The organism is Pseudonocardia xishanensis (assembly GCF_039541715.1).
Lineage (GTDB): Bacteria > Actinomycetota > Actinomycetes > Mycobacteriales > Pseudonocardiaceae > Pseudonocardia > Pseudonocardia xishanensis.
Genome location: NZ_BAABGT010000005.1, coordinates 1 through 56,406 on the forward strand (window position 1 = coordinate 1; position 56,406 = coordinate 56,406).

54 protein-coding genes and 9 pseudogenes (1 of these 63 only partly in view) are annotated in these 56,406 nt (G+C 70.7%); 40 read left to right on the top strand and 23 right to left on the bottom strand.

What is annotated here, in order from left to right:
* Positions 1–562: 562 nt before the first annotated feature.
* The 17 genes and pseudogenes from ABD993_RS01755 to ABD993_RS01835 all read left to right on the top strand — a co-directional run.
* A pseudogene (locus ABD993_RS01755) lies at positions 563–830 on the top strand (IS701 family transposase); the annotation flags it as partial.
* A 53-nt stretch (positions 831–883) separates the two neighbouring features.
* A pseudogene (locus ABD993_RS01760) lies at positions 884–1,090 on the top strand (hypothetical protein); the annotation flags it as partial.
* A 49-nt stretch (positions 1,091–1,139) separates the two neighbouring features.
* Positions 1,140–1,397 (top strand): hypothetical protein, encoded by a 258-nt coding sequence (locus ABD993_RS01765; RefSeq protein WP_345411996.1) that lies wholly within the window; start codon positions 1,140–1,142, stop codon positions 1,395–1,397.
* A 162-nt stretch (positions 1,398–1,559) separates the two neighbouring features.
* Positions 1,560–1,700 carry a hypothetical protein gene (locus ABD993_RS01770; protein ID WP_345411997.1) on the top strand — a complete coding sequence of 47 codons (141 nt, stop codon included), beginning with the start codon at positions 1,560–1,562 and terminating at the stop codon, positions 1,698–1,700.
* A gap of 162 nt (positions 1,701–1,862) precedes the next feature.
* On the top strand, positions 1,863–2,594 hold the full coding sequence (locus ABD993_RS01775; RefSeq protein ID WP_345411999.1) for a TetR/AcrR family transcriptional regulator: 732 nt from the start codon (positions 1,863–1,865) through the stop codon (positions 2,592–2,594).
* A gap of 88 nt (positions 2,595–2,682) precedes the next feature.
* Positions 2,683–3,285 (top strand): VOC family protein, encoded by a 603-nt coding sequence (locus ABD993_RS01780; RefSeq protein ID WP_345412001.1) that lies wholly within the window; start codon positions 2,683–2,685, stop codon positions 3,283–3,285.
* Complete coding sequence (locus ABD993_RS01785; protein WP_345412003.1) at positions 3,282–3,539, top strand: hypothetical protein; 258 nt, start codon at positions 3,282–3,284, stop codon at positions 3,537–3,539. Before ABD993_RS01780 ends, ABD993_RS01785 begins: the two co-directional genes overlap by 4 nt.
* A complete protein-coding gene (locus tag ABD993_RS01790) occupies positions 3,536–4,798 on the top strand; it encodes an alpha/beta hydrolase (RefSeq protein WP_345412005.1) in 1,263 nt (420 codons plus the stop codon). Before ABD993_RS01785 ends, ABD993_RS01790 begins: the two co-directional genes overlap by 4 nt.
* 5 nt (positions 4,799–4,803) lie before the next feature.
* On the top strand, positions 4,804–5,376 hold the full coding sequence (locus tag ABD993_RS01795; RefSeq protein ID WP_345412007.1) for a flavodoxin family protein: 573 nt from the start codon (positions 4,804–4,806) through the stop codon (positions 5,374–5,376).
* Positions 5,373–6,497, top strand: a complete 1,125-nt coding sequence (locus ABD993_RS01800) for an FAD-dependent monooxygenase (protein WP_345412009.1) — start codon at positions 5,373–5,375, stop codon at positions 6,495–6,497. The genes ABD993_RS01795 and ABD993_RS01800 overlap by 4 nt, the downstream gene beginning before the upstream one ends.
* A 23-nt stretch (positions 6,498–6,520) precedes the next feature.
* Positions 6,521–8,176, top strand: coding sequence for an AMP-binding protein (locus ABD993_RS01805; protein ID WP_345412011.1), 1,656 nt, complete (start codon positions 6,521–6,523; stop codon positions 8,174–8,176).
* 51 nt (positions 8,177–8,227) lie between these two features.
* Complete coding sequence (locus ABD993_RS01810) at positions 8,228–9,223, top strand: AraC family transcriptional regulator (RefSeq protein WP_345412013.1); 996 nt, start codon at positions 8,228–8,230, stop codon at positions 9,221–9,223.
* A gap of 129 nt (positions 9,224–9,352) precedes the next feature.
* Positions 9,353–10,537, top strand: coding sequence for a cytochrome P450 (locus ABD993_RS01815; RefSeq protein WP_345412014.1), 1,185 nt, complete (start codon positions 9,353–9,355; stop codon positions 10,535–10,537).
* Positions 10,537–11,490 carry a PDR/VanB family oxidoreductase gene (locus tag ABD993_RS01820; protein ID WP_345412085.1) on the top strand — a complete coding sequence of 318 codons (954 nt, stop codon included), beginning with the start codon at positions 10,537–10,539 and terminating at the stop codon, positions 11,488–11,490. The genes ABD993_RS01815 and ABD993_RS01820 overlap by 1 nt, the downstream gene beginning before the upstream one ends.
* Positions 11,491–11,513: 23 nt before the next feature.
* A complete protein-coding gene (locus tag ABD993_RS01825) occupies positions 11,514–12,848 on the top strand; it encodes an MFS transporter (RefSeq protein ID WP_345412016.1) in 1,335 nt (444 codons plus the stop codon).
* 639 nt (positions 12,849–13,487) lie between these two features.
* On the top strand, positions 13,488–15,122 hold the full coding sequence (locus ABD993_RS01830) for a TOTE conflict system archaeo-eukaryotic primase domain-containing protein (RefSeq protein ID WP_345412018.1): 1,635 nt from the start codon (positions 13,488–13,490) through the stop codon (positions 15,120–15,122).
* Positions 15,110–15,829 carry a DEAD/DEAH box helicase gene (locus ABD993_RS01835; protein WP_345412020.1) on the top strand — a complete coding sequence of 240 codons (720 nt, stop codon included), beginning with the start codon at positions 15,110–15,112 and terminating at the stop codon, positions 15,827–15,829. The genes ABD993_RS01830 and ABD993_RS01835 overlap by 13 nt, the downstream gene beginning before the upstream one ends.
* 7 nt (positions 15,830–15,836) lie before the next feature.
* On the opposite strand, the gene ABD993_RS01840 is transcribed toward ABD993_RS01835, so the two are convergent.
* Together ABD993_RS01840 and ABD993_RS01845 are read right to left on the bottom strand one after the other, a co-directional pair.
* On the bottom strand, positions 15,837–16,247 hold the full coding sequence (locus tag ABD993_RS01840) for a PIN-like domain-containing protein (protein ID WP_345412022.1): 411 nt from the start codon (positions 16,245–16,247) through the stop codon (positions 15,837–15,839).
* Positions 16,248–16,250: 3 nt separating this feature from the next.
* Positions 16,251–16,955, bottom strand: a complete 705-nt coding sequence (locus ABD993_RS01845) for a DUF433 domain-containing protein (protein ID WP_345412024.1) — start codon at positions 16,953–16,955, stop codon at positions 16,251–16,253.
* 304 nt (positions 16,956–17,259) lie between these two features.
* Between ABD993_RS01845 and ABD993_RS01850 the strand changes: the two genes are divergently transcribed.
* Together ABD993_RS01850 and ABD993_RS01855 are read left to right on the top strand one after the other, a co-directional pair.
* Positions 17,260–18,606 (top strand): tyrosine-type recombinase/integrase, encoded by a 1,347-nt coding sequence (locus ABD993_RS01850; RefSeq protein ID WP_345412026.1) that lies wholly within the window; start codon positions 17,260–17,262, stop codon positions 18,604–18,606.
* 26 nt (positions 18,607–18,632) lie between these two features.
* A complete protein-coding gene (locus tag ABD993_RS01855) occupies positions 18,633–19,538 on the top strand; it encodes a phosphotransferase enzyme family protein (RefSeq protein ID WP_345412028.1) in 906 nt (301 codons plus the stop codon).
* Here the strand turns inward: ABD993_RS01855 and ABD993_RS01860 are convergent.
* Positions 19,535–20,908, bottom strand: a complete 1,374-nt coding sequence (locus ABD993_RS01860; protein ID WP_345412030.1) for an NsdA family TPR-like regulatory protein — start codon at positions 20,906–20,908, stop codon at positions 19,535–19,537. The genes ABD993_RS01855 and ABD993_RS01860 overlap by 4 nt on opposite strands.
* Before the next feature lie 163 nt (positions 20,909–21,071).
* On the bottom strand, positions 21,072–21,434 hold the full coding sequence (locus tag ABD993_RS01865) for a winged helix-turn-helix domain-containing protein (protein WP_345412031.1): 363 nt from the start codon (positions 21,432–21,434) through the stop codon (positions 21,072–21,074).
* Between the two features lie 102 nt (positions 21,435–21,536).
* Here ABD993_RS01865 and ABD993_RS01870 point away from each other — a divergent pair, with 102 nt between their 5' ends.
* From ABD993_RS01870 to mobF, 10 genes are all read left to right on the top strand, one after another.
* Positions 21,537–21,806, top strand: coding sequence for a helix-turn-helix domain-containing protein (locus ABD993_RS01870; RefSeq protein ID WP_345412033.1), 270 nt, complete (start codon positions 21,537–21,539; stop codon positions 21,804–21,806).
* Positions 21,803–22,039 carry a hypothetical protein gene (locus ABD993_RS01875; protein WP_345412035.1) on the top strand — a complete coding sequence of 79 codons (237 nt, stop codon included), beginning with the start codon at positions 21,803–21,805 and terminating at the stop codon, positions 22,037–22,039. The genes ABD993_RS01870 and ABD993_RS01875 overlap by 4 nt, the downstream gene beginning before the upstream one ends.
* The gene (locus ABD993_RS01880; RefSeq protein WP_345412037.1) at positions 22,036–22,587 is read left to right on the top strand and encodes a WhiB family transcriptional regulator; all 552 of its coding nucleotides are present in this window, start codon (positions 22,036–22,038) and stop codon (positions 22,585–22,587) included. The genes ABD993_RS01875 and ABD993_RS01880 overlap by 4 nt, the downstream gene beginning before the upstream one ends.
* On the top strand, positions 22,588–23,022 hold the full coding sequence (locus ABD993_RS01885; RefSeq protein WP_345412039.1) for a hypothetical protein: 435 nt from the start codon (positions 22,588–22,590) through the stop codon (positions 23,020–23,022). It abuts the gene before it with no gap.
* Complete coding sequence (locus ABD993_RS01890; RefSeq protein WP_345412040.1) at positions 23,019–23,381, top strand: hypothetical protein; 363 nt, start codon at positions 23,019–23,021, stop codon at positions 23,379–23,381. The genes ABD993_RS01885 and ABD993_RS01890 overlap by 4 nt, the downstream gene beginning before the upstream one ends.
* The gene (locus ABD993_RS01895; RefSeq protein WP_345412041.1) at positions 23,378–25,252 is read left to right on the top strand and encodes a type IV secretory system conjugative DNA transfer family protein; all 1,875 of its coding nucleotides are present in this window, start codon (positions 23,378–23,380) and stop codon (positions 25,250–25,252) included. The genes ABD993_RS01890 and ABD993_RS01895 overlap by 4 nt, the downstream gene beginning before the upstream one ends.
* 90 nt (positions 25,253–25,342) lie before the next feature.
* Complete coding sequence (locus ABD993_RS01900) at positions 25,343–26,020, top strand: hypothetical protein (protein WP_345412042.1); 678 nt, start codon at positions 25,343–25,345, stop codon at positions 26,018–26,020.
* Positions 26,017–26,445: a hypothetical protein gene (locus ABD993_RS01905; RefSeq protein WP_345412044.1), complete on the top strand. Its 429-nt coding sequence runs from the start codon at positions 26,017–26,019 to the stop codon at positions 26,443–26,445. The genes ABD993_RS01900 and ABD993_RS01905 overlap by 4 nt, the downstream gene beginning before the upstream one ends.
* Complete coding sequence (locus ABD993_RS01910) at positions 26,442–27,389, top strand: hypothetical protein (RefSeq protein WP_345412046.1); 948 nt, start codon at positions 26,442–26,444, stop codon at positions 27,387–27,389. The genes ABD993_RS01905 and ABD993_RS01910 overlap by 4 nt, the downstream gene beginning before the upstream one ends.
* Before the next feature lie 241 nt (positions 27,390–27,630).
* Positions 27,631–31,929, top strand: coding sequence for a MobF family relaxase (mobF, locus tag ABD993_RS01915; RefSeq protein ID WP_345412048.1), 4,299 nt, complete (start codon positions 27,631–27,633; stop codon positions 31,927–31,929).
* On the opposite strand, the gene ABD993_RS01920 is transcribed toward mobF, so the two are convergent.
* Entirely contained in the window at positions 31,908–32,351 is a 444-nt protein-coding gene (locus ABD993_RS01920; protein WP_345412049.1) for a hypothetical protein, read from the bottom strand. The genes mobF and ABD993_RS01920 overlap by 22 nt on opposite strands.
* 225 nt (positions 32,352–32,576) lie before the next feature.
* On the opposite strand from ABD993_RS01920, the gene ABD993_RS01925 reads away from it, so the two are divergent.
* From ABD993_RS01925 to ABD993_RS01935, 3 genes and pseudogenes are all read left to right on the top strand, one after another.
* Positions 32,577–33,362, top strand: a complete 786-nt coding sequence (locus tag ABD993_RS01925; protein WP_345412051.1) for a type I restriction-modification system subunit M N-terminal domain-containing protein — start codon at positions 32,577–32,579, stop codon at positions 33,360–33,362.
* Positions 33,322–33,576 (top strand): annotated as a pseudogene (locus ABD993_RS01930) (N-6 DNA methylase); the annotation flags it as partial. The gene ABD993_RS01925 and the pseudogene ABD993_RS01930, both read left to right, overlap by 41 nt.
* 49 nt (positions 33,577–33,625) lie before the next feature.
* Positions 33,626–34,141 carry an N-6 DNA methylase gene (locus tag ABD993_RS01935; RefSeq protein WP_345412053.1) on the top strand — a complete coding sequence of 172 codons (516 nt, stop codon included), beginning with the start codon at positions 33,626–33,628 and terminating at the stop codon, positions 34,139–34,141.
* Here ABD993_RS01935 and ABD993_RS01940 read toward each other — a convergent pair.
* The 9 genes and pseudogenes from ABD993_RS01940 to ABD993_RS01980 all read right to left on the bottom strand — a co-directional run bounded on the left by ABD993_RS01940 (position 34,110) and on the right by ABD993_RS01980 (position 41,125).
* Positions 34,110–34,448, bottom strand: a complete 339-nt coding sequence (locus ABD993_RS01940; RefSeq protein WP_345412055.1) for a DUF1761 domain-containing protein — start codon at positions 34,446–34,448, stop codon at positions 34,110–34,112. The genes ABD993_RS01935 and ABD993_RS01940 overlap by 32 nt on opposite strands.
* Positions 34,449–34,538: 90 nt before the next feature.
* A pseudogene (locus ABD993_RS01945) lies at positions 34,539–34,665 on the bottom strand (IS3 family transposase); the annotation flags it as partial.
* Positions 34,666–34,950: 285 nt separating this feature from the next.
* Positions 34,951–36,654 (bottom strand): flavin-containing monooxygenase, encoded by a 1,704-nt coding sequence (locus tag ABD993_RS01950; RefSeq protein ID WP_345412057.1) that lies wholly within the window; start codon positions 36,652–36,654, stop codon positions 34,951–34,953.
* A 97-nt stretch (positions 36,655–36,751) separates the two neighbouring features.
* Positions 36,752–36,877, bottom strand: coding sequence for a hypothetical protein (locus ABD993_RS01955; RefSeq protein WP_345412087.1), 126 nt, complete (start codon positions 36,875–36,877; stop codon positions 36,752–36,754).
* Between the two features lie 43 nt (positions 36,878–36,920).
* Positions 36,921–37,139 (bottom strand): annotated as a pseudogene (locus ABD993_RS36570) (flavin reductase family protein); the annotation flags it as partial.
* A 113-nt stretch (positions 37,140–37,252) separates the two neighbouring features.
* Positions 37,253–37,717, bottom strand: a complete 465-nt coding sequence (locus tag ABD993_RS01965) for a hypothetical protein (protein ID WP_345412059.1) — start codon at positions 37,715–37,717, stop codon at positions 37,253–37,255.
* Complete coding sequence (locus tag ABD993_RS01970) at positions 37,714–38,727, bottom strand: TIGR03617 family F420-dependent LLM class oxidoreductase (RefSeq protein ID WP_345412060.1); 1,014 nt, start codon at positions 38,725–38,727, stop codon at positions 37,714–37,716. Before ABD993_RS01970 ends, ABD993_RS01965 begins: the two co-directional genes overlap by 4 nt.
* Before the next feature lie 18 nt (positions 38,728–38,745).
* Positions 38,746–39,903 carry a CaiB/BaiF CoA transferase family protein gene (locus ABD993_RS01975; RefSeq protein WP_345412061.1) on the bottom strand — a complete coding sequence of 386 codons (1,158 nt, stop codon included), beginning with the start codon at positions 39,901–39,903 and terminating at the stop codon, positions 38,746–38,748.
* Positions 39,904–39,967: 64 nt separating this feature from the next.
* Positions 39,968–41,125, bottom strand: coding sequence for an acyl-CoA dehydrogenase family protein (locus tag ABD993_RS01980; RefSeq protein WP_345412062.1), 1,158 nt, complete (start codon positions 41,123–41,125; stop codon positions 39,968–39,970).
* 504 nt (positions 41,126–41,629) lie between these two features.
* On the opposite strand from ABD993_RS01980, the gene ABD993_RS01985 reads away from it, so the two are divergent.
* From ABD993_RS01985 to ABD993_RS02005, 5 genes are read left to right on the top strand one after another with little or no spacing between them, the layout of a single operon-like run.
* Positions 41,630–42,778: an LLM class flavin-dependent oxidoreductase gene (locus tag ABD993_RS01985; RefSeq protein ID WP_345412063.1), complete on the top strand. Its 1,149-nt coding sequence runs from the start codon at positions 41,630–41,632 to the stop codon at positions 42,776–42,778.
* Complete coding sequence (locus tag ABD993_RS01990) at positions 42,775–43,647, top strand: branched-chain amino acid ABC transporter permease (protein ID WP_345412065.1); 873 nt, start codon at positions 42,775–42,777, stop codon at positions 43,645–43,647. Before ABD993_RS01985 ends, ABD993_RS01990 begins: the two co-directional genes overlap by 4 nt.
* Before the next feature lie 53 nt (positions 43,648–43,700).
* On the top strand, positions 43,701–45,548 hold the full coding sequence (locus ABD993_RS01995) for an ATP-binding cassette domain-containing protein (RefSeq protein WP_345412066.1): 1,848 nt from the start codon (positions 43,701–43,703) through the stop codon (positions 45,546–45,548).
* 20 nt (positions 45,549–45,568) lie between these two features.
* Positions 45,569–46,375 (top strand): ABC transporter ATP-binding protein, encoded by an 807-nt coding sequence (locus ABD993_RS02000; protein WP_345412068.1) that lies wholly within the window; start codon positions 45,569–45,571, stop codon positions 46,373–46,375.
* Positions 46,376–46,422: 47 nt separating this feature from the next.
* Positions 46,423–47,616: an ABC transporter substrate-binding protein gene (locus tag ABD993_RS02005; protein WP_345412070.1), complete on the top strand. Its 1,194-nt coding sequence runs from the start codon at positions 46,423–46,425 to the stop codon at positions 47,614–47,616.
* A 36-nt stretch (positions 47,617–47,652) separates the two neighbouring features.
* Here ABD993_RS02005 and ABD993_RS02010 read toward each other — a convergent pair whose 3' ends face one another.
* The 9 genes and pseudogenes from ABD993_RS02010 to ABD993_RS02045 form a co-directional block, all read right to left on the bottom strand.
* A complete protein-coding gene (locus tag ABD993_RS02010; RefSeq protein ID WP_345412072.1) occupies positions 47,653–48,486 on the bottom strand; it encodes an IclR family transcriptional regulator in 834 nt (277 codons plus the stop codon).
* Between the two features lie 141 nt (positions 48,487–48,627).
* Positions 48,628–49,221 (bottom strand): enoyl-CoA hydratase/isomerase family protein, encoded by a 594-nt coding sequence (locus tag ABD993_RS02015; RefSeq protein ID WP_425568878.1) that lies wholly within the window; start codon positions 49,219–49,221, stop codon positions 48,628–48,630.
* Positions 49,222–49,385: 164 nt separating this feature from the next.
* Positions 49,386–49,967 carry a CoA transferase gene (locus ABD993_RS02020; protein ID WP_345412074.1) on the bottom strand — a complete coding sequence of 194 codons (582 nt, stop codon included), beginning with the start codon at positions 49,965–49,967 and terminating at the stop codon, positions 49,386–49,388.
* Positions 49,897–50,214: pseudogene (locus tag ABD993_RS36575) on the bottom strand (CoA transferase); the annotation flags it as partial. The gene ABD993_RS02020 and the pseudogene ABD993_RS36575, both read right to left, overlap by 71 nt.
* Positions 50,162–50,569, bottom strand: a pseudogene (locus ABD993_RS36580) (CoA transferase); the annotation flags it as partial. The pseudogenes ABD993_RS36575 and ABD993_RS36580, both read right to left, overlap by 53 nt.
* Entirely contained in the window at positions 50,566–51,723 is a 1,158-nt protein-coding gene (locus ABD993_RS02030) for an LLM class flavin-dependent oxidoreductase (protein ID WP_345412076.1), read from the bottom strand. The gene ABD993_RS02030 and the pseudogene ABD993_RS36580, both read right to left, overlap by 4 nt.
* A 66-nt stretch (positions 51,724–51,789) precedes the next feature.
* Positions 51,790–52,371, bottom strand: coding sequence for an MFS transporter (locus ABD993_RS02035; protein WP_345412077.1), 582 nt, complete (start codon positions 52,369–52,371; stop codon positions 51,790–51,792).
* A gap of 128 nt (positions 52,372–52,499) precedes the next feature.
* Positions 52,500–52,691 (bottom strand): annotated as a pseudogene (locus tag ABD993_RS02040) (IS30 family transposase); the annotation flags it as partial.
* A gap of 51 nt (positions 52,692–52,742) precedes the next feature.
* A pseudogene (locus tag ABD993_RS02045) lies at positions 52,743–53,707 on the bottom strand (IS3 family transposase); the annotation flags it as partial.
* Positions 53,708–54,027: 320 nt separating this feature from the next.
* Here ABD993_RS02045 and ABD993_RS02050 point away from each other — a divergent pair.
* From ABD993_RS02050 to ABD993_RS02060, 3 genes are all read left to right on the top strand, one after another.
* Entirely contained in the window at positions 54,028–54,372 is a 345-nt protein-coding gene (locus ABD993_RS02050) for a DUF1330 domain-containing protein (protein WP_345412079.1), read from the top strand.
* Between the two features lie 553 nt (positions 54,373–54,925).
* Complete coding sequence (locus ABD993_RS02055) at positions 54,926–56,266, top strand: oxygenase MpaB family protein (protein ID WP_345412081.1); 1,341 nt, start codon at positions 54,926–54,928, stop codon at positions 56,264–56,266.
* Positions 56,267–56,377: 111 nt separating this feature from the next.
* Positions 56,378–56,406 carry the beginning of a YbhB/YbcL family Raf kinase inhibitor-like protein gene (locus tag ABD993_RS02060; RefSeq protein WP_345412083.1) on the top strand. Its footprint extends 502 nt past the window's final position, so 29 of the gene's 531 nt are visible here — the first part of the coding sequence; the start codon lies at positions 56,378–56,380; its stop codon lies off the right edge, out of view.

Below are 56,406 nucleotides of genomic sequence, written 5' to 3' on the forward strand. Positions count from 1 at the left end.
TCCCACAGCTCCAGTCTCCTTGCTAGATCAGGAGCCTCTCCACCGGCCAGGACGGTTCAGCCATGTGCTGGCGTCTCGCGCGCGTACGGAAACCAAGCCGGGCTTCGCGAGATGCGCAGATGACGGCGGAGCACATCCTGCTGACCTCCTGCGAAGACGGGGAGCATCGACACGCTCCAGCTGCGGCGCCGCAGCTGTCCGCCATTCCACAGCATTTCATATCTGGACGCAAGAGTTCATATAATGAAGCCCTGTCAGGTGGGTTCAAGAAGGATTCATTGGTTGAATGCTTGCTCTTCGATCTGAAGTCCGTGGAGATCGAGCCCGGGGTTCACCTCCCAAGTGGCAGGGGTGCACGAGCAATGCTGGTGCGGCGGCCGGACCGCGCTTCTCGCTGATGCCCGCTCGACCTGCTGGAGACCGACCGTCAGGCGATGCCCCCTACCAGCGGGTCCGCAGGTCGGCATGACCCAGCGGATCCGGCTGGCATGGGACTACTACTGCAGCGGCGGTTCGGCGTGTCGTGAGAGGGTGAGGGCTGTTCGGCGGTGATGATCACCGTGTGGTTGATGTTGCCGGGTGGGTGGCCTCGTTGGACGCGGTGGTGGAGCTGATCGCGAGTCGGTTGGCGGGTGGAGCCGCGGCGTCGGGTCGGTGCGTATCTGCGTGGGCTGCTGGCCGGGCTTGAGCGCAGGAACGGTTGGACGCTGGCCGAGCATGCGGGTGCAGTGTCGCCGGACGGGATGCAGCGGCTGCTGCGCACCGCTGGCTGGGATGTCGATGGAGTCCGCGACGACCTGCGCGTCTATGTGCTCGAGAACCTCGGCGAGAGACTGTCAGATGGTCTGTGTAACAAGATCCTCTTGAGTCGAGGAGTACACAGATGTCCGTGGTCGATGATCAGGACGCGCATCCGCTCGGTGCCGGCGCTCAGGTCGGTGGTGAGCCCGAGACGGCCCGTGACGCGGTGAACCGGATGATCGATGCCGGGCTGCTCGACGGGCTGATGTCCAAGGTGGATGCCGGTGAGCTCGCCCTGACCGGTGACGGAGGCTTCCTCCCTGAGATGATCAAAGCCGTGCTCGAGCGTTCAGACACTCCCTAGCGCGGCCGGGCCGTTGCCGTTGACGGTGGCGGGCATGAGATGGAAGGTGGGAGTGCTGCGGCCGGGACGGGAGAACGTCGACTGGACCGCCGCCGGTGTCGAGACAACCTGGACCCACACGCGACGGCGGGCGTGCGACGAGCTGCGAGAGCTGGTGGCGGTGGAGGGGGCGGGGATGGAGTACCGGATGCAGGTCGGTCCGGTCCCGGTGTACGTGTGGCCGGGCGCGGACGTGGATGGGTGGCTCGATCTCGACGACCTGACCGAGGGTCTCCTACCCGCGGACCTGTGACCGACGGGCGCGCAGGGCTCAGTTATTTCTTCTCGTGTCGTCGCCGGGATCGTCTGGATCGCGCGGGTCGAGGGTGTCGAGCTCGTCGAGGTCCTCGGCGAGCTGGGTGCTGCTGGCCTCGGCGACACCGGGGATCACGCCGAGCGCGGTGACGGTGTTCTGGTGTCGGGTCGCTGCGAGCAGGCGTCGGCGGGCGAGCGGGTCGTGATCGGCGCCCGCGGCGGTGGCGATGTCGAGTGCCAGCCGGCACAGATCGACGGCCCGGCCGTAGACGTCGACGAGTTCGCGGCGTGGCCCGGGTAGCAGGATGCGGGCGGCGTATCGCCGCGACGACCCGCTGCGGCGGCGTGCTCGGCATGAGCAGGCTTGAAAGGTGTCTTGGGCAGGCCGATTGTTCGGGCACGGCGGTCCGGCGGACGAAGAGGAGCGGCTGGTCGCGGGAGCCACGCCAACTACGGTGGCGGGGTGAGCGAGGATGGCGAACGAGGCGACAACGGCCGGGTGCCCCGCAAGCAGGCCGCGCCTCGGCGCAAGCTCCTGATGAGCGAGATCCTGGAGCAGGCCACGCAGCTGTTCGCCGAACGCGGCTACGATGGGACGACGCTGCAGGATGTCGCGGATGCGGTGGGTCTGAGCAGGCCGAACCTCTACAATTATGTGCGGAGCAAGGAGGAGCTGCTCGTCGCGATGGTCGAGGCGACCAGCCAGGAGGCTGCGAGCTCGCTCCGGGCAATGAGGCAGCGGGCGGACCTCGATCCCACGCAGAAGCTGCGGGCGCTCGTGCGAGAGCTCGTCCTGCAGCGGGCCAACAACCCGGCCCAGTTCCGGACGCTCGACCGCAGCGAGCAGGCCCTGCCCTCCGACATCGCGGAGCGTCACCTGGACTCGCGCCGGGCCGTGCTGCGCGAGATCACGGGGGTGCTCGACGAGGGCATCGTGGCCGGCCTCTTCCGCCCGCTCGACAGCCGCGTCACGGCATTGTCGATCATCGGCATGTGCAACTGGGTGGCCTGGTGGTTCCATCCCGCACCCGCTCATCCGGCCGAGCCGGTGGCCGAGCAGATCGCGGCCGACGCCGTGGCCATGGTCGTGCAGGTCGACAAGCGTCGCCCCAGCGCGCCGACGCCGCTCGGCGCCGTCGCGCTCCTGCAGCAGGACCTCGACTACCTGGCCAGGTTGCTCCGCGTCGAAGACTGACCGATACGCAGGCGTCAGTTTCTTGACGTGTGTGCCAGACCGCCTTACGCTCGTGTCCGCATCATTCGACGCGGAAGGAGCCCTCCCGATGTCCACCTCGGAACGAGCGCACGTGGTCCGCGGGGTAGACCACGCCGCGTTCCCGACGTTCGACCCCCGGGCGACCATCACGTTCTACCGGGACGTGCTGGGATTCCCGGTCGTGCACGCGACCTGCGCCCTGGGTTGGGGTCCCGGCGACCACCCGGACTTCATTCACTTCTTCTTCGACATCGGCAAGGGCGACCGGCTGGCGTTCTTCTACTACTTCGGGGTCGAGCCATACCGGGACACCGCGATCCCGGATCTGATCCACCGCGCGCGGCACCTGGCGATCCACGTGGACTCCGAGGAGCACCTGCTCGAGTACCGTCGCCGGCTCGATGCGAGCGACTGGCAGTGTGAGCTGCAGGTCCGCCACGAGACCGTCGAGTCGATTTACGTGACCGACCCCAACGGCTACCTGATGGAGATCACGCGCCCGTTGCGGGCGATCACGGTCGAGGACGACATCGACGCGAACGTCAGCGTCGACGCCCTCATGGACGTGGCCGGTGAGAACGACCCGACGCTGGAGAAGTTCTTCGCGCGCAAGGCGAAGCTCATCGCCGAGCGCCATGCGGGCGAGGCCGAGCTGGTGACGTTCGCATGACCGTCCTATACGTCCTCGACGTCGACGACTTCCGGCCGCTGGCCGAGGTCGCGAGTAAAGACCCGGACACGACCGTCCGCCGCCGCGGGCCCTATCTCGAGGTCGAAGCGGTCGGCGAGATCCGGATCGAGCGCGGTGCGACCGGCTGCCGCAACGCGGTCTGGTACAGCTCGGTCGCCGCCGTCGAAGGCGGTCGGGTGTCGCGCTGGGACAAGGTCGAGCTGGTTGTCGAGCCGCGGGAGGACACACCGTGAGCCCCGTCGCCGTCGACCGTCTCGGCGCGGGGCGAGACGTCGCCACGGCCACGGCACCACCAGGCGTCACGATCGCCACCCACCAGCTGACGACCGCGGACGGGGCCAAGGTGGAGGGCGTCCTGCACGCCCTCGACGGCGCCACCGCGGTGGTCACGGTCATGCACCCTCGGCAGTCGCTGACCCACCACCCCATGATCCCCGAGTTCCTGCGGGCGGGGGTGTCGGTCTGGACCCAGGGCACCCGGTCGCCGAACAACGACATCGCGTTGGTGCACGAGCAGGCCCTACTCGACGCGGCGGCCGGGCACGTCCTGCTGCGCGACCTGGGCTTCGAGACGGTGCTGACCTTCGGCCACTCCGGCGGCGGCACACTCTCCGCCTTCTACATCGAGCAGGCCGCGACGGAGCCCGAGCGTCGGTTCGACGTGACGCCGGCGGGCAGGCCGGTCCCGCTGCCCGGCACGCGGATGCCCCTGCCGGACGGGGCGATCCTCCTCGCCCCGCACCCCGGGCAGGGGCAGGTGCTGCGCCACTGCATCGACCCGTCGGTCCTCGAAGAGTCGGACCCGATGTCGGTGGACCCCGAGCTCGACATGTACTCGGCCCGGAACGGGTTCGCCGCACCGCCCGAGCCGAGCCGCTACTCGGCGGACTTCGTCGCCGCATACCGCGCCGCCCAGGCCGAACGGATCGCCCGGATCGACGCGCGGGCGCTCACCGCGGCCGACGAGGTGGCGCGCTCGCGAGCCCGGTTCAGCACGAGCAAGGACCCGGCCGACCGGCGGGCCGCACTGGCGCCGCGCATCCTCACCACCTACCGGACCGACGCGGACCCGGCCTACGTGGACCCGACCATCGAGCCCAACGACCGCCACTACGGGTCGCTGTTCGGGCACCGGCCGGACCTGATCAACTACGGGCTCGTGGGGTTCGGCAGGCTCACCACCCAGGACTCCTGGCTCTCGACCTGGTCGGTGAACCACACCCGCGCGGACTTCGTGCGCTGCGCCCCCGGCGTCACGGTCCCGACGCTCTACCTGGAGTTCAGCGGCGACCAGGCGGCGCGACCCGCCGCGGGCGCCCGGATGGTCGCCGCCCTCGGGGCGGCCGACCTCACCCACCACGTCGTGCGCGGACAGCATTTCGGCCAGCCCGTGGCCGAGGGCGAGCCGACCGGCTACGCAGCCGCTGCCGTGCACGTCGACCACTGGCTCGCCGACCGCTTCGGCACCGCACCACCACACGGAAAGAGGTGACCCACGTGGGCTCCGTCGGAGTCGTCTACGACAGCGGGTTCGGCCACACCGCCGCCCAGGCACGGGCGGTCGGGGAGGGCGCTGCCGCCGTCCCCGGGACCGAGGTCTCGCTGTACTTCGCCGAGGAGGTCGCCCTCGACCTCCGGCAGCTCGACGGGTGCGACGCGCTGATCTTCGGCACCCCCACCTACATGGGCAGCGGCTCCGCCGTGTTCAAGACGTTCATGGAGGCGAGCTCCAAGATCTGGCTGGACCAAGGCTGGAAGGGCAAGCTGGCCGCCGGTTTCACCAACTCCAGCGGGCATTCGGGGGACAAGCTCAGCACCCTGACCCAGCTGTGGCTCTTCGCGATGCAGCACGGGATGGCCTGGCTCGGCCTGGGCCTGCTCGACGGCAACGGGCGCAGCTCCGGCTCGGACGCCGAGCTCAACCGGTTGGGCGCCTATGCGGGCGCGATGGCCCAGTCCAACTCGGACCAGGGGCTGGAAGGCATGAAGGCCAGCGACCTGCGCACCGCCGCGGCGCTCGGTGAGCGCGTCGCGCGGCAGGTGGCGCTGTGGAAGGGGACCGGACTGTGAGGATCCTGGTAGTCGGCGGCGGACCCGCCGGCCTGTTCTTCTCCCTCCTCGCGAAGCGGGCCGTGCCCGCGGCGACGGTGCACGTGCGCGAACAGAACCCGCCCGGGGTGACCTACGGCTGGGGCGTGGCGTTCAGCGAGAGCGCGGCCGAGGCGCTGCGACCCGCCGCCCCGGATGTCGTCGACGCCCTGACCGCGGGGATGAGCCACGAGGCGATGGTGCTCAGTCTCGACGGGACGGACGTCCCGGTGCACGTCGGGCGGAGTTTCCTCAACGCCCGCTGGACCCTGCTGGCGGAGCTCGAGCGGATCGCCGGGGCCGCAGGCGTGACCGTCGAGCACGACGCGGAGGCCGCCGTCACCGAGGCCGAGCTGGCGGGCTGGGATCTCGTCGTCGGCGCGGACGGGGTGAACAGCCGGACCCGGCAGTCCTTCGCCGAGCACCTCGCGCCCGTCGAGGAGCTGGGCACGAACTGGCTGGCCTGGTACGGCACTCCGAAGGCCTACCCGCCGTCGATCATCCTGCAGAACAGCGACCACGGCCTGCTGATGAGCCACGCCTCGCAGTTCTCGCCCGAGATGAGCAACTTCACCGTCGAGGTCGGCCAGGAGACCTTCGACCGGCTCGGGTTCGGCGAGATGAGCGAGGAGGAGTCGCGGGCCCTGTGCGAGGAGCTGTTCGCGGGCTCGCTCGACGGCGCCCCGCTGGAGAGCAACCACTCGCCCTGGTTCCAGACGAAGTTCCTCAGCTGCGCCCACTGGACCCACCGCAACCTCGTCCTGATCGGCGACGCGCTGCACACCGTGCACCCGTCGATCGGGTCGGGCACCCGCTTCGCGATGCGGGACGCCGTCTACCTGACCAAGGCCCTCGCCGGATCCGGCTGGGACGTCGAGGTCGGCCTCAAGGAGTTCGAGCGCACCCGCAGGCCCGTCGCGGACGCCTTCCAGGCCGCGGCCAAGCGCAGCATCGACTGGTACGAGGGCCTGCCCGGCCGCACGATCACCCACCCCACCAAGTTCGCGCTGGAGTACCTCATGCGCACCGGCCGGGTGTCCTACCGCGACTTCCGCCGCCAGAACCGCGATGTGGTGCTCGGCTACGAGCGCGACCTACGCTGACGCCCCCACGAGAGAGACGTGCGATGACGCTCGCTTCCGACACCACGATCGTCCGCTACCCACCCGAGGTCGAGGCCCGCTACGTCCGCGAGGGCCTCTGGGAGGCGCCGACGATCGCGGAGCACCTCCACCGGATCGCCCTCGAGCACCCGACGACCGCCGCGGTGGTCTGCGGCGCGGACACCCTGACCTTCGCCGAGCTGGACCGGCTCAGCGACCTGCGGGCGGCCGGGCTCGCCGGCCTGGGGCTCGAGCCCGGCGGTGCCGTCCTGCTGCAGGTGCACAACACCGTCCACACGGTCGTAGCGTGGTACGCCCTGCTCAAGGCAGGTCTGGTGCCGGTCTGCACGCTGCCGCTCCACCGTGGACACGAGATCGCCGAGATCGCCAGCCAGACACGGCCCGTCGCCCACCTGGTCGCCGCCGCGGACCCGCGCTTCGACCTGGTTGCCTTCGCCTTCGAGCAGGCGGTGGGTGCCGAGCGGACGGTCCTCGTGTCCGACGGCGCCGCGTCCGACCCCCGTGCGGTCGAGCTCGATCACCTCGGGGACGACATCGATCCCGCGGCGGCCCGTGCGCTCGTCGAGCGGGTGCAGGCGGGGCTGGGCGTGCAGGCCCTCGCGGCGTTCCAGCTGTCCGGCGGCACGACAGGGGTGCCCAAGGTGATCCCGTGCCTGCAGGCCCCGTACTGGCTCTACGGTGCGAGCCTGGCCCGGGCGATGGGGTGGGGCCCCGGTGACCGGATGGCCTTCATGATGCCGATCGTGCACAACGCCGGGGTGATCATCGGGCTGCAGGGCCCGCACAGCGTCGGCGCGACGCTCGTGCTCGGGGTGCCGGACGCGCGGGCCGCGGTGGATCTCGTGGTCCGCAACGAGGCCACCGACCTGCTCCTCGGCCCGTTCGCCTACGACATCGCCCTCGACGACGGGCTCGCCGCGGCAGGGTCCCTGCGCCGGGTTCTCTTCAGCGGCAAGAAGGTCCCCCGCGCCCACGTCGACGCCCTGGACGCCCGCGGGGTCTGGGCCGGACAGATCTTCGGGATGAGCGAGGGGCTGTGTCTGACCACCCCGCTCGACCACCCGCTCGACGCCCGGGCGGACAGCGTCGGTGTCCCCATCTCGGACGCGGACGAGATCCGACTGTACGAGCCGGGGACCGAGGACGAGGTGGCTCCCGGCGAGGTGGGTGAGCTCTGCACCCGCGGCCCTTACACGCTGCGCGGCTACTTCGACTCCGCCGAGCACAACCGCCGAGCCTTCACCACCGACGGGTTCTACCGCACCGGGGATCTGATGGCGGAGCGGACCATCGCGGGCGCGCGGTGCTACACCGTCGAGGGCCGGATCAAGAACATGATCAGCCGAGGTGGAGAGAAGATCAACACCGAGGAGGTCGAGCTGCTGCTCGGATCGCACCCGGCGATCTCCGAGGCGGCGCTGGTCGCGATGCCCGACCCGCGGCTCGGCGAACGGGCCTGCGCCTTCGTGGTGACGAGGGAGGGCGCGGAGATCGACCTCGACGCCGTCCGGGTCCACTTCGAGCGCCTGGAGGTCGCGAAGTACAAGTGGCCGGAGCGCATTGAGGTGCTGGGCGAGATGCCGCGGGTCAGCCAGGTCGGCAAGATCGACCGCACCCGGCTCCGGCGGCTCGCCGAGGACCTGTCCCCACGGGTGTAACGGCGGGTGGACGGAGGCGACGATCGTCGCGAGTGTCGAAGGAGGACCGAGATGATGGCGACGACGTCGGCGCACCTACCCCTAGGCAGGCACACCCGGATCCAGACCACCGCCCTCGACGAGGCCGAGGAGGCAGCGGGCCGGGTGATGTCGGCACACCGGCTGCGCGCCACCCGGCCGCGGGAGTTCGGCTCCCGGCTCCATGCCGTCGCCATCGGCTCCTCGACGTTGCTCTCCGCCGTCTACGAGGGCGAGGCCGAGGTCACGGGCCGGGTCCCGATGGACTACTACACCGTCGTGCTCGTGCTCGGCGGCGGGATGGACGTCGCGACCGACCTCGGACGACACCGGATCGCGGCGGGCCGGGCCTGCGTGATCTCCCCGGGTGAGCGGCTGCACCTGCGGTTCGCCCCCCGCACCGCGCAGGTCGCGGCGAAGCTGCCGCGGACCGTCGTCGACCAGGCGTTCTCCCGGATCGGGACGGAGCCGCAGCACGGCCTGACCTTCGACCTGCGCGTGCCGGACGACTCGCCGTGGCCCGGGCTGCTGCGGCTGGCGGCGTCCACGGTGGACCGGTTCGACAGCGGCGTCCTGCCCCCGGGCGCCGCCGCCGAGCTGGAGCGCATGCTGGTCACGGCCCTGCTGCTGGCCCAGCCGCACGACCACGCCGAAGCGCTGACCCGGGGTGGTGGGGCGCGTGGCCACCGGGCGGCGGGTGTCGTGGCCGAGGCGGTCGCGGCCGACCCGGTCGCGCCCCTGCGGCCCGAGGAACTGGCCGCCGCGGCGGGGGTCTCGCTGCGCACGTTGCAGGAGGGCTTCCGGTCGCGGTTCGGCACCACCGTCACCGGCTACCAGCGCGAGCAGCGCCTCGTGCGCGCCCATCGGATGCTGTCCGCCCCCACGGACGGCGCGACGGTCGCGGACATCGCCCTGAGCTGTGGGTTCGTCCACCTCGGGCGGTTCGCGCAGGACTACCGCACCCGCCACGGCATCACACCGTCCGCCACCCTCCACGGCGCCCGCCGGGCGGAGGGGCGACGACGGTGATCGCACGAGGGCGAGGCGCTCGCGGTGCGGCGGTCGCGTCCTGCGGACATCGCCGCGTCGACCGGATAGACCGCGCGGGCCTGCCGAGCCACGCTGAGCGCACCCGTCAGTGCAGACGAAGGAGTCGTCATGACCACCACACCTGCTGCCTTCGACCATCTCGACGGCACCCTGCCCGCCACCGAGGTCCGTCGCGCCCACGCCGAGATGCGCGAGCGCTGCCCGGTGGTGCACAGCGACCGCCACGGTGGTTTCGACTACCTGACCCGGTACGAGAACGTCCGCGGCGCCTTGAACGACCCGGCGGCGTTCTCCTCCGCCGACGGGGTGAAGATCCCCGCCAACCCGCTGCTCCCGCGGGTCCCGGCCCTGGAGTTCGACGAGCCCGAGCACGCCGAGTGGCGGCGGGTCCTCGACGGACCTCTCACCCCGCGTGCCGTGCGGGCGTTCGAGCCGGTGATCACCGAGGTCGTCGACCTGCTGATCGACGCCTTCGCCGGGTCGGGGAAGGCGGACCTCGTCGACCAGCTCGCCGAACCACTGCCCGCGATCGTGATCGGTCGCATGATCGGGCTCGAGCAGCCGGAGGCCGTGCGGGCCCGCGGCATCGCCGCCGCGCTCTACGCCGCGATGGGCACCGCCGATTTCCCCGCGCGATTCGCCGAGTTCCACGACACCACCCAGCGGTGGTTGGCCGCCCGCCGCGAGCACCCGCGCGACGACCTGTTGACGCAGATGGCGAACGGTGTCGTCGAGGGCAAGACCATCGACGAGGCGGGCGCGACCGGGTTGCTGCTCGCCTACATCGTCGGTGGCCACCATTCCACGGGGTCGGCACTCGGCGGGTTGATCCGGCACGTCCTCACCCAGCCCGGGCTGCGCGACGACCTGGTCGCCGATCGGAAGGCGATGCCGCGGGTCATCGAGGAGAGCCTGCGGCTGACCACGCCACTGCAGCTGTTCGCGCGCACGGTCCGGTGCCCGGTGCGGGTCGGCGACCACGAGCTCGCGGAAGGCGGTCGGGTGCTGCTCGACCTGGCCGCCGCGAACCGCGACCCGCGCGAGTTCAGCGATCCCGACACCTTCGACCGGGGCCGCACCCGCAACCGGCACGTCACCTTCGGGGCAGGCGCACACGTGTGCCAGGGGCAGCACCTCGCCCGGGCCGAGCTGCGGATCGCGCTGGGTAGGCTCCTCGACCGGGTCCCGGACCTGCGGCTCGACGGGGAGCCCGTCGAGAGCGGCCTGGTCGGCGGGTCGCTGATGACGCACCACGCCCTGCCCGTCGTCTTCACCCCGGAGGACCCGCGGTGATGGACGAGATCGGCGTCGCCGTCGACGCGCGCACCCGCCTCGCGGACGACGTCGTGGAGTTCGTGCTGCGGCCCGTGGCCGGAGGGGAGCTGCCCACATGGGAGCCCGGCGCCCACGTCGACGTCCAGATCGACGGGGCGGGCGGAGAGCCGCTGGTCCGGCAGTACTCGCTGTGCGGCGACCCGGCGGACCGCACGGCCTACCGGATCGCCGTCCTGCGACAGCAGGCCGGACGCGGTGGCTCCGCGTGGCTGCACGACCGCGTCGTGGTGGGCGACAAACTCCTCCTGCGCGGGCCGCGCAACCACTTCCCGCTCGAGGAGGCATCGGGCCACCTGTTCCTCGCGGGCGGCATCGGCGTCACCCCGCTGCTGGCCATGGTCCGCCGGGTCGCGGCGGGCGGGGCGGCGTGGTCGATGCACTACGGCGGCCGCAGCCGGGCAGCGATGGCCTACCGCGAGGCGTTGGCCGAGGTCCCCGGCGGGCGGCTGACCGTCGTCCCGCGGGACGAGTCGGGGCTGATCGACCTGGCCGCCGCGCTCGACGCGGTGCCCGCCGACACCGTCGTCTACTGCTGCGGTCCCGAACCGCTGCTCGCCGCCGCCGAGGCGGCGTGCGCCAGCCGCGGGTTCCGGCTGCGGACGGAGCGTTTCGCGCCCCGGGACGGGGACCCGACCGCCGAGGACCGCGCGTTCACCGTGGAGATCGCCTCGACCGGGGCGGAGGTGTTCGTGCCCGCGGGCCGGTCGATCGTGGATGTCCTGGTGGAGGCGGGTGTCGACGTCCTCACCTCGTGCGAGGAGGGCACCTGCGGAACCTGTGAGACCCCCGTCCTGTCGGGCGTCCCCGATCATCGCGACTCCGTGCTGACCGACGAGGAGCGGGCCGCGGGGGACCGGCTCCTGCCGTGCGTCTCGCGGTGCCTCGGCTCCCGGCTCGTGCTCGACCTGTAGACACATCCCCCGAAAGGACAACGATGTCTGACACCACCCCGCCCACCGCGACCGGCCGTCCCTGGCGGGTCGCGATCGCAGGCCTCATCGGCACCACCATCGAGTGGTACGACTTCTTCATCTACGCACTGGCGGCCACGCTCGTGTTCGCCCCGCAGTTCTTCCCGAGCACGTCGAGCCTGGCGAGCACGTTGGCGGCCCTGTCGACATTCGCCATCGGCTTCGTTGCCCGCCCCATTGGCGGTGCGCTGATCGGCCACTTCGGCGACCGCGTAGGCCGCAAGAAGATGCTGGTCGTGTCGCTGCTCGTGATGGGCGTCGGGACGGCGCTCATCGGGGTGCTGCCGACCTACGAGACGATCGGCGTGGTCGCCCCAGTCCTGCTGGTGCTGGTGCGGCTGGCCCAGGGCCTCGCGGTGGGCGGCGAGTGGGGCGGTGCCACCCTGCTCGCGCTCGAGCACGCCAAGACCCCGGCGCAGCGGACGTTGTTCAGCTCGCTGCCCCAGGTCGGCCTGCCGCTGGGCGTGGTCCTGTCCAGCATGGTGTTCCTGATCGTGCGCCTGTCCGTCGGGGACGAGGGCTTCGTGACGTGGGGCTGGCGCGTCCCGTTCCTCGCCAGCGCCGTGCTCGTCGTGATCGGCCTGGTGATTCGCCTGAAGCTCGACGAGAGCCCCGAGTTCGAGCGGCTGCGGGCGCGCAACTCGGTCCGCCGCGCGCCGATCGCGGACGTGTTCCGGGCCCCGCGGATCTGGGTCCCCGCCTCGGGCGTGACCATCGCGGCCTCGGTTCTAGGCAACCTGCTCCTCGCCTTCGTGCTCGGCTACGCCGCGCAGGCCAAGCTGCACAGCGCCTCGACGATGCTGACGGTCACGATGGTCGCCGCGCTGCTCTGGAGTGTGGCCCTGCCGCTCGCGGCGGTTCTGGCCGGGCGATATGGCCGCAGGCCGGTCCTCGTCGCGGGGATCGTGGCCATGGGCGTGTGGGCGTTCCCCTACTTCGCCTTGGTGGAGTCGGGGTCGACGGTCGGCGTCTTCGTCGGGTCGATCGTCGCGGCGCTGACGATCGCCCTGATGACGGGCCCGTACGGCGCCTACCTCACCGAGGCCTTCCCGGCCGAGATCCGGTACAGCGGCGCCTCCGTCGCGTACGGGATCAGCGGGGTCCTGGGCGGTGCCTGTGCGCCCATCGTCGCGACCCTGCTGGCGAGCTCGACCGGTGGGCTCACCGCGGTGGCGGGGTACGTCGCCGTCGCTGCATTCGTCAGCCTGATCGCCACGCTGGCCCTCCGCAGCCCCTTCCGCGTGGACGACAGCACCGGATCGACGGCCTCAGCTGCTGAGCCGGCGACCAACGCCTAGCGCACTTCCGATACGCCCGAGCGGACGATCCGCTCGGGCGTGCGCGCGTGCGTCGACTGTCCGCGGAATCGGCACACACGGTGGTTTCCAGGACGAAACGACTCAGATGGCGTGGCCTCCTTCGTGGCCTCCAACTGGTTTCCTGAGATACCGGAGATGCCTCATCTCAAGCCGCTGAGCAGCGGCGATGCCATCGATGCCGGTCGGGAACGCGTGGACGGCAATTCTCGTAATGCGTAGGTCTGGGGTTCGACTCCCCAAGGCGGCTCCACAGTTTCCGCAGGTCAGAGACCTGCGGCTGTTCGATGAGTGCGTTCAGTCGTGTTGGCCCGACGCACTCGCAGAAACGATGTTTCAGCAGGCTGTCGACCTGCCTCGGCCCTGCTCAACGGGGTCGTGGTGATCGTCTTCGACTGAGAGCCCGTGGCATGACGGGACTCATGCCACGGGCGAGTGCGTAGCTCGGACTGACTGAGGTAGGCACTGGGCTTGTGTCCCTGGGGCCGGTCGGCATTGCGAGAGCGATCCCAGCTCGCCATCAGCGCAAGGTGAGTCTCGTCGAGCGGATCGACCAGGCCGAGCTCGTCGTCGCTCCTCTCTGATCGTCGGCGACCGCTTGGCCGTGGCATCGTGAGATTCGTGGCGACCGGAGATCTCGAGCGTGAGCTCGCTCGGCTGCGCGCAGAGAACTCGCGTCTGCTGCGGCTGCTGGGGATGACGGCCGAGCAGGCCCGCACTCCGGCGGCGTCTCAGTCGGGGCTGTTCCTGGAGCGCCCCGGCATGGTCACCGCGTCATCGACGCCCGAGGCGAAGGTCGCCTTCTTCAGGGCGTTGTTCGCGGCCCGCGAGGACGTCTACGCGATCCGCTGGGAGAACGAGAGATCGGGAAAGTCGGGCTGGGTACCGGCGGTGGCCGGTGGATGGCGGAAGGGCACGACCCGCCCGTACCTGCGGCTTCGTGACGAAGTGGTCGCAGCGCACCTGTCGGGCCGCGACCACATCGGGCTGTACCCGCTGATGCCGGGGGACACCTGCCGCTGGCTCGCGGCGGACTTCGACGGGCCTGCCGCAATGCTCGACGCGTTGGCCTATCTCAAGGCGGCCAGGGCGGCCGGTGTTCCGGCGGCGCTGGAGGTGTCCCGCTCGGGGGTCGGCGCGCACGCGTGGATCTTCTTCGCTGGCGCGGTACCTGCCACGACGGCGAGAGCTCTAGGAATGGGCCTGCTCTGGGAGGCGATCGCCGTCCGGGGGCGGATGGATCTACGCAGCTACGACCGGCTCTTCCCATCCCAGGACGTCCTGCCGTCCGCGGGTGGCATCGGGAACCTGATCGCTGCTCCCCTCCACGGCCGGGCACGCAAGGATGGCGCGACGGTGTTCCTCGACCTCAGCACTCTCGAGCCATACGAGGACCAGTGGGCCTACCTGTCCGGAGTACGCCGACTGTCTCCCTCCGAGGTCGCCCGCCTCGCCGACCGGGTCGGCGTAGTGAAGGTGGGTGGCGCGGTCGAGCGCTTCGCCCCCGCGACGTCGACGCAGACGAGGCCGGAACCTGCGGCGGTGGTCGGGCTACGGCTGGAGGCTGGCTGCGAGGTATCCGTATCGGACCTGACGCCGGCCGCGTTGGCGACGCTCAAGCACGCGGCGTCGATGAGCAACCCGCTGTTCGGCGAGCGACAGCGCCGTCGGCTGTCGACGTGGAACGTGCCCAGGTTCCTGCTCAGCTACGACGAGACCGTCGACGGCCGCCTCGTCCTGCCCCGCGGGCTCGGTGAGCGGGCCGTGTCGGTGCTGGAGGAGGCGGGGAGTCGCGTCGAGATCAGCGACGAGCGCACCGACGGGGGGAGTCATGCCTTCGAGCTGTCGGTGACGCTGCGCGAGGACCAGGCTGCAGCCGTCTCTGCCCTCGCGGCTCACGACCTCGGTGTGCTCGTCGCGGAGCCGGGTGCGGGAAAGACGGTCATGGGGTGTGCGCTGATCGCGGAGCACGGTGTCAGTGCTCTGGTTCTGGTCGACCGCAAGACGTTGGCAGACCAGTGGCGGAGCCGGATCACAGACCTGCTGGGCGTTCGCGCAGGTCAGCTGGGTGCCGGACGGTCCTCACTGCGGGGCGTCGTCGACGTTGTCACTCTGCAGACGCTGGCCCGCCGTCAGGATGTCGCGGAGCTGACCGCCGGCTACGGGCTCGTTCTCGTCGACGAGTGTCATCATCTTCCCGCCGCCGCGTTCGAGAACGCAGCCCGGCAGATCCGGGCGCGGCGATGGTCGGCTTGACCGCGACCCCTTACCGGCGCGACGGGCTCGATGAGCTCATCCACCACCAGCTCGGTCCGATCCGGCACACGGTGACGCCTCCGCCGGCGGGCACTCTGGGCGCCGCCGATGCCCCGGAGCGGCTCCTGACGGTGCATCCGACCTCGTATGAGTACCTCGGGGACGCGGATCCGTCGAAGCCGGGAGGAATGGCGGCGATCTACCGTGACCTGGCCGCTAACGAGGCGCGTAGGGACCAGGTCGTCGGTGACGTGCTCAAGGCGTTGGGGCGCGGGAGGAACTGCCTCGTCCTGACGCAGTGGAAGGGCCACGTGGAGTCGCTTGTGACGAGGCTGCGGGAAGAGGGACGAGACCCTGTGGTCCTGCGAGGAGGCATGGGTGCCCGCGAACGCAAGAGTGCGCTGGCCCGTCTCGAGCCGGGCGCGGCGCCGCTGCTCGTCGTGGCGACGGGGCCCTACGTGGGCGAGGGTTTCGACTGTCCTGCTCTCGACGCCCTGTTCCTCGCTGCGCCGATCGCTTTCAAGGGACGCCTCGTCCAGTTCGTGGGCCGAGTGCTCAGGCCGCACCCCGGCAAATCCACGGCAGAGGTTCACGACTACCACGACGAGCTGACCGCCGTGCTCGCCTCGTCGCTGGCCAAGCGGGCCCCGGGATATACGTCCCTCGGCTTTCCCCATCCCCGAGACTCGATCCTTGCCTCGCGCTGAGTGGGGGCTACGAGTTTCCGTCGAAGATCGCTGCGCCTGCCCGCGTCACGCTGGCCAGCCAGGGACCTGGGTGCTCGGCGACGAGCTTCTCGATCTCGTTCCACCAGCGCAGCCAGAGGCGGAGCTGCTCGAACAGGGTCAGCTGCCCGCCGGTGGTCTGGAAGCACGCTCGGACGCCGTGGTCCAGTAGCGCCTGGCGTTCGAGGGGGCGGCTGCGGATGCGCTTGTCGCGGGTGAGGACGACGAGACCGGCCTGGCCGACAAGTGGGAGCCACTCGTGGTCTCTGGCGCCTGCCGGTACGAGGTCGCCAGGTCCGCCGGGCCACGTGATGTCGCCGCGGACGTACTGGAGGGCCTGGGCGACGCCGATGCTGTTCTCGTCGAAGAACCGGCGTGGAGTCTGGAGACGAGCGGGCACGTGTCAGGCGGCTCGGGCGAGCTCGCCGTGGCGGCGCTCGAACTCGACGACCTGCTCGACATCGTCGACAGAGATCGAGTAGATCTGCGCGACTCGGCCCGGTTCCTCGCCTGCGCCGACCAACTCGGCGACGATCTCCGTGCGCACTCCGACGTTCGGGATGGTCGGCTCGCCGAAGCTGCGTGTGGGGTCGAGGACGATCGGCTTGCCCCTTCCGAGCGGGAAGAGTCGCTCGGCGACGTCGCCTGCGTCGTTGAACTCGACCTTGTCGAGGAACGCGACGGCCGGGTCCGACGGCATCAGGGTTCCGTCGCGGCCGAGGATGACGATGTTCAGCGCCGGGTCGAGGCCGACGAACTCCTGTGCCTCGAGCGCGAGCTCTCGGCCCGAGGTGTACGGCTTGAGCGTGGCGAGCGGGTACGGGACCTGGAGGCGGTCGCGAAGGAACCCGATGACGGGGCGTAGGTACTGCAGGGTGACTCGCTTGGCCCGGTACTCCCGCAGGTAGCCGGCCTCGATGAACTCGCCCCAGGTGACTGTGTCCACTCCGGTGGAACGTTCGCGAATCACGGGGGCGTAGGTCGTGCTCCCGCGCTCGTAGCCGTCGATCCAGCGGCGCAGGCCGTCGGTGCGCAGCCCGAGGAGCCGCGCGGCCTGGCTCATGCCGTAGACCGGGCGGTCGAGCAGCTCCGCGCTGTTCTCACCCACGAGCGTCAGTGTGCACCATGGGACCGACGACTTCGTCGAGGTTGCGGGCACTGCCTGGCATGGCTCGTGGCATGAGGTCGGAGTTTGACCTGCTACGTCAGTGCCGTAGGTGCCGTGAGCCGCGCGATCGGTGCTGGTAGAGCCCTGAGCGACGCACATCGGTTGCCTCGTAATGCGTAGGTCTGGGGTTCGACTCCCCAAGGCGGCTCCGCAGGTCAGACGTACAGTCCGGCCGTCATTGCACGACCCATGGACTGTCTCATGGCACGGTTCGTGGCACGAGTGGGCCGATAGTCTCCGATTCATGGCATCGACCGGCCGCCGTCGGCGCGAGCGCGGCAACATCACTTGGCTTCCGAGCGGCTCGGCGCGAGTCAGCGTGTACGCCGGCATTGACCAGCTGACAGGCAAGGAGATCCGCCTCCGAGAGACGGTTTCTGCCCGACCGACGCGGCGGGAGACCGAGCGCGAGGCGGAGAAAGTCCAGACACGCCTGTTGAACCAGGTCGACGAACGGCGGAGCCCGCGAACCGAGGCGACCGTCAACGAGCTGCTCGACCGCTGGCTGGATGTCCTCGATGTCGAACGGAAGACGCGCGTCAACTACGTCTCGAAGATCGAGAAACATGTCCGGCCGACGATCGGCGGGCTTGCTGTCGGCCGCGTCAAGGTCGAGACCGTCGAGGGACTCTACGGGTCGATGCGGCGGTGCCGAGATCATTGCCGGGGACGAAAGTTCGTTCAGCATCGAACCAGCCGTGAGCACTTCTGCGACGAGCACACAGTGCGACGCAGATGCTCGAAGGTCGTCACGGGTGACCAGTCGGCGCCGTGTCGGTGGTGCGACCGAATCTGCCGCGATCACGTGTGCTCACCGTTGGCAGCTGGAAGCATCCGTGTCGTCCACGCGATCCTGAGCGGGGCATTCTCACGAGCCGTCAGATGGGGCTGGATTGCGACCAACCCGATCGACCAGGTCGAGGCGCCATCGGTGCCGCGCCCGAACCCGGATCCGCCCTCGGCGGCCGAGGCGGCCGAGCTCCTCGCCGAGGCCTGGAAGGACGAGGACTGGGGCACCCTTGTGTGGTTCACCATGACCACGGGCGCCCGTCGCGGCGAAATCTGTGGGATGCGGTGGTCTGACCTGGACCTGGCGACCGGAGTAGCGGTGTTCCGCAGCAGCATCGGTCAGATTGCAGGTCAGCAGTGGGAGAAGGACCCCAAGACGCACCAGCACCGTCGGGTGACTCTCGATGCGGAGTTGGTCGAGGTGCTGCTCGAGCACCGGCAGCGGTGCGACGAGCGGGCGCACGCGGTGGATACGACAGTCCGCCGCGACGGCTTCGTGTTTTCCCCGGTGCCTGACTGCAGCCGGCAAACGAGCCCGGATACGGTGACGCAGCGATACGGGCGGATGGCCCGTCGTCTGGGCATCGATACCCACCTGCACTGCCTGCGGCACTACTCCGCAACGGAGTTGATCGCTGCAGGCGTCGACATCCGAACCGTTGCCGGTCGGCTGGGCCATGCCGGCGGCGGCGCGACGACTCTTCGCACCTATACCGCGTTCGTGCTCGAAGCTGACCAACGTGCGGCGAAGGCGCTCGCCGCCAGGCGCCCTCGTCCGAATCGGCCGGCCGCCGCGAGCTGAGCAAGCTCGGCCCCTACGGTGGGTCCGTGAGCGATCGCGAGACAGTCTCGACGTTTGGGAGTGCCTCGGCAGCCGCGGTTCTCCGTTCCGCCTGCACGATGATCGGCGAGTCGGCGTCGGGAGCTGAGCTTCTGCGCCTGGGCGAGAACGCGATCTTCCGTCTCGCCGCGGCACCAATCGTCGTCCGCATCGCACGCGGCATGGATCGATGGGAGGACGCGACCAAAGAGGTCGCCGTGTCGGTCTGGTTGGCTGACAAGGGAATCTCAGCAGCGCGGGCCGCCAACATCCCCCAGCCAGTTGCCGTTGACGGCCATCCCGTCACTTTTTGGCACTTCATCGACGGGCGGTCGGGGAACAATGGCGACGTGCGTGAGCTGGGTGCAGTCCTGCGCAGGCTCCATGGTCTGGAGGCGCCTCCAGACCTTTTCGGACAGTCTGAGTCGCCGTTACTGCGTGTCGGCCAACGGATCGCTGGTGCGCCCGTTTCTCCGGACGACAAGACATACCTCAGCGCACTTGCTGACCGCCTCAGCGACGACCTCGAGCGGACCCCCTTCGTCATGCCACCTTGTGTGACTCATGGGGACGCTCACGTGCAGAACTTGATGTTCGCTGACGGCCGTTCGATCCTCATCGACTTCGAACGGGTCGGATTTGGCCAGCCGGAATGGGATCTGTCGGTAACCGCGACCGAGTTCGTCACCGCGAAGTTCTGGACTCGGTCTGACTATCAGGACTTTGTCGAGTCCTACGGATTCGATGTAACCGCGTGGCCCGGGTTCGATGTGCTTCGTCGGGTGCAGGAACTAAAGATGACGACCTGGCTGATGCAGAACGTGCGGGAGTCACCGGAGATCCAGTCTGAGTTCGAGCGGCGCATGGCGGTGATCCGGGCTGGCCGCCCAGACGGGGCGTGGCGCGCGTTTTAGCTCGACACGTCTCTGGCAAGCACAGTCGCCGACAGTGCAACGAGTTCGGCGACAAGCGGCGACCGCGGGTGAGCCCCGGCAACTGAACGCAGGAAGTCGCGGACGTACCGCTGGTACCGGCTCGACTGCAGCGGCCCGGCCAACTCAATGGCGTGTCGTGCCGTTGTGACCGCCTCCTCGAGGTGGCCGCCTTCGAGGGAGCCCGCAGCGGTCACGAGGTTGATGAACGCCCTGGTGCGCGTCGGAGTATCCGCCGTTGCAATCGCGAGTGCGCCGAAGTGGCGTGTCTCAACTGGCCGGCGCAGGTCGCGAAAGCAGTGCGCAGCCTCACCGGCGAGCTCCTCAGGCGTGAAGTAGCTGATCCAGCCGGGTTCCGAGGCATCGACTGCTCGATCCAGGGACTGCTCGGCTCGGTGCAGGGCGGAGGCGCAGCCAGCGCCGTCGTCGAGTGAGGCCAGAGCACGGGCTTCCATCGCGTTGAGCATCGCCGTGACTCGCCCGGAATGGCACCGTGCGGCGGCGTGCTGAGCTGCGCGCGCGAGCTCGATGGCGTTCTGGAAACTACCCAGGTAGTTGGCCTGGTGGCTGAGATTTGCCAAGAGGCGTGCGGCGAGGAGGTCGTCACCAGCCTCCTTCGCGAGGCGCAGGGAATGCACAAAGTAGCGCTGCGCTGCACCGTGGCGGCCAGCATCGTAGGCGCTCCACCCCAGCATCTGGGCGAGTTCGGCAGTCGCGATGAACAGATCGTTCCTGCGTCGTAATGGCAGCGCATCGAACAGCGGGAGGACCTGATCTCGGAAATAGAAGAGTAGGAGCTTCCGGGTATGGCCGCCGCCGAGTTGGAAGTCGAGATCCATGAGGTGTGCTGTGGTCCGCCTGATGGCGTCGGCGTTCAGCGCGCGGCCATCTGAGTCGTCCTCAGCGAGAGCATGCGTGTGCCCGAACAGGTACCGACTAACGATCGCAGGCACGGCATCTTCATCCCAGCCCAGTAGTTCGCGCGCGTCCGGTGTTTCGAGGTCGGTACTCGCGACGAGCGACAAGGTTTGCGCCGAGTCGCCGACATCGAGTGGATAGCTGACTGCGGTCACCGCCTTCTGTGGGCTCGCGCCATCGTCGACACCGGCCGTGAAGCCGAGTGCCGCGGCCGTGAGGGTGCGCCCGAGGCGCTCGGACAGAGCTGAGACGATGAGGAGAGCGGTCTCAGGTCGGGGCTGTGTGCCGTCAAGCCATCGTTTCACCGAGACGTGGTCGGCCGAGCTGCTTTCGCCCCGTTGCGCGGCGAGGTCGCGAATGCGCCTTGCCAGACCCTTGCGGCTCATCCCGGACGCATCGAGAGCGCGCATGAACGCCGCGTTCGGCCGACTCATGGATGCCTCCCTTGGGGGGCATGTGCACCCCCGTGCACCCCCTGTGCACAGATGCACCCCATGAGCACACTGTAAGTCGCGAGGCTGTCACTGTTTGCTGATTTGCATGAAGAGCGCGACGGCAATGAGACGAGCTACAACAGGCCGAGTGGAGCAGCAGGCGTCAGCGATCGGTCATGCGGAGCTGCTCCTCAAGGGCGGCAACGCGTTGGTTCAGGCTGTGGATCGCGGCGTTGAGGTTGGCGGACAGCTCGCGCACCTGTTGCGCGAGGTCTCCTGGCAGCTCGTCGACGTCGGCCGGCTCAGCCGCAACGTAGACGGCCTTGCCGGGTTGGCCGAACACGAGGCCCTCGTCGCGCAGCTCGCGAATTGCAGCCCGGACGACAGTCGTCGACACATCGAAGCTCCGGGTCAACTGCGCGGTCGACGGGAGTGTGCTTCCGACGGGGTAGGTGCCGGTTCGAATCGCGCGCCGCAGTTCGCCGGCGACCTGCAGGTACTTCGGGCTTCCCGACCGCTCAGTCATCCATCCCTCCTGCGGTGAGCCTACGCAGGCACGGCCCTATGTCAGTGACAGTGGGCGGACTGGACGGTCCGAGCATTGCATGCCATGTGCATAAGGAATACTATGTACATACGGAGAGCAAGGAGGAGCACAGTGTCAAACGGATCGGAGTCGGCAACACGGCCGACGTTCTACGACGTCCAGGAGGTCGCTGACATGTTCAAGATGTCGCGGATGACGGTCTACCGGGCGATCAGCTCTGGGGAGCTTGCGGCGGTTCGTATCCGGGGTCGTTGGTTAGTTCCGGCGCGCGCCATCGACGCGCTCATCGAGACGGCGACGAGACAGCAGGCGACGACAGCCTCGGCTGGGCAGTTTGGTGGCCTCGCATGAGCTCGGTCGGAGTGTTGATCCTCTTCGCGATCGTCGGTGCGGTGATCTGCGCAAAGTGCCGGGTCCCGATGGGTGCGGTGGTGTTCTCCCTGGTCGCGCTGGTCCTGTTCGTGGCCACGCCGGCGGGGCAGGGGTTGCCGGAGGCGGTGGCGTCGTTCCTGTCGACGGTGGACGACTCGACCACTCCCGCACTGAACGGCGAGGCACCGGCGGGTTCGGGAGCGGTCGGATGACCGCCGCCCGCAACGAGGTCCGGAACTGGCGCGTGGACGCGCTGTGTGTCCAGGTCGACCCGGATCTGTTCTTCCCGGAGACCGACCGTGGCACGGCCTTCGACCGGCAGGTCACCGCCGCGAAGCGGGGATGCGCAGGCTGCCCCGTCCTGGCCCAATGCCTGGACTACGCCCTGCGGGCACTCCCCGACGGAATCGCCGGCGGCACCACCCCAGCGGAACGCGTCAGCCTGCGCCGCCGCCGCGGTGTCGAGCTGCAGGACGGGCGGGCCGGGCTGCTCCCGCCGGACGGGCAGCGCGAACGCGCCGCCGCGGGCCGCCGAGCGGCTGCGGCGGGGGCTGATGCATCGGAATTGATGCGCCGCTTCGGCGTCGTCCGCGAGACAGCGCAGCGGTGGCGCTCCGACGCCCACCGCACATCCCAGACACGCACTCCGGCGAGGGGTGTGGGGGAGGGGAGTCCGGCGGCTACCGGAGCTCCCCTCCGAATCTCCACAGCACGGCAGGCCCTGGCAGGCAACACAGCACCGGAAGGACACGAAGACTAGATGAACACCCACGACAACACCCGCACAAGCAAGGACGACACACGCCCGGAAGCGGTCCTCGAGGCCGCGACGGGTGCGAAGGCCTGGCGCGCCGCCGTCCGTGCCCAGCGCACCGCCGAACCGGACCACGCCGACTTCTACGCGATGACCGCGGACGTGGTCGACACCCTGGCCGCGGTCGCGAGCCTGGCGGAGGTGCTGGCCTGGCAGGTCGCCCACTACGGCGACACCCGCCCCGTCTACGACGACACCGGCGTGGTCGACCCGCGCGAGCGCCTCGACGCCGCGGCAATGGACCTGCACGAGCTCGCCGCCCGGTTGCGCAGCGCCGACCGGATCGCGAACACCTTCTGGTCCCGCATCGGCCACATCGGCGTCGACGACTCCGCCAGCGACTCGGCCGGCGAGCAAGTTGCGGCGGAGGTGACTCGATGAGCGCCCCGACGTCGACGACGTCCGCGGTGATCGGGCTGCGTCGGTGGGCGCGTGGGCACAGCCCGCACGTCGCCGCCGCGGTCGGGCTGCTGATCGTGCACGAGACGTGGCCGGCCCGCGCGGAGTTCCGCGACGCGTGCGTGGAGCGCGACCGCGACGGCACCTGCTGGATCGACTGGACCCAGGCCCGCACTGCGTTCGATGCCGGCGAGTTCGCCAAAGCCGCAACGAGTGAGATCGGGGTTCTCGACCTCGCGATCACTCTGGGGCAGGACAGGTTCCGGTTCTCCCGGATGGGCCCGGCCAACGCCCGCGCGATCACCGACACGGTCGCCTACGCACTCGGGATTCTGCGATGAACCTGTGGACGTTCTTCATCCCGGCCGCGGCGGTGGCTGGCACGGTGGTTGCGGCCAAGCGCGGCGCGACGGTGCTCGCGATCTGCTGCGGCTTGATCGCGCTGTTGCCCCTGGCGGCGTTGGCGTCGGCGGTCGGTCTGCCGGTCCTGCTGCTGGCCGCGGTGGCGGCGGGGGTGTGGGTGTGGCATCGCTGGACCCGGTCGTCGTCGACGGTGAACAGGTGGGGATCACGCAGCCGGCGTAAGTCCGGGGTCGCCTCGACCCTCGACGTCGTCCGCCACGCCGGCTCGGCCGCGATGCGCCGCCGTGCGGCGGCCGTGCGCCCGTCGCTGGCCGGTGTGGGCCGGCGTGCGCGGTGGCGGTTGCCGGTTCCGGAGGTGGCGGTGCGGTTGTGTCGCAGTGGGTTGTTGTGGGTGTGGCCCTCGGTCGAGGACGTCACCCTCATCTTCGGTGGCCCCCGCACGGGCAAGTCCGGGTGGCTGGCGGGTCAGATCCTGGACGCCCCCGGCGCCACGCTGGTCGCGTCGACCCGAGGCGATCTCTACGAGCTGACGAGGGTGTCCCGGTTCGAGCGGGGCCCGGTGTGGGTGTTCAACGCCGTCGGCCTCGCCGGGCTGCCCTCGACGGTCACGTTCGACCCGGTGTCCGGGTGTGCGGATCCGGTGACGGCGGGGGAGCGGGCGACGGACATGCTTGCTGCCACCACCCGCGCCAGCGCCAGTGGGGATCGGGAGTTCTGGGATGCCCAGGGCCGCCGCGTCCTCGCCGCGCTCCTGCACGCCGCCGCGCTCGGAGACAAGACCATGCGCGACGTTCTCGGCTGGCTCTCGGACCCGGAGGCGGCCTCACGGGAGGTGACGGTCCTGCTGCGCCGCAGCCCGGAGCCGGCGTTCGAGCTCGACCTGGGCCAGTTCCTTGGGACGAACGATCGCACCCGCTCGTCGATCACCTCGACGATCATGCCCGCACTCGGCTGGCTCACCTCCCCGGCAGCGTCGGCCGCGGCCGGGCTGGGAGAGGAACGTCCCTGGGCCAGTCCGCTCGACGTCGACGAGCTCCTGGCCACCAATGGCACTGTCTATCTCCTGGGTGGGGAGGAGGCGCAGGTCGCGCCGTTGGTGTGTGCGTTGACCGGGCACATCGCCCGAGCGGCTCGCCGCACCGCCGCCGCGAAGCAGGGCGGGCGCCTGGACCCGCCGTTGCGTCTCGCGCTGGACGAGGCGGCGTTGATCTGTCCAGTGCCATTGGAGTCGTGGACGGCGGATATGGGTGGGCGTGGGGTGAACATCATCTGCGCGTTCCAGTCCCGCGCGCAGCTCCTCGCCAGGTATGGGACTCATGATGCGGCGACGATCCTGAACAACTCTGGGTCGATCATGGTGTTCGGTGGCACCCGCGACCGGGACGATCTGCAGTTCTGGTCCACGTTGACCGGTGAGCGTGACGAGCCGGCCGACACTGTCGATCCGGCTCGTCACACGGCGGCGCGGGCGACGCGGAAGACGGCGGTGTTGTCGCCGGCGCAGATCGCGAACCTTCCTGCGGGGCGGGTGTTGGTGATCCGTCGGGGGATCGCGCCGGTGATCGGGCGGGCGCAGATGATCTGGCAGCGCCGCGAGGTCCGCTGGGCCGAGTTCCGTGACGACCACCCCGCACTCACCGACAACCTCGAGCGAATCGCACTGTGGCTACGGGACCTGCCCCCGCGGTTCGGCCGTCGCCTGCGCCGTGTGCGGCGTCGCGAGGTGGCCCGCCCGATCCGGGGAGTCCTCACCGCTCACCCGCACGAGCCGTCGCCCGGTCGCCCGCGCCTGGTCGTCGTCGACGCCCTCCCGTTCGACGACGAGGACGACCAGCAGCCCACCGGCTGACCCGACCTCCGCTGCCCGCCGGCCAGACCTACCTCGCGTCGAGGTGGGTCTGGCCAGGCACGCCCACAAACCTTTCTCAGGAGGACTCTGATGAGCCCGAACACCCCACCGGCGAGCCCGGCCGCGGGCGACCAGGACGGTTGGTCTGGGCCGGTGGCCGGGCTGGCGAGGCTCGTCGACGGGCTGCGCCGCGACGTCGACCCTCTCACCGGCTTGCCGGGTCGGGTGGAGGAGCTGGCCGAGGTTCTGGCCCGGCTTTCGGAGACTGTCGCCTCGCTCGCTACTCGGCGGAACGCCGGTCCCGCTCCATCCTGGCTGCTCGCCCCCGACAGCCCCGAGGACACCGCCGCGATCCTCGACGACCTCGCCGCGTGGATGGGCGCGATCTACCTGCGCTACCCGGACGGTGCGGCGGTGTTGCCGGACTGCTGGGCCTGGCATCCCGACGTCGTCGAGGAACTGGTGTGGCTGATGCACGCCTGGTCCGCCGCCTACCAAGGCCCCGCCGCCTCCGTCGCCCTCGCCGGGGACTGGCACGACCGCCAGAGACCGGGCGTCGTCCGGCGCATCCGCCAGAACGTGGGGTCGTGCTCGGTCGAGCGCCACCAGACCCGCGCCGGCCGACCGCCCCTCACGACGACCGTCCCGACGGTCCCCGCACTCGGGCAGCTCGGCGAGCTCGCCGCCTGGTGGGCCACCGCCCGCGACAGCACTCCGCCCGAACCCGCCGACCACTCGGACTACGCCGCGAACGGAGCCCGGACATGACCACGAACGACACCCGCCCCACCACCACCGCGGCCGGCGCAGCCACCTCAGCCGGGTCGAGTGCAGGGCGATCGGTCCTCATCGAGCGCGACCTCGACGCCATCGAGACGCTGCTGGACGGATGGATCGCCGCCGTCGATCTTGGCGTGGACATCCCGCTGCTCGGCACCCAGGAGTGGGTCGTGGCCGAGGAGGCGATGCAACTGGCGGGGGTCGCGGTGTTCGTGCTCGGCTGCCTGGTCGAGCGCGACCCCCTGGTGCTGGCCGCCCGGCTCGCCGCGGAGATCGCCACCGTCCGCTCCGTCCGGATGGCCGCGGCCCGGCAGGCCTCGCACGCGATCTCGGCCGGCGCCGACTGGTCAGCGGTCGCGCAGCGGCTGGTCCAGCGCGACCGGATCGCCCGCCACGACCGGCTCCGCCGATGACCGCCCCGCACCACACCCACGAGCACGACCGCGGGGGCCGGTGGGTGCTGTGGCTGCCCGGGCTCATCGTCGCCCTCGGCGCAGCGGCCGCGACTGCGCACGGCCTGTTCGAGGTCGCCGTCGCCGCCCGGGTCCCGACCTCGATCGCCTGGATCTACCCACTGATCACCGACGGCTTGGCTGTGGTCGCCTACACCGCCACCGCCCGCCTCACCGGCTCGGCGCGCGGCTACGCCTGGGCCGTCGTCGTCCTCTCCGCCGGCCTGTCCGGGCTCGCTCAGGCGGTCTTCCTCGCCAGCGACGTCCCGGCCCCCGGCGGGGCCGGGGATGCCACCGCGGGGTTGGCGGTGTCGGGTGCGCTGCGGTTCGGGATCGGGGCGTGGCCGGCGATCGCGGCCGCGCTCGCCGCGCACCTGCTCCACCTCCTTGCCGCCGCCCCCACCGCTGCGCGAGCACCCGCCGCCGAGGAGCAGCGTTCACCCGTTCAACACCCGCCCCGGGGTTCAGCGGTCACTGTTCAACAGGTTCCGTTGAACAGTTCAGAGGGCTGTTCAACCCGTTCAATCGACGAGCCCGAGGCGCTGACCGCGCCCCTCCCCGTCCTCGAACCGGCACCCGAGCACGACGCCGAGCCGGGCCGGAGCGATGCGGTGGTCACCCCGTTCATCGGACGCACTGGACGCACTGAACGAGCGGGTGGACGGGGCGTGGAGTCGCCCGCGCGTGACCGCGCGCTGGCCGCCGCCGCACGGCTGACCGCCCGCACCGGAGCCCTCCCGACGGTCTCCGAGCTCGAGACCGAGGCCCAGGTCTCCCGCGGCACCGCCGCCGCGGTGCTCAAGACCCTCCGCGAGGACGACCCCACGCCCACAACCCGGCGCACCGCCGCCCCAGACGGCGCTCACCGCCCCGTCACCGACGATCACAAGGACGCCCAGCCATGACAAGCACAGCTCCCCAGCACCGACCCAGCACTCACCTCATCGACGACACGACCACGACCACTCAGCACTCCAGTAAGACCGACAAAGCCACCGAAACAGACTCAACAGCGACAAGATCAAAGCCATCACACCTAGGCATCACGATCCGAAGGGGCCGGGCGGCCTCCGGCCGCCACGGACACCTCGCTGCTGTTGTTGATCCTCAAGGTGCCGCCTCCGAGGCGGCGGTCGGGAGCTCGACGTGCTGACCATTGCTGTCGGGTACAGCCCGGACTACCTGTTGAAGGAGGTCGCGACCGGGCGGGAGAACTACTACACCGGCGCCGTCATCGAGGGCGAGCCGCCAGGTCGCTGGTGGGGTGCTGGAGCCGAGTCCCTGGGCCTGTCCGGCCTCGTCGAGGCCCACGACATGACTGGGCTCTATGAGCGGTTCCTCGACCCGCGCGCCGATGGGTTCACCGACAAGTCCCGCTGGGACGAGCTCCCGACCCTCGGGCACACCGGGCGGCGCTACCAGTCAGAATACGAGTTGTATGCCGCGGCTGTTCAACGCGAGCCGAACGCCAGCCCTGAACGCCGGGTTGAACTCCGTACAGAAGCGGGCAAAGCCGCCCGCCGCAACGTCGCCTTCCTGGACGTCACGTTCAGCGTTCAGAAGTCAGTCACCCTCCTGCACACCGCGTTCGAGGCCGAACAGGTCAAAGGGCGAGCAGCCGGCGACGAGGCCACGGCGCAGGCGTGGGGTGAGTTCCGGGCGGCTGTCGAGGATTCGATCTGGGCGGGCAACAACGCCGCGCTGACCTACCTGTCGGAGAAAGCCGGCTACTCGCGGGTCGGGCATCATGGTGGGGCGGCGGGGCGGTTCGTTGATGCGCATGACTGGACGGTGGCGTCGTTTTTCCAGCACGACTCCCGCGATCACGACCCGCAGCTTCATATCCACAACGCCGTCCTCAACCGCGTCCAAGGCCCCGACGGTGCCTGGCGAACGGTCGACTCCCGCGCCATGCACAAATGGCGGGCCGCTGCGGGCGCGGTCGCGGAGCGCACCACCGAGGAACGGCTCTCGCACGCGTTGGGGATGGCGTTCGCGACCCGCCCGGACGGCAAGTCTCGCGAGGTCGTCGGAGTCTCGGCCGAGGCGATGGCGCTGATCTCCTCCCGCCGACGCGCCGTCACGGCCAAGGCTGAGGAGTTGATCGGCGCATTCGAGACCCAGTTCGGCCGGAGTCCGAACGGGCTGGAGCGTGACCGGCTGTCGCGGCAGGCGACGTTCGCGACCCGACGGGCGAAGTCTCACGACGGCCAAACCCGCGACCAGCTCCTCACCCGGGTCGACGCCCAGCTGCGCTCCGAGGTCGCCGGCGGGCTGGCCGGTGTCACCCAGGCGGCGCTCGCTGCGCGGGAGGGGCGGCCGGCGCCGCAGGAGTGGTTGCCGCAGGCGGTGATCGAGACCGCGCTCGCCGACGTTCAAGTGCGCAAGGCTGGGTGGACGCGCTCCGACCTCACCCGCGCCATCAACGCCGCGCTCCCCGACTACCTCGGCACCCCCGACGGGATCGACGTCGCCCGGCTCCTCGACCAGCTCGCTGACGAGGCCCTCACCTACGCGACACCGCTCGACGCCGCCCGTCCCGGCGACGACGCGTTGCCGGCCGAACTTCGGTTGGCCAACGGGGAGTCCGCCTATCAGGCACCGGGCGGGCGGCTCTACGCCACTCCAGAGCACGTCCGCACCGAACGGATCCTGCTCGGGGCCACTGGCGACACCAGCGGGGTTGCGGTGCCTCCGCTGCAGGCGCAGCGGTTCCTCGACGGGCTGCGCGAGTCCGGGATCGAGCTCGGCGTCGACCAGGCCGCCGCGGTCCGAGGCGTCCTCACCTCCGGGGCGCGGGTCGAGACACTGGTCGGGCCGGCCGGGACGGGGAAGTCCTTCGTCGTCGGTGCGCTGGCGAAGGCCTGGGGCGACCCCGCACATGCCCCGGATGGTGTCGAGCGGCGTGTGTTCGGGTTGGCGACCTCGCAGATCGCCACCGAGATCCTCGTCGCTGAAGGCTTGACCGCCCGCAACGTCGCGAGCTGGCTGGCCACCCAACACCGGCTCCTCGACAACCCGCCAACCGAGCAGCGGGCCGATGACCAGCATTGGCGACTGCGTGAAGGTGACCTGGTCGTCGTCGACGAGTCCGCCATGACCGACACCCCGGCTCTGTCCGCCATCCACAGCCGTGTGGACAAGGTGGGCGCGAAACTGCTCCTTGTGGGAGACCACCGCCAACTCGCCGCGGTCGGCGCGGGCGGCGGCATGGACCTGATCGCGGGCACCGGCGCCCGCTACGAGCTCACCGATGCCCGTCGCTTCACCGACGAATGGGAACGTGCAGCCTCGTTGAGACTGCGCGGCGGTGACGGAACTGTGCTGCACAAGTACTTCCAGCGCGGTCGCCTGCTGGACTCCGGGGCCGTCGAGGAGGCCGAGACGAGCGCATCCCGGGCTTGGCTGGCCGACACCCTCGCCGGGAAACGCTCGCTGCTGCTCGTCGACACCAACGACCAGGCCGCACGCCTGTCCGCGGCCATGCGCACCAAGCTGGTCGGGCTCGGCAGGGTGACCGAGGACGGTGTGCCGCTCGGGCTGCAGGGCACCTACGCCGGCGTCGGGGACCTCGTGCAGGCCCGCGCGAACGGCTGGGACCTCGCCGGGCTGGAGGGCAACCGCCGCGGCCCGATCAACCGCGAGACCTACCGCGTCACCGCCACCCGCCCCGACGGTGGCCTCGAGGTCACCACCGACGCAGGGGAGCGCCTCGTCCTTCCGGCGGGCTACGTCGCCGGGAACCTCGCGCTGGCCTATGCCTCGACGGTGCACGCCGCGCAAGGCACCACGGTCGACACCTGCCACACCGTCGTCACCCCACGGACCGGGCACGAGGCCTTCTACGTCGGGATGTCGCGCGGGCGTGCCCGCAACACCGCCCACATCGCCACCCTCACCGGCCCGGACGACCCCGCCCGCGGCCGCGACGATCAGACCGTCCATCGCGACCCGGTCGCCGCCGTCGCCGCGATCCTCGACCCCGACGGACTCACCACAACCCGATCCGCCCTCGCCACCGCCACGCGATCTGCCGACGAGACCACTTCCGTCCGGACCCCGGCCGAGCTGTTCACCGACGCCGCCCAGCTCGCCGCGACACACCGCACCGCGCTCTGGCTCGACGAGCTGACCGCCGACGGCACGCTGACCCTGCAGGACCGGCGACGGATCGCGGCCGAGGACGGCGCCGCATCGTTGACCCGCGTGCTGCGCAGCGCTGAGGTCGCCGGCCACGACCCTCGCGCGGTCCTGACCGCGGCGATCGCCGACCGCCCGCTCGACGGCGCGCGCAACACCATCAACGTCATCTACTCCCGCATCGCCGACCGACACCGCTTCGACCCCGTCGGAACCAGCTGGGAGGCATGGGTGCCCCGCGTCGACGACCCGGACTGGCAGCGCTACCTCGCACAGCTCGCCCACGCCGCCGACGACAGCACGATCGACCTCGGACGCACCGCGGCCACCGAGCCCCCAACGTGGGCGCTGGCCTCATTCGGAGCGCCACCGACCGAGTCCGATGCACGGGATGCTTGGGTCGCCGATGTCGGTGCTGTGGCCGCCTACCGCGAGCTCCGCAACCACGCCAGCGAGACCGACGTCCTCGGGCCGGCACCCCAGCCCGGTCAGGTCGAGCAGTTCGCCGCCTACCGCGCCGCCTGGCGGGTCCTGGGTCGGCCCGAGGTCGACCGGGAAGAACTGGAACTCTCAGACGGTCGGCTCCGCATGCGCGTGCGCGCCGCCGAGCGTGAGACCCCGTGGGCGCCCCGCTATGTCGGCAACGAGCTCGCCGGCACCCGGCAAGCCGTCGAACGCCACCGCCAGACCGCCGCGCTCCGGCTCGAGGAATCCGCGGTCGCGCCCAACGCCACCGTGCAGGTGGAACTGCGGGTGGAAGCCGAGCAGGCCCGCGCCCTTGCCGATGCTCTCGACCGACAGATCTTGCAGCTCGAAAAGCTCGACGGAGCCCGATCACGGTGGCTCGCCCACACCGCTGCCACCCGGGCCGCGGGGGAGCGGGCGGAGGCAGAGCTTGCCCTGCGCCACGCCGACGACGCTGAGCCCGAGCAGCGAGTCACGGCCGAGGAATGGCTCCAGGCTCACCGCGACGCCCTGCGGGCCGAGGAGGAGCACCGGGAGATCACCGCCGACTACGAATTCGCTCCGCCGCAGCGACATGACCAGGTTGCGGCTCCGAGCGACATCCGCGACGAGGCCGGGAGGGAGCGGCCGCAGGCCCCGGAGGACGCGGTCCGGGTGCCCACCGCAGCCGAGACCGCCGAGGCGCTGGACCGGGCCCATCGCGCGATGGCGGAGATCAGCGCCCGGGACGCCTACGAACAGGACCACGAGGCCGCGGACCGAGCCGCGGCACTCAACGCGTGGGGTGCGGAGGACCGCAGCAAGGAGCACACACCCGATCAGGTGCTGGACAACGCGTGACCTTGGTGCGCCGGACCTGAACTCAGGTCCGGCGCTGGGCCGGACCGCCGCCACGCCCAGGCCAACGTGGCGACGACGGCATCGAGGAAGCCCGGCCGGTCGACGACGAGCGGCGAGACCGGGTTGCCGGTCAGGGTCACCGCGGCGATGTACTCCGCTTCGATCAGCTCCTCGATCGCGGCTGAAGTGCGCCTGGTGATCGGTGCGACGGGCAGTCGGCGCCGACCGCGGTATTCCACGACAGCACCTGCCAGCCACCGGCAAGTCAGGACGACGCCGCCCGCGAACCAGTCCGTCACGCCTGCGCGGGCCTGTGCGGACACCCGCTCTTCCGCGGCGGTCCAGACCGACCCGAACTCGGCCAGACCGACGCGGAGATTCTCCAGCCGCACACGGTCGAGGTCGTTCTCGGCGACCAACACTGTTCGAGGGTCGCACACGACCCTGACAGCTCCGAGGGTTGTGCGTCTGCGCTGCACACTCGCTCGTCTCGCCCTGTTCGAGAGGTCCGGGATGCCAACGAAGGCAATGCGGATGTCTCGACGGGGTGGTCGTTGCTGCAGACTGTCTAGCCTGCGCGGACGTTCCGCCTGGGCTCGTGTACGGAATGCGACACCCGTCGTCGAGTGAGCGTTGTGAGGAGTCTCGTGAGCACCCTCGGTAGCTTCATCTGGTCGATCGCTGACCAGCTTCGAGGTCCCTACCGCCCCAACCAGTACGGCAACGTGATCCTCCCGCTCACGATCCTGCGCCGCCTCGACTGCATCCTTGAGCCCGATCGCGAGAAGGTGCGCGAGTTGGCGGCCGCGTACGACAACCCGGTCCGACTGAAGATCGAGGTCAAGAAGGCGACCGGGCGGCCGTTCTACAACATGTCCAACTACTCCTTCGCCAACCTGCTGCAGGACGCTGACGGGTTGGCCGACAACCTCGTCGACTACATCGAGCAGTTCTCGGCCGACGTAGACGTGTTCGAGTACTTCGACTTCAAGAAGGAGATCCTCGCACTCGAGAAGGCCGGGCTGCTGCGCGAGGTCATCTCCTCCTTCAAGGGGATCAACCTCCATCCCACCGTCGTATCCAACGCCGACATGGGCGACGCGTTCGAGTACATCATCCGCAAGTTCAACGAGGCCGCTAACGAGACGTCCGGCGACCACTACACCCCGCGAGACGCCATCCGGCTGCTGGTCGACCTGCTCTTCGCCGATAAGGACGACGAGCTGCAAAAGGCCGGCATCGTCCGGACCTTGTACGACCCCACCGCCGGCACCGGGGGCATGCTCGCCCTGGCCGAGGAACACCTGCTCGACTACAACAAGGACGCGCGGCTGAGCCCTGTTCGACCAGGAGTACAACCCACAATCGTACGCGATCTGCAAGTCCGACCTGCTGGCCAAGGGCCACGACGCGAGCAACATCACCTTCGGTAACACACTGACCGACGACGCGTTCACAGGCCGCAAGTTCGACTTCTGCATGTCGAACCCACCCTACGGCGTTGACTGGAAGCAGTATGCCAAGGCCGTCACGAAGGAGAAGAGCGAAGCCGGCCCCCACGGCCGGTTCGCGTCAGGGCTCCCGGCGACCTCCGACGGACAGATGCTCTTCCTGCTCCACCTCGCCCATAAGATGCGGCTGCCCAGCAGCGGAGGCGGCCGGGCTGGCATTGTGATGAACGGTTCGCCGCTTTTCAATGGGGGCCGCCGAGTCAGGCCCGTCAAACATCCGCAAGTGGCTGCTGGAGAGCGACCTCGTCGACGCCATCGTCGCGCTGCCGACCAACATGTTCTTCAACACCGGCATCGCCACTTACATCTGGATCCTCGACAACGCCAAGCGCCCTGAACGCAAGGGGCTCGTCCATCTCGTCGACGGCACGTCGTTCTGGACGAAGATGCGCAAGAACCTCGGCTCCAAAGGTCGCGAGATCAGCGATGATGACCGGGCCAAAATCGTTAAGCTGGGCCATGGTGCGCGGTCCGATGATCGCGGACGTCACGTCGGTGGGGGCGAGCACGAACGCCGTGGCCATGTGCGTGAGCGACATACCGGCCTCCGCGGCTACGGGCAGGAGCGCGTCGACGGCGGCGGACTTGTCCCCATCCGTCATGTGCCGGGGCCCCCACATCTTGCGTCCGGCGGAGATCGGGGCGGCCGCGGCCCGGCGTACTTGCCGGTCAGCAACCCCATGCGAGGGGGCTCCAGGTGAGCACTCCCATTCCGTACCTGGCGCAGACAGGCAGGATCTCCCGTTCGATCCCAATGCCGTCCCCGATCGACTCGACCGACAGCGGGCGGAGCAGGACGGCGCTGGTGACGACCACGACCAGGCTCGCCACGAGCGGTCCGACGATGAAGATGGGCCCGGGTTTGGGCAGTTCCCTCTCCTCGTTGCCCAGCACGATCGCGTACGGCTTCGCGACGAGGAAGGAGAAGTAGAGGCCGCCGAGCACGGCGAAGACGAGGGTCGACACGATGACGGCGAACCAGTTGAGGTCGCCCAGGACGTTGAACACGTGACTCCTCACGAGGTGGACGAGCGGACGCGCCGGGGCCGCGGCGCGAGACCTGCTCGCGCCGCAGCCGTGCGGCGGGTCAGCCGGCTGCTTGCCCTCGGCGGTGGGATTGCTCTGTGATGTCGGTCAGCCACACCTGATTCGGCTGGGCGGCGGTGAACTCGCGGCGCACAAGGTCGTCGTGCACCGGCGGCCCGGGCCGGCGCTGGCGGCCACGTCGGCGGGCGTGGAACGACCACAGCCTCTGCAGGTGCCTCGCGCGGCTGCGGTGGGAGCACGGTCGATCGTGCAGCTCTGGCGAGAAATGTGCCACCGGGACGTCCTGCTGGGCGGGCCGCGGGAACAGCACTGCCCCGGCACTGAGGCACTGACGAACGTCGTGAGGGGTGCGTACGTATCCCGTCGGCGCCGTCGTGTTGCGGGAGCGTGGCCGAGCGCTGCGCGTCGATGCTCTTGCTTCTGCTCGCGACCAGGATCCGGCTCCGCTCACGGGTCACGGCGGTCAGATGACGCCGACGCTCGATGGCGTCCGCAGCTCTTCGAGAACGGGAGCCACGTTCCGCGCAGACGTGCGCTCGCCACTCGCGCCGCTGAACCGAAGTCCGGGGTACCCACCGGCCGCGACCGCATCGCAGATCGCGCGGTAGCGCGGGGTCCCGCCCACGTAGGCGGCGTATACGCGGGGCTTGCCGGGGACGTTGGCCCCGACGTACTGGGTCTCGTCCCTTACGAGCAGCGTGGCGGCCGCGGCTTCGGCGACGGCGTCGGTCCAGGCGTCCTCTGCCGCGCGGCCGCACTCCACGACGTGCAGTTCGCGCTCGCGCATGTGGGCGAGCAGCTCGACCAGCCACTCCACGTGCTGCTCGATCGAGTCCATCATCTGCGAGCGGATCGACGGGCTCCCGGGGCCCGCGAGCACGAAGAGGTTCGGGAAGCCGTGCACCGTCAGGCCGAGGTACGTCCGCGGTCCGGCCGCCCACCGCTGCGCCAGCGTGACGCCGTCGCGTCCGACGACCTCGATCCGCCGCAGTGCCCCGGACCCGCTGTCGAACCCCGTGGCCGCGACGACCACGTCGAGCCCGACCGTGCCCGCGCTGGTCCGCATCCCGTCCCGGGTCACCTCCACGGGCGTCCGCCGGACGTCGACGAGCCGCACGTTCGGCCGGTCGAAGATCTCGTAGTAGCCGTCCTCGACCACGATGCGGCGGCTGCCGAGCGCGTACCCGCGGGGCGTGAGCGCCGCGGCGACCTCGGGGTCGCGCACCCGGCGCGCGATCTCCGCGCGCAGCCGCTCCGCGATCCGCTCGTTCCCGGCCGCGTCGAGCAGCAGGTCGGGGAACATCCGCAGGATCTCCAGGCCGCCGCGCACGTGCACGGCCTCGCGGAACCGCGCCTCGAACGCCACGTCGTCGAGGTCGGCGGTGGATGTCGGGTCGAGGATGGGCTCGAAGATCGTCCCGTGTCGCCGGAAGGCGGCGCGGTGCTCGGCGTAGCGGCGCTTGTGCGCGGCGACCTCCGCCTCGTCGATGCGTCCGTTCCCGAGCGGCACCGAGAAGTTCGGCGTCCGCTGCACGACGTGCAGCTCGGCGACGTCCGACCGCGCCAGCGCGGTCGCCGCCTGCATCCCGCTGGACCCCGTGCCGACCACGGCGGCCCGCTTCCCGTCCACGTCCAGCCCTGCTCGGGGCCACTGCGCCGTGTGCACGACGGTCCCCTCGAACGACTCCAGGCCGGGCAGGTCGGGCAGCACGGGCGTGGAGAACGCCCCGGTCGCCATGACGACGGTGCCGGAGCGGTACTCGACCCCCGCGCTGGTCGTGGTGGTCCAGGTCCGGGTCGCCTCGTCGTACACCGCGGACACGACCGTCGTGCCGAACACGATGTGTCTGCGCAGGTCGAACCGGTCGGCGACGTGCTGCGCGTACCGCTCGATCTCCGGCTGGCGCGCGTAGCGCTCGCTCCAGGTCCACTCCTGCTGCAAGGCGTCGTCGAACGAGTAAGAGTAGACGAGGCTCGGCACGTCGCACCGGGCGCCCGGGTAGCCGTTCCAGTACCAGGTGCCGCCGACGTCGTCGCCGCGCTCGAGGACGACCGTCCGCAGCCCGAGCCGGTTCATCCGGTGCAGGACGTACATGCCCGCCCAGCCTGCACCCACCACGATGGCGTCGTACTCCTGGCTGTGCTCCGCCGCGCCGGTCCTCGCCATGACGAACGCCTCTCGTGCTCAGTCGGTCGTGCCCAGTCGGTCGTCGTGTGCCCAGGTCGGGTCGTGCCCGGTCGGCTGGGGCCCGGTCGGCGGGGGCTCAGTCGGTCGTGGTGGCCAGCGAGCGGAAGCGGCTGGCGTGGAAGACCAGCGGCTCGACGGCCGCGGTGTGCAGCCCGTGGATCCGCAGCAGTGCGATGTCGTGGTCGCCCCGCGGCCACCTCACGCTCCAGCACGCACGACAGGTACGTCGAGCACCCGTCCACGCGCAGGTCACCGGCGAGGTGGCGGGTCAGGTCCAGACCCGCGAAGCGGTCCTCGGTGCGGGAGGCCAACCGGCAGGCCGCGGTCTCGTGCCGCTCCCCCAGCACGCTGATCCCCAGGCGCGGCAGCCTCCGCAGCCGCAGCCACGTCGTCGACAAGTGCTGCACGCAGAACGCCACCAGTGCGGGCTCCAGCGACACCGGCACGAACGAGCTGACGGCCATCCCGACCGGTGCCCCGTCGACCTCGGCGCAGACCGCGACGACGCCGCTGGGGAACGCGCCGAACGCAGCTCGCAGCCGGGCGGGGATCCAGGGCCGGCTCGTCGTCGCACGCCTCAGGCACGCAGCACACCCCCGGCGACTGGTCGCCAGTAGCGCGCGTAGTCCGCGATGGCGCGCGGCGCGGGCACGTCCAGGTGCAGCGTCGGAGCCGGGCACCACGCACCCAGCCGCGCCAGCACCGGTCGCAACACCCGGTCAGCCGTCCCGACCTCGGCGGGCCACGCGCCGACGGCGACCAGGAACACCATCGTCCCGGGGGCGAGCCGCGCCACCTGCTCCGCAAGGCCGGGGGCGATCGCGCCGCCCGCCACCGCGACGCAGACGACGGCGACCCGACACCGGTCGAGACCACAGGCGGCACCGGCGGCCTGGACGCCGGTCAGGCCGTCGACGAGCAGGCGCACGACCTCCGCCAGGCGCCGGTCGGCCGCCGGGTCGCCGGTGGTCGACACCAGCATCCCGACATCGCTCAGGGCCTCGGACGGGGCCGGGCGCGCCGTCGGCGCGGGCGCGCTCACGACCGTCCACCCACCGGGGCGGCCCCGTGCTCGCGCAGCGCTGCGACGAGCTCGGCCAGGTCCTCTGGCCGGTTCGCCTCCTCCGGGCGGTGCAGCCGGATCCGGCTCGCGACGTCGCCGAACCGGGCCCGCAGCGTCGCGGCGATCTCCGTCGGCGTGCCGAGGGCGCACATGTCCCGCACCGTCTCGTCGTCGACGTGGCGTGCCATCTCGTCCCACCGGCCGTCCTTGGCCAGCGCGGCGAGCAGACCCTGTAGCTCGCCGCGCCCGTGCAGCTCCAGCACCCCGCGGTAGGCGGGCGTCGACCCGTAGAAGGCGATCTTGCGCCGCACGGCCTCGACCTCGGCCTCCGTCGACGCCACGAACGGCGACAGGGCGATCTGCAGCGGCGGCGCGTCCGCCGGACGGGCCGCCGCCACCCCGGGCAACACGACCTCGCGCAGGTAGCGCTCGGTGCAGAACGGGTGCACGAACAGGCCGTCGGCCACCTCGGCCGCGACGCGCACCATCCGCGGGCCGACCGCGGCGAGGAACACCGGCGGCGGGTCGTACGGGTTGGGCGGCGGGGAGAAGGCGGGGGTCATGAGCGTGTGCTCGTAGAACCGGCCCCGGTGCTCCAGCGGGCCGCCGGACTCCCACGCCGTCCAGATGCGCCGCAGCGCGACGACGAACTCGCGCATCCGCTCGGCCGGGTGCGACCACGGCATCGAGAAGCGCCGGGTCACGTGCCCGCGCACCTGGCTGCCCAGCCCGAGGACGAACCGGCCGCCCGAGTAGCGCTGCAGGTCCCACGCGGCGTAGGCGATGGTCATCGGCGTGCGCGCGAACGCGATCGCGACGGCCGGGCCCAGCTCGATCCGGATGGAGTGCTCGCAGGCGAGCGCGAGCGAGACGAAGCAGTCGCTGCCGCCCTCCGTGTTCCACGCGCCGTCCAGGCCCGTCTCCTCGCACGCGCGCACGTCCGCGGCGACGTCCGTGAGGGAGCTCCGGATCGTGGCGTCGATCTTCATTCGCTCTCCGTTCCGAGGTCAGCCCGCGCCGGTCTGCAGCGCGGAGCGCGGCAGGGGCGCGAGGGGTTGCGCGGTGCTGCGCACCGGGAGCCGCTCGTCGTCGAGCAGCAGGGGGTTGCCGATGAACCGGTAGACGCCGTGGACGTCGTCGGGCGGGGTCTGCACGACGATCCCGTTGTGGCGCACCTGGGGGTCCTCCAGCGCCTGGGTGAGGCTGTTGACCTCGCACGTCGGGACGCCCCGCGCGCCGAGCAGCGCGATCCACTCCGCCCGGGGGCGGGTTGCGAACAGCGCCGTCAGCTCGCCGACGAGCAGCGCCCGGTGGTTGCGGCGGTCGGTGTTCGTCAGGAACCGCGTGTCGCGGCGCCACTCGGGCCGGTCGATCGCGGTGCACAGCAGCTCCCAGAACTTCTGGGTCAGGCAGGCGACCACGAAGTACTCGCCGTGCGCGTCCGGGAACGCCTGGTAGGGCACCAGCTGCTGGTGCCCGCTGCCGACCCGGGCGAGGTCAACCCCCGTGACGCTCACCTGCGGCACGTAGTTGCCGAGCATCGCCAGCGACGCGTCGAGCAGGTTCACCCCGACCTTCGCGCCCTGCCCGGTCCGGGTGCGCCGGTACAAGGCGGCGAGCACGCCCTGCACGGCAAACAGCGCCGCCGAGTAGTCCCCGACCGGCGACGACGTCTTGGCGGGCGGGCCGTCCGGCTCGCCGGTGGTGCCCATCAGCCCGGCGAGCGCCTGCGCCGTGAGGTCCATGCCGGGCTCCTCGCAGCGCGGTCCCGACTCGCCGAACGCCGTCACCAGGCAGTAGACGACGTCGGGGCGCAGCGCCCGCACCGCCTCGTAGTCGAGGCCCGCGCGGTGCACCGCCCCCGGCCGCCCATTGGTGACCAGCACGTCGCACTCGGCGATCTCGCGGTTGAGCCGCCGCCGGTCGACGGGATCCTTGAGGTCCACGGTGAGGTAGCGCTTGTTGCGGTTCGCGGAGGCGAAGTAGGCGCTCCCGCCCGCCCGCAGCAGCGCGTCCGTGGGCCGGATGAGGTCGCCTTCGGGGCGTTCGACCTTGACCACGTCGGCGCCGAGGTCGCCGAGCAGGCTCGCGACGTAGGGGGCCGCGAGCACCTGCGCGACCTCCACGACACGCACCCCCTCGAGGGGCAGGACGACGTCGTTCACGGGTGGCTGCTCCTCGAGACGGTGGATCGGCGGGTCGGGGTCGGGCATCGGTTCGGCGCGCCCCTCAGTTGCGGGCCGCCGCGTGCACGCCGCCGTACTTGGCGATCGTGCGCAGCTGGATCTCCGTCGTGCCCTCGCTGATGGGGTAGAGCAGGGCGTCGCGAACGTAGCGCTGGACGGGGCTCTCGGACATGTAGCCCTGGCCGCCGAGGACGTGCATCGCCGCCAGCGACACCTCCACCGACACCTCGGCGGCGATCATCTTCGCCATCGACGCCGCGACCGTGGCGTCCGTGCCCCCACCCCGCTCGACGACGGCGCAGGCGTCCTCGAGGTGCAGGCGGGCGGTGCGGACGTCGGTGAGCATGCGGGCGAGCCGGAACGCCATGGACTGGTGGCTGGTCAGCGGACCGCCGAAGGCCTGCCGCTGCTGGGCGTGGAGGACCGCGGCGTCGTATGCCGCGCGCGCGACGCCCAGGCTGCGGGCGGCGTGCAGGAGCCTGCCGCGTTCGAGGAAGGTGCCGATGCAGCGCATGCCGTCGCCCTCGCGACCCACGATCGCGTCCGGCGGGACGACGCAGTCGAGGAACACCGCGCCGGTCTCGATCGAGCGGTGCCCGAGCTTGTCGAGCTCGCGGATCTCGACGCCCGGCGTGCTGCTGTCGACCACGAACGCGCTCATGCCGCGCGCGCCCGCCTGCCGGTCGGTGTAGACGAGGACGATCATGAAGTCGCTGATCGGGCCGCCGGTGATGTACATCTTGCTCGCGCGGATGTGCCAGCCGTCGTCGACGCGGGTGGCCGAGCCGCGCATCGCGAGCAGGTCGGAGCCGCCGTCGGGGTCGGTGAGCGCGATCGCGCCGAGCAGTTCGCCCGCCACCGCGGGCCGCAGCCAGCGCTCGTGCTGCTCGGGGCTGCCGTGCGCGGCGAGGATGCCGAGGCAGGGGCCGCTCAGCCCGGCCCCGATCCCGGGGCAGACCCGCCCCATCTCCTCCGCGACGACGCAATGGTAGCGGAACGGCGCGCCCTGTCCGCCGAGCTCGACGGGCAGCGAGACGCCGAGCAGGCCCGCCTCACCTGCCGCGCGCAGGACGTGCCGCGGGAAGCGACCGGTGGCCTCCGCCTCCTCGACGGCGGGCGCGACGACCCGGGCGGCGAAGTCGACGCACGCCGCCCGGAAGAGATCGAGGTCCTGCTCCTCCGGGGCATCCACTACGGACATGACGGTCCTCTCCTGTGGGTGCTCGCAGCGGCGTCCGCGGGGGGCGGGTGCGCGAGCCGGGACTCGGCCCGGGACCGCAGTACGAGGTCCTCATCGGCCGATCGTTTCGTTCAGTGAACGTCTGTTGCGTTCAATAGGTTGCGGGGCACCGTCGGGCCGTGTCAAGACCGCCGCGCATTCCGACTCCGCCCGCTCCCTCGTCACGGTTCGATGCGGGCAACCCGGAGCCGAACCCGGCGTCGACCGGCGTTGCGCACCCCCCGTTGACGGCACAAACGAACCGTGCGCCGGACGGCCCGAACCCCCCGGCCTCAGCGTCCGCGTCGGCGAAACGGGTCCGAGCGGCTTGTTGACCGCTGGCCGCTACACCGTTACCTTTTTCACCGCACTCCCCGACCGCACTCGCGCCCACCGGGCGACCCGTCCAGCCGACCGCGGGCGGACGTGTGGTCCGGGCACCCCGGTGCCTGCAGGAAGCGTTCTTCGACGAGGAAGAGAGTCGGGATGACTGCCAACGACACCGCTCCGACCGAGTTCGTCCCCTGGACGAGCCCGCTGATGCTCGGTCTGTTCATCCCGCTGCAGAACGGCGCGTGGAGCCCGTCGCTCGCCCCGCGTGGCACGGACTGGTCCTTCGACTACAACCTCAAGTGTGTCCGGATGGCCGAGGAGATCGGCTTCGACTTCGTCTTCGGCCTCGGGCAGTGGCACCGCAGCGGCGGCTGGGGCGGCACGTCGCGCTACCACGAGCAGCACCTCGACCCGCTGGTCGTGGCCGGGGCGCTGGCCGCGGCCACCGAGCGGATCGGCCTCATCTCCACCACGCACGTCCTCTACGGCTGGCACCCCACGCTGCTCGCGAAGCTGTGCGCGACCGTCGACCATGTCAGCGGCGGCCGGTTCGGGCTCAACGTCGTGACCGGCTACAAGCCGTTCGAGTACGGGATGTTCGGGCTCGACCCGATCCCGCACGACGAGCGCTACGCGCTCGCGGACGAGTTCATCGAAGCGATGAAGCTGCTCTGGCGCTCGCCCGAGAACGTCGACCTCGACGGGCACTGGACGGCGAAGGACGCCTTCGTGACGCCGAAGCCCGCCCGCGGGCGGCCCATGATCGTCAACGCGGGCTCGTCGGGTCCCGGGCTCGACTTCGCGGCCCGCCACTCGGACATGCTGTTCATCACCAGCCCGGTCGGGCTCGACGCCCCGCTCGACGAGGTCGTCGACGCGCTGCCCGAGTACATCGCGGGCATCCACCGGCGCACGGCGACCGACCGGCCCCGGCTGCGGATCGTGATCAACCCGCACGTCATCTGCCGCGACACCGCGGCCGAGGCGCAGGCGGCCTACCGCGAGATCGTCGACAACCCCGACGTCGGCGCGGTCGAGGGCACCACGGCCATCCTCACCGGTGGCGACCACTCGTCGTGGAAGTCGAGCTCCGGTGTGATCGACACGCGGACGATGGAGAAGCTGACCGTGGGCGGCAACCTCACGGTCGTCGGCGACCCCGAGCAGGTCGTCGAGCAGCTCCTGCGGCTGTCCAAGTGCGGCGTCGACGGCGTGCAGATCAACTTCTTCGACTACCTGCCGGACCTCGAGCGGTTCGGGGCCCGGGTGATGCCGCTGCTCGAGGAGGTCGGGCTGCGGTGAGCGACGTGTGGCAGCTCGTCGTCCAGGGGGTCACCAGCGGCGCGGTGTACGCGATCGCGGCCGCGTCGATCGTCCTGATGTACCGGACGACGCGGCTGTTCAACTTCGCGATCGGCGCAATGATCGCGCTCGCCGCCTACCTGCTCTACGCCCTCACCGACGCGGGGCTGCCGTTCGCCGTGGCGGCGCCGCTGGCCGTGCTGGCCGTCGGGGTGGTCGCAGCGGTGTTCTACCGGTTGGTGCCTGCGCGGATGGTCCGGCAGGCGCACTGGGTGGCGATCGTGAGCACCTTGGCGTTCGGGATTCTGATCGAGGGCCTGCTCGGCGTGATCTGGCTGGGCAACAACTACACGGTCGCGACGCCGTGGACGCCCAGCCTGGTCGACGTCGGCGGGGGCGCCCAGGTGCAGGGCACCGGCCTCGTGACCTTCGCGGTGATGGTGGTCTGCTGCGGGGCGGCGGCGCTGGTCGTCTCGGCGCGCAGGCTCGGCGCGCGGTTCACCGCCGCCGCCACCCACGCCGTCGTGGCCGACGCCCGCGGCATCCCAACGGCCCGCTTCCACGTCGCCGCATGGCTACTCGGCGGCCTGCTGGCCGGGGTGGCCGGGGTCGCGTACGGCTCGACGGCCAGCGTCGGCTTCGGTGTCGTGCTCGTCGGGTTCGCCGCGTTCCCCGCGGCGATCATCGGCGGCCTCGACAGCGTGCCCGGCTCGATGATCGCGGGCTCGCTGCTCGGGATCGTACAGGCCGTGCTTACTCGCGCGGGCCTCGGCGACGCGTTCGGCGCCGTCGCGTTCGCGCTCGCGGTCGGGGTCCTCGTCGTGCGGCCGACCGGACTGCTCGGCAGCCGCGAGGCCCTCCGCGTCTGACGGGCACGCCCGTCCCCCGTTCCCCGACACCGCCGCCTGAGAGGGTACTACCCATGGTGAAGCACGTCCCGGCGGTCCTGACCGCGAAGTGGCCCGACGTGGCCGTCCCGCGCGCTGTGCCCGTCGTCGCGGTGGTGGTCGCGATCGTCTGCGCGGTGCCCGCGCCGAGCCTCTGGAACTCGGCCATCACGCTGCTCCTCGCGGCGACTGTCGCCTATCCACTGGCGCTGCTCGCCCGGCTCACCGGGATCGTCTCCCTCGCGAGCGCGCCGGTCGCGCTCGCGGGCGGGGTGGGCGCGGCGTACTGCTCGACGGTGCTCGGCCTGCCGATCCTCGTCGTGCTGGCGGTCAGCGCGGCGGGGGGCGCGCTGATCGGCCTACTCATGTCGCTGCCCGCGCTGCGCTGGAGCACCCTGTACACGCTGGTCACGACGCTCGCGGCCGTCTACATCGTCGTCTACCTCGCCGCCAGGGTCGGCGACGCGATCGGCCAGTCGTACGGCCTGACGGTGACCGCCGACGAGGTCTTCGGCGTCGCGGTCAACTCGCCGCAGTTCATGCTGGCCGCGCTCGGCCTGCTGCTCGTCGCCAACGTCTACCTCACGGTCGTGCTGCCGCGCTCCCAGGTGGGCCGCGACTGGCAGGCCGACCGGACGAGCCGCCACCTCGCCGCCACGCTCGGCGTGCGGCACGGGCGCGTGCTGCTCGCGAGCTTCATGTTCACCTCGGCGCTGATGGCGCTGGCCGCGGCCCTGTCCGCGTACTGGATCGGGTTCATCGAGTACCAGTACTACGACGTCAACATGAGCATCGAGTACCTCACGATCGTCATCGTCGGAGGCACGGCCAGCCTCTGGGGACCGCTCGCGGGCTCGCTCGTCTACGTGCTGCTGCCCGCCGCACTGGCCGGGCTCGCGTTCGACCTGCTCGGCGGGAGCCCGACGGCCACGCAGTACGGCTCGAACCTTGGCTCGACGGCGTTCGGCGCACTGCTCATCGCGACGCTTCTGATGGAGCCGCGCGGCCTGGCGTTCCTCGCCGAACGGCTGCGGCGCACGCGGTCCGCCGCGGCCCCGCGCGCCCACCCGACGCCCGTCCCTCCGGACCCGACGCCGGACCCGACAGCCGAGACGGGCGGACCGGCGCTACTGACGGTCCGCGACCTGTCCGTCTCCTACGGCGCCGTGGGCGTCCTGCACGGGATCGACCTGCGGGTCGCGCCGGGCGAGATCGTCGGGATCACCGGCCCGGCCGGGTCGGGTAAGACCTCGCTGCTGCGCGCGCTGGCGGGCTTCACCGCAGCCGAGACGGTCGACGTGCGGGCCACCCGGATGGAGCTCGACGGCGTCGACCTGCGCCCGCTGCCCGCCGACCGCCGCGCCCGCGCCGGCGTGGCGTTCGTCCCCGAGCGCGACAAGATCGTCCCGTCGCTGTCGGTGCGGGCCAACCTGCTGCTGGGAGTGCGGTCCGACCGCCGCTCGACGGCCACCGCGACGGAGCGCGCACTCGACCGGTTCGCCGAGCTCGCGCCGCTGCTGGACAAGCAGGCGGGACTGCTCAGCGGCGGTGAGCGGCAGATGCTCGCGATCGCCTCGGCGATGGTCATGGACCCGCGTCTGCTCGTGATCGACGAGCTCACCCTCGGCCTGTCCCCGCGCAAGGTCGAGGAGCTCGTCGACGTGATCCACACGCTATCGGCCGACGGGCTCACCGTCGTCGTCGGCGAGCAGGACGCGTCAGTCCTCGGCAGCCTCGCGGGCTCGGTGTGCCTGCTGCGCGGCGACGGGACGGCCGTGCAGGGCCCCGCCGCCGAGCTGCTCGACGCGACAGCCCTGGAAGCGGTGCTGATCGGCGCCGCACCGGTCGACGCGACAGCCCCGCACCCCTCCCGGTCGGCGTGACGGCGATGTCAGGAGCCCCCGTGAACAGTCCCTCCGAGCCGCTCGCACCCGGCATCTCCTTCCGCGACGTCCAGCTGCGGTTCGGCGGCCAGGTGGTGCTCGAAGGCGTCACGCTGGACCTGCCCGGCGCCCGGCTGACCGGACTGATCGGCCCGAACGGCTCCGGCAAGACTTCGCTGTGCAATGTCGCGACCGGCGTCTACCGGCCCGACGCCGGCGAGGTCGTCGTGCTCGGCCGGGACACGCGCCGCCTCGGCGCGCACGCCTTCGGCCGCATGGCCGTGGCCCGCACCTTCCAGCACGCCGCGGTCGTCCCGGAGCTGACCGCGTGGGAGAACGTCGCGCTCGGCCTGCCAGCCGACGAGCGCATCTCGCTGCTGCGCACGATCAGCGGGTCGCGCCGGTCCCGGCGGATCGAACGCGGCTACCGCGACCGCGCCGTCGGCGTGCTCGACGAGCTGGGCCTCGCCGACCGGGCGGACACGCCCGCGGCGGAGCTGACGAACCTCGAACGCAAGTTCGTCGAGGTGGCGCGCTGCCTGGTCCGCGCGCCCCAGGTCCTCGTCCTCGACGAGGTCGCGTCCGGACTGACCCGGCCCGAGAAGGCGCAGTTGTCGGAGTTCGTGCGCACGGCGTTCGACGACCGCTGCCGCGGAGCGCTCGTCGTCGTGATCGAGCACGACGTCGAGTTCATCCGCGGTCTCTGCTCGCACATTGTCGTGCTGGACCGCGGACGCGTCCTCGCCGAGGGCACGACAGCCGAGGTCCTCGCCGACGACCGCGTGCGATCCGTCTATCTGGGCGGCGTCGCCGCCCAGGCCCGGTGACCGGCACCTGCCGGCCGCCCCGCCCGTCCCCCGAGAGAGGAAGACCCATGATCGGTCGCGCGTCGAGACGGTGGTGGCCCGCGGTGGCCTGCCTGGCCGCTGTCACCCTGGCTGCCTGCGGGTCCAGCGCGACGCCCGGGGGTGGGGGAGGGTCCGGTTCGGCCGACCTCACCATCCGGGCCATCACGAACTTCACCGGGCCGCTGGCCCTGCAGGGCATCCCCGTCCAAGCCGTGCAGGCATACTTCACCCAGCTCGACAAGAAGGGCGGGGTGAACGGCACGGACGTCACGATCTCGCCGCAGGACGCGCTGGGCGACGTCTCCCGGGCCGTCTCGCTGACCCGCGACGCCGCGGCCGACAAGAGCGTGCTCGCCGTCGTCGGGATGGGCAGCAGCGCGCAGATGGAGGCGACGGTCCCGCTCGTCGACCCGCTGAAGCTGCCTTCGATCTCGACGCCGAGCGTCAGCACGCGCGAGGCGGCGAACTACTACCGGGCGGCGGCGAACTACCCGACCGCGGGCCGGGCCGCGGCCGCCTTCACCGCCGAGACGTTCCCGGGCAAGAAGGTCTCGATCCTCACCCTCGACACGCCCGCGCCGCGCAGCGCGACCGACATCTACCGCAAGGGCGCCGAGGCCGCAGGCCTCTCAGTGGTGTCGTCGGGGTTCTTCCCGCTGTCGGCCACCTCGATCTCGAACGAGACCGAGGCCGCACTAGCGGCGAACCCGGACGTGCTGGTCGTCAACTCGGCCACGGTGTCGGTCGCCAAGACGATGTTCGACGTGCTCAAGCTGAAGGCACCGACCACGCCGACGGTCTGGATCTCCAACGGCTGCTCCAGCGCGACGCTCGCGCTGGCGAGCACGCCGATGTATTCGGTGTGCTCCACGCTGCCGCTCTCGGTGAGCGGGGTCCCCGCCGCCGCGACGATCCAGCAGGCGCTCGACAGCGCGGGCGTCGGCAACCTGAAGGACTCGCTCGACGACAGCTACGCCGTGCTGGGCTACGAGCTGGGCCGCAGCCTCGACGCCGCCGTGCAGGCCTGCGCCCCGAAGTGCGACCGCGACTCGTTCGGCAAGGCGCTGGCCGAGGTACACCTGCCCTCGGATGGCATGGCGGGCGAGCTCGGCTTCCAGAACCCCGACCGCAACATGGTGTCGCAGATGGCGGTCATCGAGCGCGACCCGGCGGCGGGCACCATCAAGGTGACCTCGCCGTTCGCGGCCTACCCGGCCTGACGGCCGCACACCCCTCCGGTGTGTGCGCGGCCGTGGTCAGAAGACGGTGTTGTCCGGCACGATCGTCGGGCGCAGCCCCTCCAGCTCGGTCTCCATCGCGGCCGCGACCTCGAGCACCTGGTCAACGATCGCCCGCTCCCCCATCGCGCGCACGCGCTCGGCGGGTCCGAGGAGGCTCAGGGCGTAGAGGCCGTGCGACAACCGGACGGGTGCGGCGATCGCGGCGGAGCCCAGGGTGCGGGCTCCGTAGCTCGCGGCCCACCCGCGCCGGACGACCAGCTGCGCCTCCGCGTCGGTCGGCGGCTCCCCGTCGGACCGAGCGACCTCCGTGTCGGCCCGCCACTGCGGCTCCGTCAACCGGTGGTGCACCCGGGCCCGCTGCTCCTCCGTGCCGAACGAGTACAGGACCAGATCGGTGGCTCCGTTCGTGACCGACATAAACGAGCCGAGCGGCAGCACCATCCGCAACGGCTGCGGCGACTCCAAGGTCAGCACGCACAGCCGCAGGCCTTCGTGCAGCATGTGCAGCCCGATGGTCTCCCGCGTGCTATTGTGCAGGCGCCCCATCAGAGTCAGCGCCTTCTGGCTGAACCCGCGGGAGCGGTGGAACACTTCGGCCAGCTCGCCCACACTGTGGCCGAGCGTGTAGGTCTGCTGCACGGGCAGCTGCTCCAGGAAGCCGTACAAGGTCAGCGTCGTGACCAGTCGGTACGCCACTGCCGGATTCAGATCGAGCTGTCGGGCGATCTCTCGGACGCCGAGCTCTGGTTCCTCGCGGAAGAGCATGAGCGCCCGCAGGGCGCGCGAGACGCTGCGCAGCCCGGAGCGCTCCGGGGCGCCCTCCTTGAGGTCGTCTTTCTCGATCGTCATGCCCCTGACATCCCTCCCGGCCACGATCCCCGCGCGCATACCGATCGCGCCTGACAGGATCGTACTGGAGGTGTTTCGCCTAGCGCGACAGGCGTCTCTCCTGATGTCGGAGCGGGCGGAGGTGGCGCACCGGGCCGCCGATCAGCGGCGGGCCGGAGGGCGGTCGAGGTACCGGCCGAGCCGCTCGACCAGTCCGGGCCGGGCGACCGACCCGACGAGGGCGGCCATGTCTGCCGCGTCGGCCTCGTCGGAGCCGGTGTCCAGCAGCGCGAGCGCCGCAGCCAGCGAGGTCGTGTCGAGGTGGCGCGTCGCGTCGACGAGCTCCCGCGCCACAGCCAGCTGCCGGTCGCGGTCGACGACCGCCGCGGCGAGCCCGATGCGCGCGGCCTCGTCCGCGTCGACCTCGTGCGCGTTCAGCAGGACCGCGCGAGCCTGCGCCACGCCGACGAGCGCGGCCAGGTGCCGTGTGCCGAGGCAGACGCCGAACCGCAGGCCGGGGAAGCGCAGGGTCGTCGCCTGCTCGACGATCCGGTGCGTGCAGGCCGCGACCAGGTCCGCGCCCGCGCCGACGCCCTTGCCGTTGACGCAGGCCACGGTGAGGAACGGGGCCCGGCGCAGGCGCTGGAGCAGCTGCTCGATCCGCACCATCCGCAGCAGCAGCTCCCCCTGACCGTGACCGAGCGCGCCGGTCATGTCGAAGCCCGCGCAGAAGTGCGGCCCCTCGGCGCGTAGCACGAGCGCCCGCGCACGCGTCGCGACGGGCGTCGTCGACGACGGCGGTCAGCCCGTCGACGGCCTCGGCCGTCAACGCGTTGCGCGACGCGGGACGGTCCAGCGTGGCGAGGATCGTGTCGTCGCCGAACCGGTCGACGCGGACCGGACCGCCGGTCTGCGGGGCCTCAGCGCTCACGGGTGCCATGCAGCCACTCCTCCGCCACCTCGTCGTCGTGTTCGCCGAGCAGCGGCGGTCTGCCCAGCTCGGCCTGGTGGCCGGAGATCGCGACGGGAAACGGCACCGCGTCCACCGTCGCTCCGTTCGGCAGCGGGATCGACCCGACCAGCCCCATCTCGGCGACGTGCGGATCATTCAGGATCTCGGAGAACGTGTTGATCGGCGCGCACGGCACGCCCGCCGCTTCGAGCTCGGCGAGCCACGCCGCGGCGGCGCGCCGCAGGAGCGGCTGGGCGAGGACGTCGGTGAGCAGGTCCTGGTTGCGGGCCCGCAGGTCCTGGGTGCGGAAGCGCGGGTCGTCCACCAGCCCCGGCATCTCGACCACGCCGCAGAACCGGCGCCACAAGTCGTGGTTGCCCGCCGCGACGACGAAGCTCTTGTCGGCGGCGCGGAAGGCCCCGGTAGGGCGCGTTGCGCGGGTGCGCGGAGCCCAGCCTGCGAGGATCCCGTCCGGTGCCGAAGTACTCGCCGGTCTGCAGGGCCGACACGCCAAGCAGCGAGCCCAACATCGAGCAGTCGATCCGCGCACCCTGCCCGGTCCGGGTGGCCCGCCGGACCGCCGCGAGGATCGCGTACGCCGCGTACAGGCCGGTCACGAAGTCGCCGACCGGCACCCCGCACTTCACCGGCTCGCCGTCCGGCTCGCCGGTCACGCTCATCATCCCCGGACGCCGCCTGCACGGTGACGTCGAACGCGCCCTTCTGCGCGTACGGCCCGACGTGCCCGTACCCGGACACCGAGCAGTAGACGATCGTCGGGTTCGCCTCCTGCGCATCGGCGTAGGCGAGCCCGAGCCGGTCGAGGACCCCGGGCCGGAAGTTCTCCAGCACGACGTCGGCGTGGCGGACCAGCTCCAGCGCCGCCTGCCGGCCGTCGTCCGACTTCAAGTCGAGTGCGATGCCGCGCTTGTTCCGGTTGAGCGTCGCGAAACTGACGCTGAACCGGTCCGGACGGTCCGGGTCGCCGACGAACGGCGGCCACTGCCGCAGCCCGTCGCCCTCCCCCGCGCGTTCCACCTTCACGACATCGGCGCCCAGGTCTGCTAGCAGCGAGCCCGCGAACGGACCCACCGCGACCTGCCCAAATTCCAGGACGCGCAAGCCTTCGAGAGGAGCGTCGTCCGCGCTCACGAGGCCGCCTCGCGCAGACCCGCCTCGACCATCAGCGGCACGACCTGCTCGCCGAACCGCCGCAGGTCGGGCAGGTAGTCAAAGAAGTTGACCTGCACGCCGTCGCACCCGGCCTCGTGCAGCCGGACGAACCACTCGACGATCTGCTCAGGGGTGCCGACGAGGTGCACGTTGCCGCCGACCACCCACTGCTCGCGGCTGTGCCCGCGCCACGACCGACCGTCGCCGCCGGTGACGGCCGCGGCGAAGTTCTCGGCGGCCACCGGGTCCTCGTTGTCGAGGATCGCCTGGTAGGCGGCCCAGGCCTCCTTCTCGGTCTCGCGACAGATGACGTGCGGGTTGATGATCGTGCGCACCTCACGGCCCTTGGCCCGCGCGAAGGCCTTGATCTTCGCGTTGTACGCGGGCAGCGCCTCCACCGCCCGGTGCGGGTCAGCGCCGCCAGGGCTGGTGATGAAGACGAGGTCGGAGTTCTGGGCGGCGTACTCCAACCCCGCGGGCGAGCTCGCCGCGTTGACCAGCACCGGACGTCCGTGCAGCGGCTTGGGCAAGACGTGGGCGTCGGTCATCGACCAGTGCACGCCCTGGAGCGTGACGTTGTCGTCGCTGCCCCACAGCGTCTGCAGCATGCCGGTGAACTCGGCGGCCATCGAGTACCGCAGGTCGTGCTCGATCGGGTCGAGACCGAACATGCGGTACTCGCTCTGCTTGTACCCGGTCACGACGTTGAGGCCCCAGCGACCGCCGGAGATGTGGTCGAGGCAGGCGCCATACTTGGCCAGGTGCACCGGGTGCCACCCGTACAGGACGTGCACGGTGCTGATCAGCAGGAGCTTCCTGGTCCGCTCGGCCAGCGCAGCGGAGCTGATCAGCGGGTCGAGCTCGTGCTCCCGGAAGTGGGTCTGCCCGCCGTAGCCGCCCTTGGCGAGCCACTGCCCGAGGCCGAAGGCCAGGTCGAACCCGTACCGCTCGGCCTCGACGGCGCACTGGGCGTTGTACTCGTAGGTCCAAGAGGTCTCGCGGGGCGCGGAGGAGGGGCTCCACGCGCCTTCCTGTAGCGGCAGGAACAGGCCCAGGATCAGCGTGTTGTCCAGCGCTGCGTCCAGCGGGGAGCCCGCGGCGAGCTCCGCCGCGGTCGTGTCGGCGGCCTTCATCGTCGTCTCGCTTTCGTCGTTCTGGGCCTCGTCGAGGAGGTCCGGATCGATGGCTCGTGATCCGGATCAGGACGTCCGCGGCGCGGCCTGGTCGAGGGCGGGCAGCGGCTCGGCCGGTCGCAGCGCGACACTCGACCGGGTTGTCTCCCGCAGGAGGTACGTGCACGTCACGCTGATCGCGCCAATGACGCCGAGGTAGACCGCGATCGGCCACCAGTGCCCGCCCGCGAGCGCCAGGAGCCACGCCGCGACCAGCGGCGTCACGCCCGCGAGAATGCTCGATAGGTTGAAGGTGATCGACATGCCGGAGCAGCGGACCCGCGCGTCGAACAGCTCGGCGAAGATGCTCGCCTGGGGCGCCCACGTCGCCGCGTGGCCCACCGAGATGCCGATGATGATCCCGAACCAGACCAGCGGGTCGAGCCGGGTGTCGAAGAAGGCGAAGAAGGCAATCGGCCAGACCATGAGCAGCGCGGCACCGAACATGTAGGCCGGACACCTGCCGAACCGGTCCGAGAGCGCACCGAACAGCGGGATCGTCGCGAGCTCGATCACCGCGGCCGTCACGATCGCGTCGAGGATCGAGCTCTTCGAGATCGCGGCCTGCGCACCGCCGTAGGTGAGCGAGAACGTGGCGAAGATGTACAACGACGAGTCGAGGATGATCCGCGACCCGAGGCCGACCGCGATCTGGCGGGGATGGGTGCGGACCAGCTCGACGAGCGGGCGGCGGCCACCTCGCCGACCTGCACCATCTCCGTGAACACGGGCTACTCAGCGTGACGAAACCAGCGCACTGCGACGGGCGTCGACACGCCGATCTCCAGCGCCGCCTCCTCCTCGGTGCGTTTGCCCTGCGCAATCAGCCGCCAGAAGGCGCGCTCCACTTGCCGCGCCGGCATCGGCCGGCCCGGCGAGCGCATAGCCGGTCGCAGAGCCCGATCCGCCTGTTGCTGACAACGCGCCATCGAACACCTCCGACATCAGACGAGGTGTTGCGACGATCGATAGAGTCCGCCGACCAAGCCGTGGTCGGGGTGGAAGATCGCCCCGGCCAGGCTCCCCGGGGCTGCCGCCGCGGCGTGGAGGGCGTCGGCGACCAGCTGGGTGCGCATGTGGTCGGCGATCGCCCACCCGGCCAGCCGCCGCGAGTAGCAGTCGATCACGGTTGCCAGGTACAGGTTCCCACCGTCGGCCAGCGGCAGGTAGGTGATGTCGCCGACGTAGACCCGGTTCGGGGCGGGCGGGCCCGGCGAAGTCGCGTGCCAGCAGATCCGGCACAGCCGTGTCGGTCTGGGCCGGGATGGTGGTGCGCACGCGTCGGCGCCGGCGGTAGCCGACTGATGCCGTGCTCGTGCATGACCCGCCCGACTCGCTTGTGGTTGACCCGCCGTTCGGGTGGGGCGCCGTCGTTGAGCTCGGCGGTGATCCGCGGACGCACGTGCGGTCGGCGGTGTGCACGGTGCGGATCCGGGCGACCAACGCGGCGTCCGACGCCGTGCGGGCAGCCCGGGCCGGTGCGGCGGCCTTCCAGGCGTAGAACGAGGAACGCGCCACGTCGAGCAGCGCGCAGAGCCGCTTCACCGTCCAACCCGGCCGGGCGGCGCGGGTGGCGGTGGGTGTGGTGTGGTCGGCGACGGACTGGAAGCGGCTCACCAGTTCGTCTCGCCCGCGAATACTTGGCCGCCTGGCGCAGGATCTCCCGCTCGGTCTTGAGCTTGGTCTTCTCCGCCCACCACGCCTTGTTCTCGGCCTCCAGCCTAGCCAGACGCTGCTCGGGACCCTCGTCACGGCCCGGCGCGGGCGTCTGCGTTGAGATCTGTGTCCGGTCACGGCCCGAGCGAGGATCGCGAGTGGTGCTGCGGTCCGCGGCGGTGCGCACGCCGGTGCCGTGCCGGTCGAGCCACTACCGCAACTTGGTGCGCTCGACGCCCAGATCGGTGGCGATGCCCTTCACCGTCGCACCCGGAGTGGACTTGTACAGCTCGACGGCCTGCCGACGGAACTCATCGGAGTAGGTTCTTGCAGGCCATGGTCAGACACCATCTCGCTTCCCCCTGCGGTGCAGGGATGAGCGTGTCCATGGATCGGGGTCAAGGCCCGACCTCGCCCTTCATTACGGCTTCGGACATCTCGGCCGATTCGCCCAGCAATACCGCGACCGCTTCGGAGTTCTTCCCTCTCAGACACAACGAGGGAGCTCTTCGGCAGGCGGACACCCCGCTTCGCATCGCGGAGAGTGAGCCGCGTCATATTCGCATAGCGTCGCAGGGACATCAATCGACCACCACGACAGGAGATTCCATGAGCCCGCAGGTCCCTGGCTACGCCATCGCCCAAGTCCGCGAGCTCGACGTCAACGAGGCGGTCGTCGACTACATCGGCAGGGTCGACGCCACGCTGGCGCCGTACGACGGTCGCATCCTCGTCCACGGCGGCACGATGACCGAGCTCGAGGGCACCTGGGACGGCGACGTCGTCGTGATCGCCTTCCCGAGCGTCGGCGCGGCGCAAGCGTGGTACGACTCGCCCGACTACCAGGCGATCCTGGCGCTGCGTGTCGACAACTCGCGGTCGATCGCCGCGATCGTCGAGGGCGTGCCGGCCGGCTACCAGGCGGCCGACAGGCTGGCCCAGCTCATCGGGTGAGTCAGCGGATCAGGAAGCCCTCAGCGACCAGGTCGCGCACGGATGGAAGGTACATCGTACGGACCTCCTCGGTGTCGCGCTCGAGCAGCATCGCGACGGCGTCGAGCATCTGGGCGACAACAGGTCGCCGTCGGACGCACCGATGAGCGCCGCCTCGACGGTTTCGACGGTGCGGGCGCGGCGCAAGCCGAGCTGCGCACGTACGACGATCCGCTCGGGGCCCTCGACACCGATTGGCCCGTGGGTCTCCTGGACACGTCTGCCCGGTTCGACAGGCGATTGTCGAGCCCGACGGCGAGCCGGGAAGCCTCGCCCCAGGCGTGGATTGCTGGTGCGATCGGCTGCTCGAGTCGCGGGGGCCACTCCAGGAGGGACTGCCCCTGGTCTGGATGACACTTGGGGTTTGCAGTAATTCGGCCGCGTCTGCGGTCGCGTTCACCGCGCACCGCGCCCAGCTGTCCGAGCACCACCGGCCGGCGCTGTAGTCGGCCGTCGGCTGTCACTACAACGCGAACGGAACGCAACGCAACGCAACGCAAGGAGATTCAACGCGATGGCCACTGAGAATGTGGGAATGATGTCAAGTTTCTCCGCCGAGGACCTGCACCTGCCAGGTCCGGGCGTCGGGGCAGAACTGCGCCCGCCGCCTGCTCGCTACCGAGAGGAGCGGAGATGGGAACACCTTCGGAAGAGCCTCTACAGCCCGTGGGTACACGTCGGTGACGAGTGGGAAGAGTCCGCCTATACACACTTGCTCGACGAGTACATGTGGCGCGGTGACGAGATCATGGACGCGGTCGCACACCTGTTCTCGCGAGCCGGGAATGGGCGCGCGATGTTCGAGCAGGTCCTAGATGGTGACGTGCGGTCCATACCCGACGCGCCGCAGGAGCTCGTCGATCTGGCCGAGCATCTCGACCGTGTGCCGAGCTGGTTCGATCGGGAGGCGAGTGAGCGCGGTCGGCGACGGCTGTGCGCGGTCTCACCGATGGCGAAGCTCGCCGCCTTTGGGTTCTCCCTGTTCGCTGTCACGATGAAGGAGGACGCCGCGGAATCGACCGGGGCCACCGGTCAGTTCAAGCAGGAGCCGTTGCGCCGCGCCGTTGATACGTCGCGCTACTTCCTTGAGGTCACCCATCCCACGGCACTCGATCGTGAGTCAGAACGGTTCAAGACCATCATTCGGGTCCGGCTCATGCACGCGCTCGTGCGGAAAGGCCTGATCCGCAGGTGGGGTCCGGCCAGGGTTGCGGAGACTGGCATGCCGCTCTCGGACGCGAGCGTCGCTGGCGGTCATGCCTGGTTCGGGACCATGCCCGTCGTGATCGACCAGTACCTTGGTCGGCCGATATCGATGTCCGACCTGGACGACGTCGCTATGCACTGGGCCTACATCGCCTACCTCACCGGGGCCTCCGCTGAGATCCTCCCAAAGAACGGGCTCGACTCGATCCGACTTGCGGACCACATCTTCGCCTCGGCTGGAAGGCCCGTGCCGCGGTATCGAGTGCAGATGGCCGAGGCCCTTCTGTACCCGACCGAGGCGCTCGGGGGCGAGGCCGCGATTCGCGACCTCATCGGAGCCACGACGGCGGTCGTGGGTACGCGCGACGCCCAGGAGTGGCTGTCGGGGACTAAGTACGAATCACTTCCGCTCGCCGAGCTGGCCAGCGGGTTCCGCGCCGTCGCCGAGCAGCAGGCATTGGTGATGCGCCATGAGGACGAGGATCCCACGACGGCCCGCAGCCAGGACGCCTTCGTCGATGGTGATCCCGACATGACGGCCGCCTATCTCGCTATGCGCGACTTCGCGGCGGAGCGAGGGGTGCACGTGACCGAGTACACCGAGCACGACGGGAGTACATCGGGCCGTAGCCTCGGTCCCGCACGCTGACCATGACCGTTCGCCGCGAGAACCGACGGCGCATCGGCACACACGTCCACAATCAATGTCCGGAGGAGCGGGTGCCCCAACCGGGGACCGATGAACCGGACGAGGAGAAGGATGAGCCACAGCCCGTACGACGACCTCCC

What these genes read in the sequence shown, in the direction of transcription:
- ABD993_RS01995 (WP_345412066.1), top strand. Translation starts at nt 43,701, where the DNA reads ATGGTGAAGCACGTCCCGGCGGTCCTGACCGCGAAGTGGCCCGACGTG.
- ABD993_RS01805 (WP_345412011.1), top strand. Translation starts at nt 6,521, where the DNA reads ATGACGCTCGCTTCCGACACCACGATCGTCCGCTACCCACCCGAGGTC.
- ABD993_RS01890 (WP_345412040.1), top strand. Translation starts at nt 23,019, where the DNA reads ATGAGCGCCCCGACGTCGACGACGTCCGCGGTGATCGGGCTGCGTCGG.
- ABD993_RS01880 (WP_345412037.1), top strand. Translation starts at nt 22,036, where the DNA reads ATGACCGCCGCCCGCAACGAGGTCCGGAACTGGCGCGTGGACGCGCTG.
- ABD993_RS01985 (WP_345412063.1), top strand. Translation starts at nt 41,630, where the DNA reads ATGACTGCCAACGACACCGCTCCGACCGAGTTCGTCCCCTGGACGAGC.
- ABD993_RS01820 (WP_345412085.1), top strand. Translation starts at nt 10,537, where the DNA reads ATGGACGAGATCGGCGTCGCCGTCGACGCGCGCACCCGCCTCGCGGAC.
- ABD993_RS02050 (WP_345412079.1), top strand. Translation starts at nt 54,028, where the DNA reads ATGAGCCCGCAGGTCCCTGGCTACGCCATCGCCCAAGTCCGCGAGCTC.
- ABD993_RS01850 (WP_345412026.1), top strand. Translation starts at nt 17,260, where the DNA reads ATGGCATCGACCGGCCGCCGTCGGCGCGAGCGCGGCAACATCACTTGG.
- ABD993_RS01815 (WP_345412014.1), top strand. Translation starts at nt 9,353, where the DNA reads ATGACCACCACACCTGCTGCCTTCGACCATCTCGACGGCACCCTGCCC.
- ABD993_RS01905 (WP_345412044.1), top strand. Translation starts at nt 26,017, where the DNA reads ATGACCACGAACGACACCCGCCCCACCACCACCGCGGCCGGCGCAGCC.
- ABD993_RS02055 (WP_345412081.1), top strand. Translation starts at nt 54,926, where the DNA reads ATGGCCACTGAGAATGTGGGAATGATGTCAAGTTTCTCCGCCGAGGAC.
- ABD993_RS02005 (WP_345412070.1), top strand. Translation starts at nt 46,423, where the DNA reads ATGATCGGTCGCGCGTCGAGACGGTGGTGGCCCGCGGTGGCCTGCCTG.
- ABD993_RS01910 (WP_345412046.1), top strand. Translation starts at nt 26,442, where the DNA reads ATGACCGCCCCGCACCACACCCACGAGCACGACCGCGGGGGCCGGTGG.
- ABD993_RS01950 (WP_345412057.1), bottom strand. Translation starts at nt 36,654, where the DNA reads ATGGCGAGGACCGGCGCGGCGGAGCACAGCCAGGAGTACGACGCCATC.
- ABD993_RS01825 (WP_345412016.1), top strand. Translation starts at nt 11,514, where the DNA reads ATGTCTGACACCACCCCGCCCACCGCGACCGGCCGTCCCTGGCGGGTC.
- ABD993_RS01765 (WP_345411996.1), top strand. Translation starts at nt 1,140, where the DNA reads ATGAGATGGAAGGTGGGAGTGCTGCGGCCGGGACGGGAGAACGTCGAC.
- ABD993_RS01885 (WP_345412039.1), top strand. Translation starts at nt 22,588, where the DNA reads ATGAACACCCACGACAACACCCGCACAAGCAAGGACGACACACGCCCG.
- ABD993_RS01835 (WP_345412020.1), top strand. Translation starts at nt 15,110, where the DNA reads ATGGTCGGCTTGACCGCGACCCCTTACCGGCGCGACGGGCTCGATGAG.
- ABD993_RS02030 (WP_345412076.1), bottom strand. Translation starts at nt 51,723, where the DNA reads ATGAAGGCCGCCGACACGACCGCGGCGGAGCTCGCCGCGGGCTCCCCG.
- ABD993_RS01870 (WP_345412033.1), top strand. Translation starts at nt 21,537, where the DNA reads ATGTACATACGGAGAGCAAGGAGGAGCACAGTGTCAAACGGATCGGAG.
- ABD993_RS01895 (WP_345412041.1), top strand. Translation starts at nt 23,378, where the DNA reads ATGAACCTGTGGACGTTCTTCATCCCGGCCGCGGCGGTGGCTGGCACG.
- ABD993_RS01810 (WP_345412013.1), top strand. Translation starts at nt 8,228, where the DNA reads ATGATGGCGACGACGTCGGCGCACCTACCCCTAGGCAGGCACACCCGG.
- ABD993_RS01935 (WP_345412053.1), top strand. Translation starts at nt 33,626, where the DNA reads ATGGGGGCCGCCGAGTCAGGCCCGTCAAACATCCGCAAGTGGCTGCTG.
- ABD993_RS01970 (WP_345412060.1), bottom strand. Translation starts at nt 38,727, where the DNA reads ATGAAGATCGACGCCACGATCCGGAGCTCCCTCACGGACGTCGCCGCG.
- ABD993_RS01865 (WP_345412031.1), bottom strand. Translation starts at nt 21,434, where the DNA reads ATGACTGAGCGGTCGGGAAGCCCGAAGTACCTGCAGGTCGCCGGCGAA.
- ABD993_RS01780 (WP_345412001.1), top strand. Translation starts at nt 2,683, where the DNA reads ATGTCCACCTCGGAACGAGCGCACGTGGTCCGCGGGGTAGACCACGCC.
- ABD993_RS01875 (WP_345412035.1), top strand. Translation starts at nt 21,803, where the DNA reads ATGAGCTCGGTCGGAGTGTTGATCCTCTTCGCGATCGTCGGTGCGGTG.
- ABD993_RS01785 (WP_345412003.1), top strand. Translation starts at nt 3,282, where the DNA reads ATGACCGTCCTATACGTCCTCGACGTCGACGACTTCCGGCCGCTGGCC.
- ABD993_RS01900 (WP_345412042.1), top strand. Translation starts at nt 25,343, where the DNA reads ATGAGCCCGAACACCCCACCGGCGAGCCCGGCCGCGGGCGACCAGGAC.
- ABD993_RS02010 (WP_345412072.1), bottom strand. Translation starts at nt 48,486, where the DNA reads ATGACGATCGAGAAAGACGACCTCAAGGAGGGCGCCCCGGAGCGCTCC.
- ABD993_RS01980 (WP_345412062.1), bottom strand. Translation starts at nt 41,125, where the DNA reads ATGTCCGTAGTGGATGCCCCGGAGGAGCAGGACCTCGATCTCTTCCGG.
- ABD993_RS01860 (WP_345412030.1), bottom strand. Translation starts at nt 20,908, where the DNA reads ATGAGTCGGCCGAACGCGGCGTTCATGCGCGCTCTCGATGCGTCCGGG.